This window comes from Psychrobacillus sp. INOP01 (assembly GCF_018140925.1).
Taxonomy (GTDB): Bacteria; Bacillota; Bacilli; order Bacillales_A; family Planococcaceae; genus Psychrobacillus.
In genome coordinates this window covers 173,015-230,685 of sequence record NZ_CP073315.1, presented here as the reverse complement: position 1 = coordinate 230,685, position 57,671 = coordinate 173,015, and the positions used below count along the sequence as shown (strand labels likewise).

At 33.9% G+C, this 57,671-nt stretch carries 67 protein-coding genes (2 of these 67 running past the window's edge); 60 read left to right on the top strand and 7 right to left on the bottom strand.

All coding sequences use genetic code 11. The annotated features are described in order from the left end of the window. From KD050_RS01240 to KD050_RS01200, 9 genes are all read left to right on the top strand, one after another. A protein-coding gene (locus KD050_RS01240) for a DUF4362 domain-containing protein (RefSeq protein ID WP_211894470.1) crosses the window boundary here: on the top strand, positions 1-54 show its 3' end. The gene continues 390 nt to the left of window position 1, outside the view; 54 of the gene's 444 nt are visible here — the last part of the coding sequence; the start codon falls outside the window, past its left edge; its stop codon occupies positions 52-54. A 319-nt stretch (positions 55-373) separates the two neighbouring features. Next, positions 374-691 (top strand): hypothetical protein, encoded by a 318-nt coding sequence (locus tag KD050_RS01235; protein WP_211894469.1) that lies wholly within the window; start codon positions 374-376, stop codon positions 689-691. Positions 692-794: 103 nt separating this feature from the next. After that, on the top strand, positions 795-1,298 hold the full coding sequence (locus KD050_RS01230) for a GNAT family N-acetyltransferase (protein ID WP_211894468.1): 504 nt from the start codon (positions 795-797) through the stop codon (positions 1,296-1,298). Positions 1,299-1,699: 401 nt separating this feature from the next. Beyond that, complete coding sequence (locus tag KD050_RS01225; RefSeq protein WP_211894467.1) at positions 1,700-2,206, top strand: GNAT family N-acetyltransferase; 507 nt, start codon at positions 1,700-1,702, stop codon at positions 2,204-2,206. A 154-nt stretch (positions 2,207-2,360) separates the two neighbouring features. Beyond that, positions 2,361-2,822, top strand: coding sequence for a DUF2691 family protein (locus KD050_RS01220; protein ID WP_211894466.1), 462 nt, complete (start codon positions 2,361-2,363; stop codon positions 2,820-2,822). Positions 2,823-3,083: 261 nt separating this feature from the next. Continuing rightward, positions 3,084-3,605: a hypothetical protein gene (locus KD050_RS01215; RefSeq protein WP_211894465.1), complete on the top strand. Its 522-nt coding sequence runs from the start codon at positions 3,084-3,086 to the stop codon at positions 3,603-3,605. A 166-nt stretch (positions 3,606-3,771) separates the two neighbouring features. After that, positions 3,772-4,242: a DUF4188 domain-containing protein gene (locus KD050_RS01210; RefSeq protein ID WP_211894464.1), complete on the top strand. Its 471-nt coding sequence runs from the start codon at positions 3,772-3,774 to the stop codon at positions 4,240-4,242. Between the two features lie 291 nt (positions 4,243-4,533). Continuing rightward, the gene (locus KD050_RS01205; RefSeq protein ID WP_370627156.1) at positions 4,534-5,049 is read left to right on the top strand and encodes an FMN-binding negative transcriptional regulator; all 516 of its coding nucleotides are present in this window, start codon (positions 4,534-4,536) and stop codon (positions 5,047-5,049) included. A gap of 299 nt (positions 5,050-5,348) precedes the next feature. Next, complete coding sequence (locus tag KD050_RS01200; RefSeq protein WP_211894462.1) at positions 5,349-6,335, top strand: phosphotransferase enzyme family protein; 987 nt, start codon at positions 5,349-5,351, stop codon at positions 6,333-6,335. 723 nt (positions 6,336-7,058) lie between these two features. On the opposite strand, the gene KD050_RS01195 is transcribed toward KD050_RS01200, so the two are convergent. Next, complete coding sequence (locus tag KD050_RS01195) at positions 7,059-7,511, bottom strand: YfmQ family protein (RefSeq protein WP_211894461.1); 453 nt, start codon at positions 7,509-7,511, stop codon at positions 7,059-7,061. A gap of 602 nt (positions 7,512-8,113) precedes the next feature. Here KD050_RS01195 and KD050_RS01190 point away from each other — a divergent pair. From KD050_RS01190 to KD050_RS01160, 7 genes are all read left to right on the top strand, one after another. Beyond that, positions 8,114-9,547: a MocR-like pyridoxine biosynthesis transcription factor PdxR gene (locus KD050_RS01190; RefSeq protein WP_211894460.1), complete on the top strand. Its 1,434-nt coding sequence runs from the start codon at positions 8,114-8,116 to the stop codon at positions 9,545-9,547. Between the two features lie 654 nt (positions 9,548-10,201). After that, the gene (locus KD050_RS01185) at positions 10,202-10,624 is read left to right on the top strand and encodes a GlcG/HbpS family heme-binding protein (protein WP_211894459.1); all 423 of its coding nucleotides are present in this window, start codon (positions 10,202-10,204) and stop codon (positions 10,622-10,624) included. Between the two features lie 329 nt (positions 10,625-10,953). Further along, positions 10,954-11,112, top strand: coding sequence for a hypothetical protein (locus tag KD050_RS01180; RefSeq protein WP_211894458.1), 159 nt, complete (start codon positions 10,954-10,956; stop codon positions 11,110-11,112). Beyond that, on the top strand, positions 11,087-11,608 hold the full coding sequence (locus tag KD050_RS01175; protein ID WP_211894457.1) for a hypothetical protein: 522 nt from the start codon (positions 11,087-11,089) through the stop codon (positions 11,606-11,608). Before KD050_RS01180 ends, KD050_RS01175 begins: the two co-directional genes overlap by 26 nt. Positions 11,609-11,797: 189 nt before the next feature. Then, positions 11,798-12,073, top strand: coding sequence for a hypothetical protein (locus KD050_RS01170; protein WP_211894456.1), 276 nt, complete (start codon positions 11,798-11,800; stop codon positions 12,071-12,073). A gap of 226 nt (positions 12,074-12,299) precedes the next feature. After that, the gene (locus KD050_RS01165) at positions 12,300-13,187 is read left to right on the top strand and encodes a hypothetical protein (RefSeq protein WP_211894455.1); all 888 of its coding nucleotides are present in this window, start codon (positions 12,300-12,302) and stop codon (positions 13,185-13,187) included. A 168-nt stretch (positions 13,188-13,355) separates the two neighbouring features. Further along, positions 13,356-14,210, top strand: a complete 855-nt coding sequence (locus KD050_RS01160; RefSeq protein ID WP_235753894.1) for an alpha/beta fold hydrolase — start codon at positions 13,356-13,358, stop codon at positions 14,208-14,210. Positions 14,211-14,311: 101 nt separating this feature from the next. Here the strand turns inward: KD050_RS01160 and KD050_RS01155 are convergent, their stop codons facing one another. Beyond that, the gene (locus tag KD050_RS01155) at positions 14,312-15,166 is read right to left on the bottom strand and encodes an MBL fold metallo-hydrolase (protein ID WP_211894454.1); all 855 of its coding nucleotides are present in this window, start codon (positions 15,164-15,166) and stop codon (positions 14,312-14,314) included. 442 nt (positions 15,167-15,608) lie between these two features. Between KD050_RS01155 and KD050_RS01150 the strand changes: the two genes are divergently transcribed. The 3 genes from KD050_RS01150 (at position 15,609) to KD050_RS01140 (ending at position 17,508) form a co-directional block, all read left to right on the top strand. Further along, positions 15,609-16,478: a GNAT family N-acetyltransferase gene (locus tag KD050_RS01150; RefSeq protein WP_211894453.1), complete on the top strand. Its 870-nt coding sequence runs from the start codon at positions 15,609-15,611 to the stop codon at positions 16,476-16,478. Between the two features lie 154 nt (positions 16,479-16,632). After that, positions 16,633-16,854, top strand: coding sequence for a hypothetical protein (locus tag KD050_RS21210; RefSeq protein ID WP_235753893.1), 222 nt, complete (start codon positions 16,633-16,635; stop codon positions 16,852-16,854). Between the two features lie 393 nt (positions 16,855-17,247). Further along, positions 17,248-17,508, top strand: coding sequence for a hypothetical protein (locus tag KD050_RS01140; RefSeq protein ID WP_211894452.1), 261 nt, complete (start codon positions 17,248-17,250; stop codon positions 17,506-17,508). Positions 17,509-17,865: 357 nt separating this feature from the next. On the opposite strand, the gene KD050_RS01135 is transcribed toward KD050_RS01140, so the two are convergent. Continuing rightward, on the bottom strand, positions 17,866-18,417 hold the full coding sequence (locus tag KD050_RS01135) for a biotin transporter BioY (RefSeq protein ID WP_211894451.1): 552 nt from the start codon (positions 18,415-18,417) through the stop codon (positions 17,866-17,868). A gap of 271 nt (positions 18,418-18,688) precedes the next feature. On the opposite strand from KD050_RS01135, the gene KD050_RS01130 reads away from it, so the two are divergent. Beyond that, positions 18,689-19,381, top strand: a complete 693-nt coding sequence (locus KD050_RS01130) for an aspartate/glutamate racemase family protein (protein ID WP_211894450.1) — start codon at positions 18,689-18,691, stop codon at positions 19,379-19,381. Positions 19,382-19,454: 73 nt separating this feature from the next. Here the strand turns inward: KD050_RS01130 and KD050_RS21205 are convergent, their stop codons facing one another. Further along, complete coding sequence (locus KD050_RS21205) at positions 19,455-19,580, bottom strand: hypothetical protein (RefSeq protein ID WP_235753892.1); 126 nt, start codon at positions 19,578-19,580, stop codon at positions 19,455-19,457. A gap of 81 nt (positions 19,581-19,661) precedes the next feature. Between KD050_RS21205 and KD050_RS01120 the strand changes: the two genes are divergently transcribed. From KD050_RS01120 to KD050_RS01030, 19 genes are all read left to right on the top strand, one after another. Next, on the top strand, positions 19,662-20,168 hold the full coding sequence (locus tag KD050_RS01120; protein ID WP_211894449.1) for an alpha/beta fold hydrolase: 507 nt from the start codon (positions 19,662-19,664) through the stop codon (positions 20,166-20,168). 675 nt (positions 20,169-20,843) lie between these two features. Continuing rightward, the gene (locus KD050_RS01115; RefSeq protein WP_211894448.1) at positions 20,844-21,263 is read left to right on the top strand and encodes a hypothetical protein; all 420 of its coding nucleotides are present in this window, start codon (positions 20,844-20,846) and stop codon (positions 21,261-21,263) included. Positions 21,264-21,526: 263 nt separating this feature from the next. Beyond that, entirely contained in the window at positions 21,527-22,339 is an 813-nt protein-coding gene (locus KD050_RS01110; RefSeq protein ID WP_211894447.1) for an alpha/beta hydrolase family protein, read from the top strand. A 463-nt stretch (positions 22,340-22,802) separates the two neighbouring features. Next, positions 22,803-23,120, top strand: coding sequence for a PadR family transcriptional regulator (locus KD050_RS01105; protein ID WP_211894446.1), 318 nt, complete (start codon positions 22,803-22,805; stop codon positions 23,118-23,120). Continuing rightward, a complete protein-coding gene (locus tag KD050_RS01100) occupies positions 23,107-23,673 on the top strand; it encodes a DUF2812 domain-containing protein (RefSeq protein ID WP_211894445.1) in 567 nt (188 codons plus the stop codon). The genes KD050_RS01105 and KD050_RS01100 overlap by 14 nt, the downstream gene beginning before the upstream one ends. A gap of 351 nt (positions 23,674-24,024) precedes the next feature. Next, positions 24,025-24,435 carry a GNAT family N-acetyltransferase gene (locus tag KD050_RS01095; protein ID WP_211894444.1) on the top strand — a complete coding sequence of 137 codons (411 nt, stop codon included), beginning with the start codon at positions 24,025-24,027 and terminating at the stop codon, positions 24,433-24,435. Between the two features lie 716 nt (positions 24,436-25,151). Further along, positions 25,152-25,826: a response regulator transcription factor gene (locus tag KD050_RS01090; protein WP_211894443.1), complete on the top strand. Its 675-nt coding sequence runs from the start codon at positions 25,152-25,154 to the stop codon at positions 25,824-25,826. Further along, the gene (locus tag KD050_RS01085; protein WP_211894442.1) at positions 25,823-27,190 is read left to right on the top strand and encodes a sensor histidine kinase; all 1,368 of its coding nucleotides are present in this window, start codon (positions 25,823-25,825) and stop codon (positions 27,188-27,190) included. Before KD050_RS01090 ends, KD050_RS01085 begins: the two co-directional genes overlap by 4 nt. Before the next feature lie 172 nt (positions 27,191-27,362). Beyond that, positions 27,363-28,352, top strand: a complete 990-nt coding sequence (locus KD050_RS01080) for an alpha/beta hydrolase (RefSeq protein WP_211896163.1) — start codon at positions 27,363-27,365, stop codon at positions 28,350-28,352. A 164-nt stretch (positions 28,353-28,516) separates the two neighbouring features. Next, entirely contained in the window at positions 28,517-29,497 is a 981-nt protein-coding gene (locus tag KD050_RS01075; RefSeq protein WP_211896162.1) for an alpha/beta hydrolase, read from the top strand. A 219-nt stretch (positions 29,498-29,716) separates the two neighbouring features. After that, positions 29,717-29,944 carry a hypothetical protein gene (locus tag KD050_RS01070; RefSeq protein ID WP_211894441.1) on the top strand — a complete coding sequence of 76 codons (228 nt, stop codon included), beginning with the start codon at positions 29,717-29,719 and terminating at the stop codon, positions 29,942-29,944. 122 nt (positions 29,945-30,066) lie between these two features. Then, positions 30,067-30,351, top strand: a complete 285-nt coding sequence (locus tag KD050_RS01065) for a DUF6843 domain-containing protein (protein ID WP_211894440.1) — start codon at positions 30,067-30,069, stop codon at positions 30,349-30,351. 762 nt (positions 30,352-31,113) lie between these two features. Continuing rightward, a complete protein-coding gene (locus KD050_RS01060; protein ID WP_211894439.1) occupies positions 31,114-32,109 on the top strand; it encodes a phosphotransferase in 996 nt (331 codons plus the stop codon). A 302-nt stretch (positions 32,110-32,411) separates the two neighbouring features. Further along, positions 32,412-33,092 (top strand): phosphopantothenoylcysteine decarboxylase domain-containing protein, encoded by a 681-nt coding sequence (locus KD050_RS01055; RefSeq protein ID WP_211894438.1) that lies wholly within the window; start codon positions 32,412-32,414, stop codon positions 33,090-33,092. 549 nt (positions 33,093-33,641) lie between these two features. Continuing rightward, positions 33,642-33,989 carry a hypothetical protein gene (locus KD050_RS01050; protein ID WP_211894437.1) on the top strand — a complete coding sequence of 116 codons (348 nt, stop codon included), beginning with the start codon at positions 33,642-33,644 and terminating at the stop codon, positions 33,987-33,989. A gap of 732 nt (positions 33,990-34,721) precedes the next feature. Continuing rightward, on the top strand, positions 34,722-34,862 hold the full coding sequence (locus KD050_RS01045) for a hypothetical protein (protein WP_211893779.1): 141 nt from the start codon (positions 34,722-34,724) through the stop codon (positions 34,860-34,862). A gap of 227 nt (positions 34,863-35,089) precedes the next feature. Beyond that, a complete protein-coding gene (locus KD050_RS01040; RefSeq protein WP_211894436.1) occupies positions 35,090-35,644 on the top strand; it encodes a D-glycero-alpha-D-manno-heptose-1,7-bisphosphate 7-phosphatase in 555 nt (184 codons plus the stop codon). A 201-nt stretch (positions 35,645-35,845) separates the two neighbouring features. Next, complete coding sequence (locus tag KD050_RS01035) at positions 35,846-36,418, top strand: CPBP family intramembrane glutamic endopeptidase (RefSeq protein ID WP_211894435.1); 573 nt, start codon at positions 35,846-35,848, stop codon at positions 36,416-36,418. Positions 36,419-36,565: 147 nt separating this feature from the next. Then, a complete protein-coding gene (locus KD050_RS01030) occupies positions 36,566-36,916 on the top strand; it encodes a VOC family protein (RefSeq protein ID WP_211894434.1) in 351 nt (116 codons plus the stop codon). A 155-nt stretch (positions 36,917-37,071) separates the two neighbouring features. Here the strand turns inward: KD050_RS01030 and KD050_RS01025 are convergent, their stop codons facing one another. Beyond that, positions 37,072-37,989 (bottom strand): aldo/keto reductase, encoded by a 918-nt coding sequence (locus KD050_RS01025; protein WP_211894433.1) that lies wholly within the window; start codon positions 37,987-37,989, stop codon positions 37,072-37,074. 455 nt (positions 37,990-38,444) lie between these two features. Between KD050_RS01025 and KD050_RS01020 the strand changes: the two genes are divergently transcribed. The 13 genes from KD050_RS01020 (at position 38,445) to KD050_RS00960 (ending at position 49,371) form a co-directional block, all read left to right on the top strand. Further along, a complete protein-coding gene (locus KD050_RS01020; protein WP_211894432.1) occupies positions 38,445-38,654 on the top strand; it encodes a hypothetical protein in 210 nt (69 codons plus the stop codon). Between the two features lie 269 nt (positions 38,655-38,923). Further along, positions 38,924-39,355, top strand: a complete 432-nt coding sequence (locus KD050_RS01015; protein WP_211894431.1) for a hypothetical protein — start codon at positions 38,924-38,926, stop codon at positions 39,353-39,355. A gap of 142 nt (positions 39,356-39,497) precedes the next feature. Further along, positions 39,498-39,638, top strand: coding sequence for a hypothetical protein (locus KD050_RS01010; protein WP_211894430.1), 141 nt, complete (start codon positions 39,498-39,500; stop codon positions 39,636-39,638). 391 nt (positions 39,639-40,029) lie between these two features. After that, a complete protein-coding gene (locus KD050_RS01005) occupies positions 40,030-40,575 on the top strand; it encodes a GNAT family N-acetyltransferase (RefSeq protein ID WP_211894429.1) in 546 nt (181 codons plus the stop codon). Positions 40,576-41,389: 814 nt separating this feature from the next. Then, a complete protein-coding gene (locus tag KD050_RS01000) occupies positions 41,390-42,172 on the top strand; it encodes an ABC transporter ATP-binding protein (RefSeq protein WP_211894428.1) in 783 nt (260 codons plus the stop codon). Beyond that, entirely contained in the window at positions 42,162-44,222 is a 2,061-nt protein-coding gene (locus KD050_RS00995) for an ABC transporter permease (RefSeq protein WP_211894427.1), read from the top strand. The genes KD050_RS01000 and KD050_RS00995 overlap by 11 nt, the downstream gene beginning before the upstream one ends. Positions 44,223-44,232: 10 nt before the next feature. Beyond that, positions 44,233-44,910, top strand: a complete 678-nt coding sequence (locus tag KD050_RS00990; protein WP_211894426.1) for a response regulator transcription factor — start codon at positions 44,233-44,235, stop codon at positions 44,908-44,910. Further along, complete coding sequence (locus tag KD050_RS00985; RefSeq protein ID WP_211894425.1) at positions 44,907-45,935, top strand: sensor histidine kinase; 1,029 nt, start codon at positions 44,907-44,909, stop codon at positions 45,933-45,935. Before KD050_RS00990 ends, KD050_RS00985 begins: the two co-directional genes overlap by 4 nt. 165 nt (positions 45,936-46,100) lie before the next feature. After that, positions 46,101-46,967: a serine hydrolase domain-containing protein gene (locus KD050_RS00980; protein ID WP_211894424.1), complete on the top strand. Its 867-nt coding sequence runs from the start codon at positions 46,101-46,103 to the stop codon at positions 46,965-46,967. Positions 46,968-47,229: 262 nt separating this feature from the next. Then, a complete protein-coding gene (locus tag KD050_RS00975) occupies positions 47,230-47,655 on the top strand; it encodes a GNAT family N-acetyltransferase (protein ID WP_211894423.1) in 426 nt (141 codons plus the stop codon). A 115-nt stretch (positions 47,656-47,770) separates the two neighbouring features. Then, entirely contained in the window at positions 47,771-48,190 is a 420-nt protein-coding gene (locus KD050_RS00970) for a hypothetical protein (protein ID WP_211894422.1), read from the top strand. A gap of 309 nt (positions 48,191-48,499) precedes the next feature. Continuing rightward, the gene (locus tag KD050_RS00965; protein WP_211894421.1) at positions 48,500-48,940 is read left to right on the top strand and encodes an NUDIX hydrolase; all 441 of its coding nucleotides are present in this window, start codon (positions 48,500-48,502) and stop codon (positions 48,938-48,940) included. 146 nt (positions 48,941-49,086) lie between these two features. Then, positions 49,087-49,371, top strand: coding sequence for a hypothetical protein (locus KD050_RS00960; protein ID WP_211894420.1), 285 nt, complete (start codon positions 49,087-49,089; stop codon positions 49,369-49,371). Positions 49,372-49,604: 233 nt separating this feature from the next. Here KD050_RS00960 and KD050_RS00955 read toward each other — a convergent pair whose 3' ends face one another. Next, positions 49,605-50,498 (bottom strand): LysR family transcriptional regulator, encoded by an 894-nt coding sequence (locus tag KD050_RS00955; protein WP_211894419.1) that lies wholly within the window; start codon positions 50,496-50,498, stop codon positions 49,605-49,607. A 129-nt stretch (positions 50,499-50,627) separates the two neighbouring features. Here KD050_RS00955 and KD050_RS00950 point away from each other — a divergent pair, with 129 nt between their 5' ends. The 4 genes from KD050_RS00950 to KD050_RS00935 all read left to right on the top strand — a co-directional run bounded on the left by KD050_RS00950 (position 50,628) and on the right by KD050_RS00935 (position 52,968). Next, positions 50,628-51,362: an SDR family oxidoreductase gene (locus KD050_RS00950; protein ID WP_211894418.1), complete on the top strand. Its 735-nt coding sequence runs from the start codon at positions 50,628-50,630 to the stop codon at positions 51,360-51,362. Positions 51,363-51,395: 33 nt separating this feature from the next. Continuing rightward, entirely contained in the window at positions 51,396-51,962 is a 567-nt protein-coding gene (locus tag KD050_RS00945) for a sugar O-acetyltransferase (RefSeq protein WP_211894417.1), read from the top strand. Positions 51,963-51,965: 3 nt separating this feature from the next. Beyond that, the gene (locus KD050_RS00940) at positions 51,966-52,448 is read left to right on the top strand and encodes a cyclophilin-like fold protein (protein ID WP_211894416.1); all 483 of its coding nucleotides are present in this window, start codon (positions 51,966-51,968) and stop codon (positions 52,446-52,448) included. A gap of 265 nt (positions 52,449-52,713) precedes the next feature. Continuing rightward, positions 52,714-52,968 carry a hypothetical protein gene (locus tag KD050_RS00935; RefSeq protein ID WP_211894415.1) on the top strand — a complete coding sequence of 85 codons (255 nt, stop codon included), beginning with the start codon at positions 52,714-52,716 and terminating at the stop codon, positions 52,966-52,968. Positions 52,969-53,336: 368 nt separating this feature from the next. On the opposite strand, the gene KD050_RS00930 is transcribed toward KD050_RS00935, so the two are convergent. Beyond that, on the bottom strand, positions 53,337-53,495 hold the full coding sequence (locus KD050_RS00930; RefSeq protein WP_211894414.1) for a hypothetical protein: 159 nt from the start codon (positions 53,493-53,495) through the stop codon (positions 53,337-53,339). A 356-nt stretch (positions 53,496-53,851) separates the two neighbouring features. On the opposite strand from KD050_RS00930, the gene KD050_RS00925 reads away from it, so the two are divergent. The 4 genes from KD050_RS00925 to KD050_RS00910 all read left to right on the top strand — a co-directional run. Then, positions 53,852-54,517: a GntR family transcriptional regulator gene (locus KD050_RS00925; RefSeq protein WP_211896161.1), complete on the top strand. Its 666-nt coding sequence runs from the start codon at positions 53,852-53,854 to the stop codon at positions 54,515-54,517. Between the two features lie 6 nt (positions 54,518-54,523). Next, a complete protein-coding gene (locus KD050_RS00920) occupies positions 54,524-55,489 on the top strand; it encodes a DMT family transporter (protein WP_211894413.1) in 966 nt (321 codons plus the stop codon). 1,089 nt (positions 55,490-56,578) lie between these two features. Further along, complete coding sequence (locus KD050_RS00915; RefSeq protein WP_211894412.1) at positions 56,579-57,268, top strand: response regulator transcription factor; 690 nt, start codon at positions 56,579-56,581, stop codon at positions 57,266-57,268. Next, positions 57,265-57,671 carry the start of a sensor histidine kinase gene (locus KD050_RS00910; protein ID WP_211894411.1) on the top strand. The gene runs 832 nt beyond the window's last position, so 407 of the gene's 1,239 nt are visible here — the first part of the coding sequence; it begins with the start codon at positions 57,265-57,267; its stop codon lies off the right edge, out of view. The genes KD050_RS00915 and KD050_RS00910 overlap by 4 nt, the downstream gene beginning before the upstream one ends.

Below are 57,671 nucleotides of genomic sequence, written 5' to 3'. Positions count from 1 at the left end.
GGTAATTTTATCGGGGATTTCGAGTTATTATCAATTCCAAATAAATTGAACTAACGCGGCAGGTTAGTTCAATATGGTAAAGAATTTTTTAGATGAAATATAGAGGAGTACATTGAATGGGCATGGTTTTCGTTTTCCCTTGTTGCTGAGCATTTTATAACTCCTATGAGGTTATAAAAGAGAATAAAAAGTTGAGAGAAAGAATTGAAAAATTAGAAGAAGTGTATTAAAAATTTTATCTAACAGGGGCATTCGTTGATAATCTTGGGTTGGTTAGGCGCAGATCTTATTGAACTAATGCAGCAGTTTAGTTGAACAAGAGTTTGAAACTTTAGTACTTAAAATGCATCTAATCTTTCAAGGGGGTGTTATTGTGAAAAATAAAATTACAATAAGTATTATATTATTGATTAGTTTATTTTTTGCTGGCTGTTCTGGTGATTATCAAGAAGGTTTTACTTTCACAGGTACAGTAGAGGAGATACTTGTTGAAGAAGAAATGTTAGTTATTAAAGAATATGGCGGGGTTGATGAGGGTAGACGAGAAGGAAATGTCTACGAAATACCAGTCGATAATGTAGAGAGCTATAAGGTAGGGCAAAAACTTGAAATAACTGCCTTTTCTAATATTGATGCAGATATTTGGGATTTAGACCATATGAAATTCGATATAAAACCAGTCGAAAATTAGACTTCTTCTTCAACTAACGGGGCAGGTTAGATGAAGAAGGGTTTATAAGTATACTTAGAGAATACTAAAATCAAGAAAATCTTATTTTGAGGTGATTATTGTGATGGATATTTTGAAAATAGAACGGTTATATACAATTGAAGATTATCTTGAAGAGCTCTCTGAACTTTTAATAAAAACAGTAGAAGATGGAGCTTCCATTGGTTTTTTATCACCAATGGAAAGTTTAGTTGCATTAAATTATTGGAAAACTGTACTAAGCCCTGAAGTTACTCTGCTTGTGGCTAAATCCAACAATAAAATTGTTGGAAGTGTACAGCTTCACTTATCTACAAAGCAGAATGGAAGTCATAGAGCTGAAATTGCTAAATTAATGACACACCCTAAGTATAGACGTAGTGGTATTGGTCGTTTGCTTATGCAAAAATCTGAAGAAATAGCAAGGAATGAAGGAAGATCATTAATAGTTCTTGATACAAGAGAAGGAGACCCTTCTAATTTTCTATATACATCACTAGGATATAGTAGAGCAGGACGGATTCCTGACTACGCCAAATCAGTGAATGGTGAATTAGCTGCTACTATCTTTTATTATAAAAATCATTAAATGTGTTTAGTAATTGGAGTTAATTAATAGGAAGTATTCGAGGTTGTCAATTAGTTAAAGTTTGTGAATATAAGTATTAAACTATCGGGTGCTTTAGTTAAACGAGACCATCATATTGGACTGCCCCGTAAATGTTAGACACCAACTAACATTTACAGGGTGTTTTTATGTTCAAAACATAAAGTAGATTTTGGTGATCTAGTGTGAAATTTTACACTTAAACTAACGAATCAGGGTAGTTCAATAAGTAAATTAGAGGGGAAATCAATTTTGGATCGAAATATAATAAAAAACGAGATAAAAAAATACACCGAATATTAGAAGAAAATGAAGTAGTTTATTGAATTAATAAAATATAGCTAAAAAAAGGAAAAAAGTTATTTTAAAGGAGGTAAAAGAGTTTGGATTACTTTGATTTTAAAATAAAAATTGCTACAAAAGACGATAGTAGTGTAATTATTAAAATGTTAAAGCAGATAGCTCAATGGATGAAAGATAGTGAAATAAACCAATGGAAGTTTCTATTAGATGGGGGTGATGATGAAGAGATTGAACAAGCCATATCTAATCAAGAAACATACATTGTTTTGAAAGATAAGGATATTGTAGCTACGTTCACACTATTATCTAAACAAAGTGAATGGGACAGGGATATTTGGGGAAGTGATATTTCTTCAAAATCGCTTTATTTACATAGACTTGCAATTGTTCCTACTTATATGAAGAAAGGTATAGGTAAAAGTATATTGACTTGGATACAAGACAATGTAAGTGATAAAGAATATCTTAAGTTAGATTGTGTTGCAGATAATATTAAATTAAATAACTTTTATATGAACAATAACTTTGAACTTGTTGGCTTAGCCGATGGACATAGTAAATATCAAAAAAGTATAAAAAAGAATTAGAAATTCTTCAACTAACGGGTGTTGAGTAAAATAGAACATCATTTCGATGGTCTATCTTTACGTCCAAAACATCAAGAAGATTTCGGCGATACAATATGAAATATTACGCTTAAACTAACGGCGCAGGAATAAAAAAGGGAAATGGGGATTACAAGTGAGAGGTTTATCTTTCGAAATTCCAAACGCTTACGGAAAACATTTGTTCGAAATATTAGATGGTATCAATATAAAAGGATTAACTTGGAAAATTGGTGGAGGAGAATCATATTTTATTGAAAATAATACATTAGGGAACTCTCTATTTCCAAATATCTGCATATTAAATGGGGAAGGACTACTTAAGGAAATTTCAAAAGAAGACTATTACCTTATATTCGTTGATCTAAAGGGATTTCAGAAAAAGTCAGATGTGAGAGAGATTGCAACTTATCAAGAATTTGTTGATAGTGGATGTAAATTTGTACTCTTATTAGTCGATTCTTCGTATGTAACGATTTATTCAAAAGACCAAATAACTATTAAGCATATATTTTCTAAGGCAGTAACTGCTGGTTACAAAAATATAGAGTATATTACAGATGAAAAAGATACAAGAACAACGTTGATAGCTTTTTAAATATATAATTTGGGTGTCATTTGATCAGTAGATTGTAGAGTTATATATCCATATAACGGTGCAGTTTAGTTCAATAACTTTATACATGGAATCTTCATTAAATTGGTAGGTTTTACGGTATTTAAATGAAATTTTATTATACTACAAGTCATTATCTTTAATATTCAGAAGTATTTGAAACCTTCTTTTTACTTTTTCGTAGATATTAGAAAGGGGATGCAAAGATGGAGCAGGTTAGTTTAAGAAGGAGTCCTGGGGGGATTGGAGGGATTAATCAATAAGTATATTCAAGAGAAGCTTATTTTGATGGGGGTGAGTCGCATAATTATTAGAAAGCTGGTTTCTGCTGTAATGACTTGTGTGTTGGTAATGTTAAGCTTTTTCTTTGTTGGACAGACTGCTTTTGCAATCATAGTAGGTATGTATCTACTTCCAATACTTTTAATTTATGGAGTACCAGCATCTATTCTCTCTGATTTCGTCACAAAAAAACTAGGAGCATTCCTTAGAGGGTTTACTGCGTTTTTCATGCACTTATTCCTTGCCTCTTTGTTTGTAGTGATACCAACCTTATTTTCAGAATGGGAAAGAGATTTGTTACTCTCTGACATCAGGAGCTTATTTTATAACTTTTATTTCATTATTTCGCTTTTATCTTCAAGTCTGTTCTACTGTATTGATGAATTTCTTAGGTCTAAATTGGCTAAATATTTGTATCAGAAGATTTTCTTGTCTAATAGAGTTAAAGATTTATGTGAAAAGATTGGGGACTTGAGGATTTAGTGAGGTTATATTATCTTGTTCAACTAACTGGGTGCTTTACTTGAAGTACGTTGAGTTGATCTAAGGTGCTCTTTCCTTTTTAACTAAAGCAGTAGTTTAGTGAACCAGGATATTTAAGAAAAAATGGAGATTCTACTACTTTAATCACAAATTATGAGGTGAATTTATGGGGAAGAAAATTTATAACGGTAGGTTTATTGCAAACACTGAGGAGAGTTTAGTTTTATTTATCATTGGAATGCGTATTAATAAAATTTTTTCATTCACAAAGTGGGTACCAGTTTTTCAGGCAATGGGTCCTATGATTAAAGAATTATATCAGAACCCTGAATTGGGATTCCGTCACACTGAATTCCTTTTAAGTTGGAGGGGAGTTACACTGGTCCAGTATTGGAGAAGCTTTGAAGATTTGGAGGCATATGCACACGGGAAAACTCACTTAGTTGCTTGGAAAAACTTTAACCAAAAGATTAAAGATGATGGAAGTGTTGGGATATACCATGAAACATACATAATAGAAAAGGGCGCATCAGAGGCTATATATAACAATATGCCAAAGTTCGGACTTGCCAAAGCCTATTCTCATATTCGTGTAGCTTCAAAGACGGAGTCAGCAAGAGGTAGAATAAGTAAATAATCTATTAATACGAATCCTTCATCTGAAAAAGGATTCGTATTAAAAAGTTGTTCTTCAACTAACGGGTGCTTTAGTAGAAGAACCGGCCGCCTTCTATACCAGTTTTTTAGGAGAATAATGAAGCAAAAAAATTATTTCATAAAGCGGCTACGATGTACAAGACTGGTTGGTTTTAATGCTTACCCGATTTAGTAAGATATTCCTTCGGTTGATTTGTATCCAGTAATTCAATTTCTACATTCTTAAAATGATCAACTATCAGCAAATCCTGTAACTGGTATGCCTTCAACATTGCTTTTGACAGTAACAATTCGAGTTAAAAAAGGAGATGATTACTATATAACGGGGCATATGGCTTATGGTAATCCTCAATGGAGAACATTCGAAACCTGTGAAGATGTATTGATAATGTTCCAAGGACCGCATGCTTATATCTCTTCTTCCTGGTATGAACAGGCAAATGTCCCGACATGGAACTATCAAGCTGTCCATGTATATGGCACAGCCATCATTTTGAACGAAGAAGAGTTAAAACAGGACCTGACAATGTTGCTGCAAAAATACGAAAAACACAGAAAGAATCCAGTTTTATGGGATAATCTTTCTCCACAGTTATTAAAAAAAGAACTAAAAGGTATTGTTGGATTTAAGATTAAGGTACATGAAATTCAAGCTGTCGATAAACTAAGTCAAAATCGTAACGAAGAGGACTATCAGAACATAGTTAATAAACTCTATGAGGAAAAGGATATGAACTCTCAACAAATCGCACAAATGATGGAGAGGAAATTAAAAAAGGACAAATAATTAGACATATAAAAATTTCTTCAACTAACGGGTGCTGTAGTTAAAGAACATGGGTTGCTTAGGCAGCTCTTTTTCTTTTTGAACTAACGAAGCAGGTAGTTGAAGAAAAGAGCAAAAGAAGGTATTAGCAACTTTGTGTAGAATTAGAATTATGTCTGGCTATTGATTTTTTATAGCTGAAACTTAAGGAAGGGGTGACATATTGAAAAAGATAGAAATTCAAAATAGCATGCTGATGAGAGGGATTATCTCTTAGCTAAGGTTTAATCCTCTCAAAGGTAATGGGAGGAAAAATAGAGATGATGAATTTAGGAAACATGGTCAGAGGGTTATCTTCCGATACTGTCGCCCAGAGTCTCATTCAATTCTGGGAATATGACGAGGGAACTTTGGAGGTTTGGCGTGCAAGTTCAAACTTTGTGTATGCTTTTGAACGTAACCAAGTTCAGTACTTTTTAAGATTTTGTTTTGATCAGGATATTTCTATTGAACAAATAAAAGCTGAGCTAGAGTTCATGCAATATTTACAATTGAACGAATTTCCATCTGTAACACCGATTTACTCAAAAAGTGGAGAATTAATTGAAACACTTAAGACTCGAGAAGGAACATATATTGCAGTTGTCTTTAGTGCGGCAAACGGAATCAATTTGGATTCCGATAAAATTACCGAAAAACAGATGGAGAAATGGGGAAAATCACTTGCCTCACTTCATTGTTTGTCCAAGACTTTCGAGCCTGTATCTGAAAGAAGAAAGAGTTGGTTGGACACAGTACAGTTCATGGAAAGTGTTTTTCAAAAGCATCCTAGGGAACAAGTAGCCCTTTTAGAGCTACGAAGGGTGACCACTTGGCTTCAATCGATACCTAGTGGAAATGATGTGTACGGATTGATACATTATGATTTCGAATTGGATAATATCTTTTTTGAAGAGAATAAGAATCATAGTTTCAATATAATCGATTTTGATGATGCAATATATCACTGGTATGCACTTGATATTGTAACAGCCCTTGATGATTTTATTGACGATGACAATTCCCATTCAAAATTACTGACTCAGTCTTTTTTGAACGGATATCGTTCCATAACTGTTCTAGAAGATGTTGCAGTGGCTCAGTTTCCACATTTTCGAAGATATGCGAACTTATATAAGTTTTCCAAATTGCTAAGTTCTTTGGATTATGGAAAAATTAATGAAACACCACCCTGGTTTGATAAATTAAAGGTAAAGTTAGTTCGTGTTGCAGATGAATTAAGACAGAGCTTTCAAAAACCATGGTAAAAGATAACATGAAATAAATACAAGTTTTATTAAAAAAGAATCTATTCCCATTAATATTTATAATAAGCAAGTTAGTGAAACGTTTCACTTAAACTAACGGGTGCTTTAGTAAAAGATCTTGGAGTTGCCATTGGTAACTCTTTTTCTTATTGAACTAAAGAAGCAGATTAGTTCAATAAGCAAAATTGAATTTTAAACATTTTCAGATGCAAAATTTATATGAAATTGGAACCTCCATTCGTTTCAAACGTAATAAAGCAAAGGCAGTATTTTTAATTAGGGGTGAATGAATGGTTAGAAGAAGAGGAACTTATCAAATAAATATTAGTGACAAGCAGCTCGTATGTTTATTTTGTCAGCACGATGAAATTTGGAGTTACCAACTATAATGTCACTGGACATTTCCGGTAATGGAGCGACAGTCAGTGGTGTATCGTGGTAGTTGGAGTCAGACTAACGGATGGGCTCTAACGCACCATAGTTAAGAGACCTTCCACACCCACCGTAGAATCAGTATGGACGGTTTTTCACCATTTTCATTCTCTGTGGTGAAGCGCTGATTTTTTCGCTTCATGAATGGCTAACGGGTGCTCTACTTCAAGAAGGAGTGAAGCCTTTTTTCTTATTGAACTAACTTAGCAGGTTAGTTGAAGATTGCATAGAGTCAAGAGTTTTCAACTATCGCTTTTTACGTATTTATCAGAGTTCTCTTAAGGATGTATATCATGCATTTTTACTTATACTATTTGAAATAGTGAACTTTTGTAGATATTCAGAACTCAGACTATAACAAGCAACTTTTTTCTTCCACTGCTTGACTACATCAATGTTGTCATCGTCGTTACAGTAGACAAAGAAATTCATTTCTTTTTTTCTATTTTTTACGTTAATGACAAATGGAATAACATTAGTCTCTGGATTTAGAAAAAACTTTTCATTCCCCGGGAAAATATGTTGCCTTTCTAAATATAGAGATTCATTAAAATGATCAATAAATTTAATCTTTTCTTCCTCTGTTAAGTGATTTCCGTTAAAGGTTACAGTAATACCTTGTGAAACAAGTTTTGGATGAAGTTCAAACTTACTTAAAGCCCATCCCACAAGTGCACTTGGTGGAGTCATTAAAAATTTTAAAATTGCTCCAATTATTATAATAACAATAGTCGTCCATGTCACTTCATATCAACTCCATATTTTTTAAAAATATCTGGTTACCTATATACCAGCAGGTACTTGTGATTTTATATTAATGACACCAGTTTAATAAAGCAATTAAATGTGGGATGTTTCACTAAATGTTCATTTAAGAAAAACTCTTTTCAAGGGATATTTAGCAATATAAATAGGATTCAAAGATTTTTAAATCTCTTGATAAAAGGACTTTAAATATGATTTTAAAGTTTTGAGAAATGGTATAATGCAATAAATTGGATGGCTAAATTTATTTAAAGGTGGATGGGTACAAACAATAATATTTATTTTAATATAATTAGTTTAGATAACTTTTTTTATAATGATACAATAACGATTGAGCTATGAATATTTTGCTTTAGTCGTAATTATTTTCATACAAACTTAACATTCATAGGTGTTATCGTTTTTCTATTGTCTATCATTGCACTTGGTGTGTAAATTAGTTTTTCGTTTAGTGGAAATTAGCGTAAATAACCTATTGGTCGAATGACTCAATAGGTTATTTATTTATTATGATTGCATTAAAGTTAAGGAACATTTGGTTACAATATTTAAAATAAGTTTTTGAAAAGGGATGCAAATAAATGGACTGGGATATTAATCGTAAAGCTAAAAAACCGATTTATAAACAAGTTGCTGAGTTTATTGAAAATGGAATTGCTGATGGAACTTTTCCCCCAGATAAGCCACTCCCCTCGGAGAGATACTTGGCTACTGAGTTAAAAATAAATAGGAGTACTGTTGTAGCCGCATATGATGAACTTGAAGCAAATGGTCTAATCCAACGTAATCGTGGAAGTGGAACCATTATAAGTAAGGATATATGGGGGATAACTAAAAAGCGTATACCAAGTTGGCACAGATACATTGAAGCGGGTTCATTTTTACCTAATTCACCGGTTACTCAAAGAATACGTAAAGAGATGGAGGAGCGAAAATTAATTAATTTAGCCAGTGGTGAGTTATCGGAGGACCTCTTTCCAATGAAAGCTTTAGGGGAGATTACTTCAACTCGGTCTTTTATCGGTAGGCTAGGTTATGATCATCCACAGGGGAATGCAGTTTTAAGAACTACAATTACAAATCATGTGAAGGGATTCCGAAATATTGAAACAAATCCAACTTCCATCCTTATTACATCTGGAGCGCAACAAGCTTTACACCTAGTCGTTCAATGCTTATTAAAGCCCGGCGATGCAGTGGTGATTGAAGATCCCTCATATCATTATAATCTCCAAATATTTAAATCAGCAGGTTTAAGAATTTTCTATTTACCAGTAAGTGAGGATGGTGTAGATCCAAATAAGTTACTGGAATTACATAAAAAACATCGTATAAGAATGATATTTATAAATCCTGCTTTTCAAAATCCAACAGGAACTTTGCTAAAAAAGAGCCAACTGGAAGCTATTTTAGAAATATCATCAGAACATGGAATTCCTGTTGTGGAAGATGACCCGTATAGTTTAACGTCTTTTAATGGAGAAGAAGTTTCAACATTAAAATCTCTGGATAAACACGGAACTGTTATATACATTAGCTCTTTATCGAAATTTGTTGCTTCAGGGCTAAGAATTGGCTGGATTATAGGACCGCGCTCAGTAATTGAGAGATTATCAGATGCCAAACAACAAATTGATTTTGGACATTCTAGTTTTACCCAATGGATTGCTAACGATTTTTTAGAATCAGAGCATTTTCATTCTCATATCAAGAAATTAGTGAAGGAATTAGAAAAGCGGCGCAATCAAATTGTTACAAGTTTTAATTATTTTCTAAAAGATCAAGTGGAATTTACTATTCCCACAGGTGGTATCCATTTTTGGTGCAAATTAAAAAAAGAAGTCAATGAAATGAAATTATTAGAAAATTGTGTAAAGCGAGGAGTTATCTATGTTCCTGGTTCTATGATGGGTTCAAAAAAAAATTATGCCCGATTCACTTTTGCTAGAGAGAATGAAGAGACCATTGATGAAGGAATAAAAAGATTTGCGGATGCACTAAACTCAACCAAATAAAAATAGAGAATCATGATTTCATTCATGATTCTCTTTTATATGGTCTATGTAAATGGATGGGTAAATAAGTATTGGAGTGGATGATTAAAGTAACAAGGATGATATTAAATTAATGGTTGATGTAGGTGCATCAAGGATAGGCACTAGTTCTGTAGTAAGGATATTTGGATTATAGTTTGATGTATTTTTTTAATCTACTAGTCCACAGATTCCAATCCGGATATTGAAGATGGAGTAGCACATAAAGCTAAAGGTTGACTAAATGGCTGTTAGTTGCTGGGGTTTATATAAATTAGTGAAATATTGCACTTAAACTCGATCTCGGACTTTCCATTGTCATTGCACTCGAAAAACGATCAAGCCTTTTTTATCCAACACCGAACGGCTTATCCGAACGTGCCAACGTAACAGTTCATTGATTTCGTTGAAAAGATGGAGCTTACACTTTTGGAGGGCGCTGTCCATGGAGAGGAACATTTTAATTCAAAAGAAAACCTTGAAGAAGTATTTGGTTTACTCGTTTGTGTATTAAATTAAATTCATGCGGATGACAATTTTGCCACCCGCATGAATTTATTTTTTTATTTTTATAAACAGTGAACCATTTCTTTATAACCAAAATATTATAAAAGAATGAAATGAAAGGAGAATCATATGGTTGTATCACTTGGAATGGCAAAGGTTTTGTTGGAAGCGTCAGAAAAAAAAGCTAGGGAAATGGGACTGTCGGAGAATATAGCAATTGTTGATGTGGGAGGAAACCTCAAAGGCTTTATAAGAATGGACAATGCCAAGTTTGGAGGAATAGAGATTGCTATAGATAAGGCATGGACAAGTGTCGCGATGCAAATGCCTACTTCAAATCTTGCGAACGCAGCGCAGCCTGGTGGGCCGTCATACGGCATCAATACAACGAACCAGGGAAGAATTGTAGTTCTCGGAGGAGGTGTTCCTTTAGTACACAACCAGAAAATAGTGGGGGGTATTGGTGTCAGTGGAGCAACAAGTGCACAGGACATAGAAGTAGCAAATGCAGCTGTTAGCGTCTTTGAGGCAATGGTTCAGCGTCAACACTAGCAATAAAGTGAATATTCATAGGTGCAACGTTCACTACCAGCCATAAGGAAAGTTTCTATCACTGTTTTTGGAATATTCGATTTTTCTTATTTAAACCTATGTTAGTTACAGGTGCTTCTATGATGCCCAAATTTTAAGCGTAATCGGAATAATCGTGGGTGCAATTCTTACTTTTACTTTTTTCTCTATTAGGAAATTTGGAAATAAAGAAGCACTTAATAAATCGGTATATTAACCTGCTATTTTATCGCTATTTTTTTCACTTACGGGTGCTTTACTTCAAGATGGAGTAAAGCCTTTTTTCTTATTGAACTAAAGGAGCAGTTTAGTTGAATAAGGAAAGGTTATTTAAGTTCTCTTGTCGAAACGCTTATTGGTATAATGGTCGTATAGATTCTCCAGTAGCGGATGTAGCTTATCAACAATATCGATATATTGAAGGATTAAGAGGTAATCCACCATATGGTTCCGAATTACCATGGCATTAAGAAAAAATTAGGGAAAGGGGAAAATGTAATCGAGAAGAAAAGCTTAATCGCATTTATCATTTATTTCATAGTGACATGTATCTGCCTGTTCTACTTTTTTTATGATACGAAAGAATACGAACGTATAAATTCCCTTTCCTACTTTTTACCAACAATACTAACATTATTTTTAGTAACGTGTGGCTATATTCTGTTTTTAGCTTTTGGTGATAAAAAAGATAAAGAGATACTCTTTAAAATGATCATTTGGTTCATTATTGGAATCGGGAGTACCACTTTGTTATATGAATTCGTCAAACCGAGTTATACTTATGCAGAAGCGAAAGCAATAGTAGAGCAAAGATACGAGGAAGTAGATGTTATAGACAGTCATTTTACAACTTCTACTCAAGTAGAAACTGGTAAAGAAATCTACCGTATGACTGCAATTAAAGATTCAAAAAAAATCCAGTTAGTTTTTAATCCGTACACAAAGGAAATAATATTTCTCAAATAAAATTACCTAGAATTTTATCGGAGAATGAAGTTCCTATTTTGTATACGCTGAAATTTAAAGACAAATAAAAAACACCGATTTATTATTAAGTGAATTGAACCCCGAATTAGGGCACTTCTTTACAATGGATTGATTATACGGTGACGAATAATAAAAGCCTTTAGGCTGTTTAAGATTCATAGCATTGTTATGTTTATTTTGCTATGTGACCAATCAGCCCAAGGGCTTTTTCATCTTCTTCAACTAACGGGTGCTTTAGTAAAAGTTCATGGGGTTGCCATAGGTAACACTTTTGATATCTATGAAGTGGAAGTAAGTATATTAGTAGATTCACCAACAAGTGTTAATGCTTACGGCTCTAAAATTAAAAAGGGTGAATCCCTTATGTTTGAATTTCTGGAAGAAGATTTCAAGTTAGACGGCGAGGCTACAATGGAAGTTTCAATCTTAAAAATAACAACATAGAAAATAATGAGAATGTAATCCCAATAGATAAAAAAAATAAAATTGAATTGGACAATAATAAAGAACTAATGTTTGAAATCACTGGAAATTCAATTAATGAAGTTGATTTAAAAAGACTAAATTGAGACTGTGAAGAATTGTACTTAAACTACGGGTGCTTTAGTTGAAGATTATGGGGTTAAATAAGAATTCTTTTTCTTTTTAAACACTCAGAAGGAGAATAAATATGCAGATTATTATTAAAAAATACGAGAGAATAGACGAAGAACAGTTTGCCCGGTTATTACATTTATGTTTTGAGGAAGAATATTTACTAAGTATTGTATATAGCTCTAAATTGAAATTTGCATACTCTGCTTTTTTAAACAATAAGTTAATAGGCATTGTGATTGCTTGGACAAGTAGTTTCCATCCGTATTGTACTTACTTTCGAATATTAAGTAATCCGCTTTATAAAAGGTTAAGTATTGAAGAAAAATTGTTATCTTATGTTGAAAACCTTGAAACGATTAACTTTCCTCTACAGACTTCAGTTTGGGAAACTTCAGCTAACTTAAGAGATGTTTATGAAAACAACGGCTTTAATGAAATTAGAAGAACGTATATGCCGAAATTAAAGGTAACTGACGTTAAAGACGATGGTCCCCATAAAAGCGAAAAATGTGTAATAAGAACTTTAGAGGAGGTTATATCAAAACCAATGCTGGTTGAAAAGCTAGCTCTAGTTGTAAAAAGAAACTATGAAAAAACACACTTAGTAAATCCAGTAGTAGAAAAAGGATTGGAAGAATGGAAAGAAATGATCCTCGCAGACGATGTAGTACCAAATGGAAGTTATAATTACTTAGGCATCGATGAAGAGGACATAATAGCTTATTCATTTCTTCATGAGTCAGATAGGAAAGATACTTTAGAATTAGGCTGGTGTGGCTCATTTGAAACTCAAAATAAAGAGTTAATACCTCAATTAACATTCCAACAAATAAAATATGCTATTAAACATGATATTCAATTTATTATGGGGGAGTTTGATACCACTGATAAACATGCAATGGAAGTATTAAGTACCTTCCCATTTACTCCATGCCCTACTTGGATTACTTATCAAAAATAGCAAAAGAGAATGTTTTCTTGTTCAACAAAACGGGTGCTTTAGTCAAATGCCCATATCGATGGTCAATTTTTACGCCAAAACATCATGGAGTTTTTGGCGATGTAATGTGAAATGTAACACTAAAACGAACGCCTCAGTTTAGTTGAACAAGAAATAGATAGGTTTACATTGGAGGAAGATTTTATGCCGAATTGGAAAAGAGAGATGATTGAAACTTCTCGTGGATGCTTTGAGGTTTTTGTAAAAGGAGAGGGTGAACCTGTTTGTATAACTCATCACTATTCTGAATTTAATGAGACTGGTGACTATTTTGCAGAAACATTTACAGACAATAGGAAAGTTCTTTTAGTTAACTTAAAAGATGCTGGAAGCTCAGATAAAGTAAAGAATGGTTATGAATTAAGCATGGTGGACGCAGTGCTTGACCTTGAAGAAATTCGAAAAGTGAAAGGCTTCTCATCATGGACATTTGCTGGACATTCTACAGGAGGAATGATTGGGGTGTTATATGGAATTTATTTTTCAACTTCTTTAAAATCCCTTATTCTTGTAGGCTCTTCTGCAAGAGAATATAGCTCATCTTCCAGTAAGTGTATTTATAATGAGGGACATCCAAAATATAAAAGAATGCAAGAATTGCTGGAACTTTTAAAACTTCAAAGCCTAGAGGAAGCTGACCGGAGTAGGTTGGCTAAAGAAAGAACTCAATTATCCTTATTCAGACCTGAAAATTATGAACTATATTTTTCGAAAAATATTATGAAAAAAATGTCTGCAAATAGATTAAATTTTTTTAGTAGAGAACAACTGATTTTTGACGTTACTCGCAGATTATCAGCGATTAAAACAAGAACTATCATTCTTTGTGGTAGACATGATGTTCAATGTCCTGTGGAATTCTCAATTGAAATGAGCGATTTAATTCCAAATGCTTCATTACATATTTTTGAACAAAGTAACCATTATCCTTTTTTAGAAGAAGAAATCGAATTTAAGCGTGTTCTACATATCCTATTGTCATGATCTTATTCAACTAAGGGGTGCTTTAATTTAGGACTAAATAAAAGCCACCTCATTTCAATTTTTAATGAGATGGCTACTTTTTATATTTAAGTGACGGAATATTAGACTAATTGTGATTGAATAATATGGTCATTAACAAATGCTCTTATGAAAAATAATTCATTATCATTAGGGTCCCTGTTATTTTCTGCCTTAAAGCACGCTATAGCATTTTCTAGTGAAGCGGATTTTACAGCTCGATTTGATGTTGTTAACTCTTCCCAATATATATTCATTTCATTGGAATCGCAAATCGATTCATGACCAAGTAGGAACATTTCGGCTTCATATTTTTGAATGTCTTTAATCATAGGCATTAGCAACGATTGCTTGAAATGAAATAATGAATTTGTGGTTGTACCATATGCACAATCACCTAAAAAAATAACTTTTTCATCGGGAATATAAATGATTGTAGAGTCATCTGTATGAGTACTTTTGATTCTTTCAAGTATGCAAACTTTATTGCCTAAATCAATAGTTAATGTATTTTCAAAGATTATATCTGGAGAGTTCAACTTAAAACTATCCCTGTTTGGCATATCGCTTTGTATAATCTTCATACACATAGCACTCATCTGATTAGAATTCACATAATTTTGGAGTGAATTATCGTCATAGGAATAACTTTCCCATTCTTTTATGATATCGTTTGTTTGCCTATTAACTATAACAGTCGCATTAAATTCATTCATTCCTAAGAAATGATCCCAATGTGCATGGGTAATTACCACATATTTAACTGGTGGTACATTTAGCTTCTCGATTTCTAGTAAAAAATCTTTAGCATGCTGAGTAGAATTACCAGAATCTATTATTAGACTAGAGTGGTCACCATATATCAATCCTAATGTTGGTCGTTCTCTATCATCTTCATTAGATAAATAATAAATTGTATCACTTAATTTATTTAACATGTTATTTCTCCTCTTTTTTAGATGTTAGTTACATTAAGAGAAAATCTACATGTTTATTCTAAAATTAATAAAATAATTTAAGATTTTCTCATTTTACTTTTTTACCATTGGACTTGTACCTCCTCTTTTCACTAATGAAAAGTATAACATAATCTAATTATTTGTTAAGAAAATTTTGAATATTACTTGTTTTCATTTTTCAATTATTTATAGTTCACAGTTCGAACATATTTTGTAATAGAAGAGAATGAGTTTATTCAACTAACGAGTTTTTAAGTTAAACATGGCCATCTTTTCGAGGGTCTATTTTTATGTCCAACACATTAAATTGATATTGGTGATCCAATGTTAAATGTTACACTTAAACTAACGCTCAGTTTAGTTGAACAAGGTTAAATAGGAAATTATGAAAAGAATAGTAATAATATTTAGGAGGGTTCAAATGCATATAGACAATAAAACAGTATTAGAGTTAGTGGAAATTGATAAATATGACGTCTTAGGTTTAATAGAACTTTCTGCATCAGTTGGTTGGGATTATGATAAACATGAAATTAGAACTGTTATGTCATCTGGTAAAATATTCGGACATAAAAATGCTGAGGGAAAAATTGTTTCGAGTGCTGCAATAATACCTTATGATACTGATTTAGCTTCAATTGGAATGGTTATTGTTAATGAAGAATATCGAGGTTTAGGCTTAGGAAAAAAGGCTACACAGAAATGTATAGACAGTGTTTCTCAAAATACCTCAATAATGTTAATCTCAACTGAGTATGGGAAACCCTTATATGAAAACTTGGGTTTTAATACTGTCGACTATGTACATAAGTATTTAAGTGATAATTATATTCCAACTAAATTATTTAATAATCGAGAAATTATCATAGAGAAATACTGTGAGAATGATATTAATGAAATTATTGAATTAGATTCGGCTGCATTTGGTGATAAGAGAAGAAAATTACTTCTTAACAGGATAAATCAATCAAAACATTGTTTAGTTGTGAGAAATCTAAAGGGAAAGATTATTGGATTTGGATTATCCATTTTAGGACCAGTAAATCTATTAATAGGACCTATTGTAGCACCAGATTCACAAACAGCTGCTTTAATAATCGATAGGTTAGTTATTAATCATCAAGGAAAGTTAAGGATTGATGTGCCATCCAATAATGATGAGTTAATGTTATTCTTGGAGAAAAGCGGATTTGTAAAAGTTAGTAATCCACCGATAATGATAAAGAACTCTTTTAATATGCCATATAGGAATAAAGAGTTATTTGCTATTACTGCACAAATCTTTGGTTAAGGATGGCAATATCCTTATTGCAGTTAAATAAGACCATCATTTAGATGGTATATTATTACGTCCAATACATCAAGTAGGTTTCGGCTATCCACTGTGAAATGTTAGATTTAAGCTAACAAAGTATCTAATTCAATAGAGGGAGACGAAAAATAATATGATAGAATCATGTAGATGTAATGAAACATATGATTTAAAAGTTGAAGCAGATATAGCTGCCGACGCAATTTGGTATAATAAATGTTACTGTAACTTTGACATAGAGTATGTTCCAATTTCAACTGATTTGAAGGCTGAATTAATGGAGTGGACAGTGAAATATGGTAAATGGATTGATTGGGATAACGATGGAATAGTTCCTAATGGAATTGAACTTTAAGAAAGACATAATAAAGAAGGATTGAAACTAACAGAAAAAGTACAAAAAGAACTTGTAAGAAAATATAACGTTTCGTTTTCCCCTTCTACATTTGCAAAAAGATATGCAAATAAAAAACAGTAATTCTTTTTGCACTACCAGGTGCTTTAGTTGAAGAAGGAACACTAAAAAATCATTTCACCGAAAGCTAAAAAAGAATTGCAGTAACTAAACAATTAAAAGACTAAAATTAGCGTCTTACTCATAACTGGGTAGGTCGCTTTTTTTTGCCCCGAATTTGCTACAAAGTGTTAATGAAAAATTATAAAAAGTGAAAGTAATAGCTTTGCTTACTGAGTTTGAATTGCTTATTGTGATGGCTTATTTTGGAAATAAATAAAAAGGAAAGATAAAATGAAAAAAGTAATTATATCAATTATGATTGTGCTACCCATTTTTGTATTGCCTATAGCAGCTTTGGCAGAAAGATTGGAAGTTTATCTTTTCCGTGGGAATCTAGAAAGTTCTACAGGATGGGGGTATGTTAATGTGGAAACTCTCTACATGCAGGTGTTGATAATCATGGCTTTACTTTACCTCATCCAGTTGCTTTTGGGCTACTGTTTCCAAGTGCAAAATAGTTACAAAAGGTGGTTTAGAAAATTAAACAGTTAACAAATCATATGCTATCGGTGTATTTGTAGGACAATACAAACTTACATTAGATTACTAGCGGATGGTTGAACATGTAAATAGTGGACTACAAGTGAAGGATTCTAAGTAAGAGTTGTATAATTTTTTTGATCACTGAGGTCAACTTTCGTGGATGTGGGAGATGGACGATCATACCTTCAATCCCCATTAAACCCAAAGAAATTACTGAATCTTATATCTTTGACAGAAGTGGCTTATGGCAACAAGCTATCTACTTCACTTGTCGCCATAATCTTTCCGTTATCCTAAATCACTGCTCCACACCATTGTATAAATCATTACAACTACCCATGAAGTCTCCACTGAAACTGATTTTATTTATGCGGTCGCTTTGACTAAATGTGCTGTTTCTAGGCGACGACGTACGACAACACCAAACCATGCAGCTAGTACTGCTTTTATTACACCTACGATAATAAACGGTGCCACGCCACCCATAAATGCTGCCGTCCAAGTTAAGTCAGCTAAGATTTTCAACCAAACTGTCCCGAATACCAATGTGACAACCATACCAATTAAATTAGCTACAATCGCTTGTGAAATTGTGACACCAAATTTTCTCATGTAAAGTCCCATAATTATCGCTGATGGCAAGAATCCAACAATATAGCCGCCTGTTGGACCAAATACAATCCCTAATCCGCCTGACATTCCACTAAAAACAGGCATCCCTACTGCACCGACTAATATATATATTATCACCGATAATACACCTGATCTCATACCTAAAATGGTAACGACTAAACCGATTGCTAAAGTTTGCCCTGTAATTGGTACGAGTGGTAGAGGAATCGTCACTTGCGCAAGTATAGCTATAATTGCTGCACCAATTGCCGCTAATACGTATTGATAAGTATCACCCTTTTTCAAAATAAACTGCCTCCTTTAATGTGTTAACTATTATCGGATATAAGGTTAACACAAAGTCGAGCACTTTACTAGCAACTTTTACGAACTAGTATAAATAAGTTAGAGCGTTGTTTTTCCAATTTAGATACAATATTAGTTAAAATTTTCGAGATTCGAATATTCAACTAACGCAGCAGTGTAGTTGAAGAAGGAAAAGGTTCTTTAATTGTCGAAATTAAAGATTAAGGTATTCTATTCTACAAATAACAATTTATTAGGAGGAATTAGTACATTGAAAACAATAGGTTTAATCGGTGGGATGAGTTGGGAATCTTCAAGTGAATATTACCGTTTAATAAATGAAGAAATAAAGAACAAATTAGGTGGATTACATTCAGCAAAATGCATTCTATATAGCGTTGACTTTGAAGAAATTGAACGTTATCAAGCAAATGGTGATTGGGAAAGTGCTGGACACACTTTAGGGGATGTGGCAATCTCTTTAGAAAAAGCTGGAGCAGATTTTATTGTTATTTGTACAAATACAATGCACAAGGTAATTAATTATATTGAAGAAAAAATAAATATTCCAATTCTTCATATTGCTGATGCAACAGCAAATGAAATACAGAAAACTAATGTAGCTTCAGTTGGGTTACTTGGAACTAAATATACGATGGTACAAGACTTTTACAAATCAAGAATTGAAGCTAATGATATAAAGGTATTAATTCCAGATAATGAGGATATAGAACTTATAAATGAAGTGATTTATGAAGAATTATGTTTAGGTAAAATCAATCAAACGTCGAAAGAATTTTTTATAAAAGCTATAAAGAGTTTAGTTGATAAGGGTGCCGAAGGGATTATATTAGGATGTACAGAGATTGGATTATTAATAAAACAAGAGGATTCTGAAGTTCCAATATTTGATACAACAGTAATTCATGCTATTGAATCAGTTAATAAAGCAATTGAAAAATAAAGTTATCTTATCCAACTAATGGGTGCTTTAGTAAAGTAGAGCAACGTCTTTTAAGACGTTGCTCCTTTTCCATTTAAAAGTATTTCTGATAATACTCCTTCCTAAACCTTCCGCTCAGCTGAGCATAGATCTTGGTAGTTTCACTCTTTTCATGCCCCATAAGACTTTGCATGACTTCAATAGGAGCTCCATTATTCATCAAATAATTTGCGTAGCTATGTCTAAGTTGGTGTGGATGAATCTTTCTTTATTAATTTCCGCACGATTGGAGATCCACTTGATGATTGAGTGGAAGGATATTATTCCAGCACTTGCTCAATCATATACAGTAATTGTGCCAGATTTGAGAGGTGCAGGTTTATCTGATAAGCCAGTAAAGGGATATGATAAGCTCACTTTAGCGAAAGATATTTACTTATTAGTAGAGCAGCTTGGCTTTAAAGAAGTATCACTAGTAGGACACGATATAGGTGCGATGGTCGCATTCACTTATGCAAATGAATATTCTGAAGAAACAGCTGCTGGTTTAATTGCGATTCAAGTGTTCCAATCTGAAACGGATATTGTGGTAGCTGATTTTGTTATGTTGAATGTTGGTTTATTATTATTAATGTTTGCCATCAGCGTTATTTCGTTCTTTTTCTCAAGCTATTGCAACTTAACGAAAAACTCACTTGCATTTGGTGCTGCTATTTCCATTGCGTTTTTCTTATTTCAGTTGATGATAGCCTTAATGTACTTAGTTACTTCACAATTAATGCATTATTTGATACAACTGCTATTCTAGAAGGCGAAAACTATTGGTGGAAGCTTATCATACTTTTAGTACTTGGCATTGTTCTCTATATAGCGAGTCTAGAAATATTTAAACGAAAAGACCTTCCGCTTTAATCTTATTAAAAACGAGCATTCGAATCATTAATTTCGCATGTTCGTTTTTTCTATAGTGAAAACGGTATATTTCACAGTTTACAAAATGGATTTTCAGAAAATACATACAGTGTGTGGTCATTTGTGAAATTATGCACTTAAAGTAACGGGTGCTTTACTTCAAGAAGGAGTATAGCCTTTTCTTATTGAAGAAAAGATGCAGTTTAGTTTAACAAGAAGGTTTTCTTGCAATTATGTCGAAGTTGTAATTTAGTGAGTTAGCTAATGTGAAAAGCAAAAAAAAATGGAGTATCTTTAATCAAAGTTAGGAGAATATCTATGAAGGGTAAAAGAATCAAAGTAAATACAATTGATAGTCTTAAACAGATCAGCAGGTTAGTTAAATAAGCCAAGTGGATTTCCGAAAATTTCTAATGATAAATTTGTTTAATATTGGAACTTCATACTTCTATTTATTTCAAAAGTATTAAAGTTAAGAGCAGTTAGTTCAAGAGTGTTGTTTAACTTGTGTTCAACAATCGGGTAGATTGTGAAAAGGGTGCGATAAAAGAAACAATGGAGTTGGAGAAATTTGAAGCGAATATTATTACTAATTTTAATGGTTTGCGGTATTCTAACTGGATGCGGGGGGAATAAAGTAGCTATTTCAGAAAGTAATTTAGAAAACGCAAATGACAATTTGAAAAGTTTTATTGAGAATGTAGAAAATGATGAAAAAGGTACAGGAACTGGTATTTATATATACAACGATTCTAAAAATCAACGCTATTTGTATCTTAATCAAGATTTCTTGGATGATGGAAGGGGTTTTGGAGATATAGATATCAAAACGGACGAAAATTCGATAAACATTTATCTGAATGACATTTCTATTTCTGAGGGTGAAGCAGACACATATAAGTTATACAAAATAAATTTCAAAGGGGACTATGAGTACCTGAAAGTTTTTAAGAATGGTGAGGAAACCCATTTTGGAGGAATTGGGGTTTAGTAGATGTTATGCCACAAATGGGCACGATTGTTTAATATACTCTCTTTTTTCTTCTTCAACTAACGGGTGCTTTACTTCAAGAAGGAGTAAAGCTTTTTCCTTATTGAACTAAAGCGGCAGAAGAGTTGAAGAAGAATGATTATATAAAATAACAGCCTTATCAACTTACTTGATAAGGCAAAGGTTCACTCTTTTTTTGATTCTTCACGTTCATTTTTTTGTTTTTGCTTTAACCAAAAATCGGGTGGTATGGGGGATTACTTATGACAAAAATAATAATGGAGACAAGTGTAGTGAATGATATTCCAATTTTAAGTATTTTTCAGGAGAAATTATATAGTTGTCCGTTGGTATTTTTTATTCATGGTTATGGGGCGGATCGTGAACAAGCTATCGACTTTGGATATATGCTTGCAAAGAAAGGCTTTTATTACGTAAGCATGGATTGTAAAGGACACGGGGAAAGAAATGGAAAAAATGAGAGCAACAAATTCCCTCAAGTTTTTCCAGGAGATTCTGGCTTGGATACCTACGTCCATATGCACGAAGTTATTGAACAATCAGCAATCGATATACAGAATTTAATTGAATACTTTAAAGGTAAAGAGAGAATTGATACAAATAAAATTGGTATATCTGGTTTTTCCATGGGAGGCTATGCGTCATTTTATATATCGGCAAATAACCCTGATATAAAGGTTGCTATTCCCATAGCAGGTAAACCTTCATTTACAAAATCATGGCTTGATACCATTACTTCAACTGCTACCTATGAACAATGGAGTACACAGATTCAAGATGCGATGAAAGAAGTTGAAAAACGAACTGAGTACTTTCAAATGATAGACCCTTTCGATAAGTTGAGTGGGTTTTTTCCAAAGCCATTGCTAATTATTAATGGTGACCAGGACATTGATTCGCCGTACTTTTATTCATTGGAACTCTACAAGAAGTTATTACCGTTGTATTCTGAACAACCTGATAAACTTAAACTTAGTATGCCTTTTATTAATCATCAATTTAATCATAGTATGAAACTCGAAGCGTGCGACTGGTTTGAAAAACATCTTGGCTAGTAATTGTATTGTAGAAATTATAGTTTGGGAGGACATAGGCATATACAGTAAACAGGCGCGATTGTTTAATAAGCGTCGCTGTTCTTTTTAAACTAACGGGTGCTTTAGTTAATCATGACTATCATTTCGATAGTCTATTTTTACTTCCAAAACATCAAGAAGATTTCAGCCATACAATGTGAAATATTACACTTCAACTAACGCGGCAGGTTAGTTGAAGTGTGTTGTTTAACTTTAGTTCAACAAGCTGGCCTTTTAAGGTGAATAAGATTACATAAAAAGTCGATTTCCCAACGTAAAGGAAATCGACTTTTTTAGATTAAATTTTTGCTTAATTATAAAAGTTTTACTTTAAGTTCCTTTGATGAATTTAAAAAATGCTGTTGACTATTCAGTTGAACTGTATTACATTGTTATTAAGTCAAACTATATAGTTGAACTGAATACAGTAGAGGGTGAGAGTATGAAACATAAATTATTGCCGTTGTCTGAAACCATGCATTATATTTTATTAGCTTTACGTGAACCACTCCATGGCTATGCCGTAATGCAGAAGATAGAAAAAATAAGTAATGGTACTGTTATTTTAGCTGCTGGTACATTATACGGTGCAATTGAAAACTTGAATAAACATGGTTGGATTGAAGCTGTTGGAAATTCGGGTCGGAGAAAAATTTATATGGTAACTACAGAAGGAAGCGACATTTTGAAAATGGAACAAGAAAGGCTATCGCATATTTTATCATTGTATGAAGGGAGTGAATCAAATGAAGAAGTTTAACGTATTTTTTAATATTGAAAAAGAAGAGCATTGGCTGAACGTGCAATTGCAAAAAGGCTATCGCTGTACAAATATTAGTGGATTAGGAATATACACTTTCAAAAAAACTGACAAAAGACATGTTATGCGACTTGATTATCAAGATTATTTATCAAAGTATAAGTTCGAGGAATATAAAGGGATTTATGAGGATTTTGGTTGGATTTATATAAAAGGGTACTGGCTAGGTGGAATACGATATTGGCAAAAAGAAGAGGATGATCAAAATGAAATCTTTTCTGATCGCCAATCAAAGGGTAATTATTATAAAAGGTTAATGGGTTATTCAATTGCGTTGAGTATGCTATTTTTGGCTTATTCTTATATGCTCTACAAGGATCATTCGGGATTATATTTTGAAGGTCTTTGGAGTATGAATGGTGCATTATTTTGGAAAGCATTCTTATTTGAAACTCCATTTGTCCTGTTGAAGTTGCTTCCAGCCTTCATGGTTGTTTTCTTTGGTAGCAGTTTCTATAAAGCTTTTCGAAAGTATTCAATGTTAAAAGAATAATAATATCTTAGGGAGTTAAGTATGAACTTTTTTAATCCAAAGAAGTAATTGGGGATAATGTATCTAACACAATCGGGCGCAATTGTTGAATAAGCGTCTCTTTTCTTATTAAACTAACGGGTGCTTTAGTTAAAGATCATGGGTTGCTTCGGTAGCTCTTTTTTCTTATTGAACTAACGAAAGCAGTTTATTGCAATAAGATATTTTTTAGGTAGTAAGCAGGAATATGATGAATATTGTCGAAATAATAATATACAGCAACATACTGCAATAAATCGAAAGGAGGCATAAGACAGTGGAAAAATTTTGGAAAAACTCTTTGAAATAATATATTTCGAGGAGGAAAAATGAATGACGATAAATTTTATTACTAGTAAAAATATAAATAGAGATCAATTAGAAAGATTATATAATGATGTAGAATGGTATGCTTATACACAAGATTTAGAAGTTCTTCAATACGCAATAGAACAATCATTAGAAGTTATATCTGCTTGGAATGGTGAAGAATTAGTCGGGTTAATTCGTATTGTTGGTGATGGATTAACGATTATCTATATTCAAGATATCCTTGTGTTAAATGCTTATCAAAATCAAGGAATTGCTACTCAACTGATGCAACAGGTTATGAAGAAATATATAAATGTTCGTCAAAAAGTTTTATTAACCGAAGAAGCCCATGACGTAAGACATTTTTATGAAAAGAATGGTTTCCAATCTTGCGATAACGGTTCCTTAGTAGCATTTGCTAAGTTTAGTTAGGGTATATTCAAAAAAAGACAAGTCAGAGTTTGGACCTATAAATTAGGTGAACTCTGATTTTTTCTTTTATAACAACGGTGTGATTTTACATATTTTTTAATAAGCAACACAATGAAGATTGTGAAAAAAAATACTCAAACAAACGGGTGCTTTACTTTAAGAAAGAATAAAGCCTTTTTTCTTATTGAACTAACGCAGCAGATTAGTTTAATAAGGACTTTTCTTAAAAGAGGTGAGGTGAAATAATGATTTGGATTTGCTTGGCACTTTTTCTTGTGCTATTTTACGGTATTATTATAAAGAGTAACTCAAAAACACAACATAAGTGTTTCTCTTTTTTATATTGACAATTTCTCTGCTATTGAGTGAAGATATATTTGATTTCTTATTAAAAATAAGTTTGTTTTTACCTTTTGTGCTTGGTATGTTAGGTATTATTTTTGGATGGGCTGGAATTAAAGGTGAGGTAAGAGCTGACTGTAGGGGTAGCTTTTTCTTATTGAACTAACGCTAGAGGTGAGTTGAATAAGTTAATATGTTGTTATGGAGAAATGATTATAAAGAATGGGCTGGATTTAGTGAAACAACAAACGTTAAATAAAAATTTTACAGGTCGATAAATCAAGAAACTGTATAACTTTCGTTAATCAATATACGTGTTAATTTATACTATAATGAGAAATAATGCGATGGAAAACAGGGAAAAGAGGGAACCGATGCCTACTATACTAGTTGCTGACGACGATGCGAACATCCGCGAACTCGTCTGTTTATTTCTACGCAACGACGGATTCGCAACAGCCGAAGCCGCGGACGGCAAGGAAGCACTGGACGTCTACAACTCAACGCATGTCGATCTTGTCGTACTCGACATTATGATGCCAATTATGGATGGTTGGACGTTATGCAAAGAGCTCCGAAGAGCCAATCCTGATCTTCCTTTACTTATGCTTACTGCGAGAGGAGAAACTTGGGAGAAAGTGAAAGGTTTCGAACTAGGCACGGACGACTATTTAACGAAACCATTCGATCCATTAGAGTTGACGGTTCGTGTTAGGGCACTACTCAAACGATACAAGATTGGCTCCACGCAGAGGATCCATTTCGGGAACGTAATCCTTGATCGACAGACTTATAAGGTGATGAGAGGGACGGAGTCGTTTACGTTGCCACTAAAGGAGTTCGAATTGCTGTATAAGCTCGCAGGAACACCTGGACAAGTCTATACGCGCGAGCAGTTAATCGATCAGATTTGGGGTATTGATTACGCCGGAGATGATCGAACGGTAGACGTACATATTAAACGGCTTCGTGAACGGTTCGCGACGACACCCGATTTTCGGATCGAAACAGTGCGCGGGCTTGGGTATCGGCTTGAGGTTTATGAATGATCAGATCCTTATATATACGTGTTGTACTGACATTTCTAGTCTCCATCATCGGTGGCACGATCATTTCTTTTTTTGTGTCAACTTGGATATTCGAAGATAAATTGAACGAAAACGCTCAAATCAACTTACGGAACTTTGGCCAAGACATCGTCCGGATTTACAAGACCCTTCCGTTACGTGAAGCGGACTCGTTCGTAAGTGAAATGAAGCAGCTCGATTCCTATTATATTCGAATTTACGAAACAACGGGTCAGTTCCAGTCTTATGGAAAACTTCACGGACACAAACCTGCGCCTGTGACGATGGAGCAACTAAAGAAAGTATTAGATGGAGGTGTTGTTCAGGACACTCCGAATGGTATTGCTACAGTCCTCTTAGGCTTGCCGTTGAAAACGGAAATGGGAACGAAAGCGATGTTTTTGGAAACGCTCGCCCCTCCTTCTGCCTCTTTTGTCATAAAGTGGGCATTGATCTTTGCAACCTGTTCATTGATTGCAGGAAGCTTATTTATTCTAGTTGCCTCTGTATTCCTGGTAAGACCGATCAAAAAGCTGACAAAAGCGACCAAGCGGATAGCATCTGGAGATTTTAACGTCAAGTTGAATATTAAGCAAACGAGTGAGCTGGGTACTTTGGCTCGCAGCTTCGAAGAAATGATGCACGATCTGCAGCAACTTGAACAGATGCGCAGGGAATTCGTAACGAACGTGTCGCACGAGGTTCAGTCTCCGCTCACTTCGATATCCGGTTATGCTCTAGTGCTTAAGCAAGTTGACCTCTCAGATCACGAACGAAGCCGTTATCTTGATATTATCATCGCAGAAGCGAAAAGGATGTCCAAAATGAGCGATAGCCTGCTAAAGCTGAGTATACTTGAATCGCAGTCAAAGCAACTACGGCTCACCACGCTTAGCCTCGATGAACAAATCCGACGGGTAATCGTGGCGCTCCAGCCGCAATGGTCTGCTCGCAATATACATTTCGAGCTTGATTTACAGACAGTTAAAGTAACAGCTGATCATGACCAGTTAAATCAGGTATGGACGAATATCCTCAGAAATAGCATCAAATTTTCCGAGGATGGCGGAGTGATTAACGTAAATATCAAACAAGATATCAAAAACGCGGCAGTCCGAATATCCGATACTGGTATTGGTATTCACCTTGAGGACCAGAAGCGTATATTCGAGAGGTTTTTTAAGGCTGATCGTTCCCACAGTCGTAAGTATGACGGTAGTGGTATGGGACTCGCTATCGTTAAACAGATCGTATCTCTTCATCAAGGTGACATCCGAGTGGAAAGTGAACCTGGTCAAGGAACGACCTTCATTGTAACCTTGCCAATCACTACACCAACAGATTAGGTAGATTCATTCTCTATGCTACGGCTCATATGCAAGCTTCCTTGCATATGAGCCGTAGCATTTTTTTCACAGTTCATATTAAGTTCATATTGTCGTCATTGGGAGTACATCTTCATTGGTTAAGATTTTATTACTGGCACATGAAGAAGCCAATCAAACAGGACAGGAGAAGATGACAGTGACACAACAAGAGGAAAAGAAAACTCGGAGTGGAGTGAAAATAAAGAAAATTCGAAATATTTTACTTAAAATCATAGGAGCATTCGTTATAGTAATTGTTCTTTTTCTAGGCATTGTTTATACCGTTAATGTGATCAGTAATCATTCGGAGCAAAAAAGAATAGAGTCCTATGGTCAGCATGTATCTGTAGACGGGAAAAATATGAATGTTACCATTCAAGGAAAAGGCGAAGAAACCGTCGTGCTACTACCAGGGTATGGAACGGCAGCACCAGCTCTTGATTTTGAGCCGCTAATAGAAGAGCTATCACCATTTTACAAAGTCGTCATAGTTGAACCTTTTGGTTATGGATTAAGTGATCTAACCGAAAAGGAACGAAGCACTGAGAATATTGTGAGTGAAATTCATGAAGCTTTACAGGGTCTTCATATTGATCGTTATGTTCTAATGGGTCACTCCATTTCAGGGATTTACGGACTCGATTATGTGAACAAGTATCCAAACGAAGTGAGTGCATTTGTCGGACTCGATAGCAGCGTTCCAACGCTAAGGGAGAAGAGGTTCTCATCTTCAGAAATAGAAACTGTTAAACTACTCAAAAAATCAGGTTTCTCCAGATTGCTAATGAAACCGGATACCGACGTATATGCTGAACTATCCTATGATGATCAAACAATAGAACAAATCAGAATTCTTATGCACAAAAACATGTATAATCCCAACCAATTAAATGAAATTGAAAATATGTATTCTAATTTTAAAAGGGCAGAAAATTCAACATTCCCCAAAAATCTTCCTGTTATTTTCTTTATCCAAGCGAATCACCCAGCAACGGATAGATGGATACCCGAGCATGAAAAGCAAATAAAAGATTCTGTACATGGCAAATTGATACTATTGGAAGCAGGACATTATTTATATCGTTCACATTCCAAAGAAATAGTTAAAAACTTTAGGACGTTTATGGAAGAAATCCAATGATTCATCATGTGCAAGCTTCCATGCATATGATGCCGCAGTATTTTTTTGCTTGTTCATATTAAGTTCATATTGTCGTCATGGGGAGTACATCTTCATTGGTTAAGATTTTATTACTGGCACATGAAGGAAGCCAATCAAACAGAACAGGACAGGAGAAGATGACAGTGACACAACAAGAGGAAAAGATAAAGCGGAGTGGAACGAAAATAAAGAAAGTGCGAAACATCTTACTTAAAATCATAGGAGTAATCATTATAGCCATTGTTCTTTTTCTAGGTTTTGTTTATATCGCTAATGTGATGAGTAGTCATTCGGAGCAAAAACGAATAGTGCCCTACGGTCAGCACGTATCTGTAGACGGGAAAAATATGAATGTGTTAATTCAAGGCGAGGGAGAGGAAACGATCGTGCTCCTGCCTGGTTATGGAACAGCTTCACCAGGGCTTGATTTTAAGCTTCTTATCGATGAATTATCTCCATTTTACAAAGTTGTTGCGGTAGAGCCTTTCGGTTATGGATTAAGTGATGAAACTGAAAAAGAGCGAACCACGGAGAATATGGTAAGTGAAGTTCATGAAGCTCTACAGCAGCTCAATATTAACAGATACATGCTCATGGGCCACTCCATTACAGGCATTTACGGAATTGATTATGTGAACAAATATCCAAACGAGGTGACTGCATTTGTCGGAATCGATAGCAGTGTTGCAACACAACCGGGTATGGATATCAAATTCCCATTAAAAACGTTTGCATTTCTCAAAAAATCAGGTCTCTTAAGATTGACCATGAAAATAAGTGCTGACCCCTATGCTGGACTGTCATTTGATGAAAAAACCGTAGAGCAAATGAAAATGATTTCGAATAAAAACATGTATAATGAGACTACCTTGAATGAGATGGACCATATTTCTTCTAATTTTAAAGGAGCTCAAGGTTTAACCTTCCCTAAAGATCTTCCACTTCTTCTCTTTGTACAAGCGAATAATGAAGGTGTAGCAGGATGGATACCTCTGCATGAAGGGCAGATCAAAGACTCGGTACATGGAAAAGTGGTAACCATGGATGGATCACATTATTTACACCATACCAAATTCAAAGAAATCGCTGAAAACGTTAGAGTATTTATGAAAGAAGTAAAGTAAGTGTACAGAGAAAGGTTCATCCGCTATTTTATCCATTTGACAACAGTCTGCAAGACCATCATATCGATGGTCTATTTTTTTATCCGAAACATCAAGTAGATTTTGGCGATCCATTGTGAAATGTTACACATTAAACTAATGCGGCAGTTTAGTTTAACAAGAAGTAGGTGTTTTTTTGAATCGTATCAAAGTAATTTATTAAACATAGGAGGTAATCTTTTGGATAAAAAAACATATCTAATTTTAGGGTCGTTATTCATTTTAACTAGTGGACTAATTTTTACGATTGAACGCTTAACTGCAAATGTTTATTGGTCTGCACAAATAAAAACTGGAACGTGGGATACTATTCCACAAACAATGCCATTATCCGATAACCTTTTTACAGGGCTATTTTTCTTTGTTGGTATTGTCTTTATTATTGTGTCTTTCAAGAAGGAAAGGTAATTAAACTGTGGTGTAGCGCTGATTTTGCGCTAAATGGATGGCTAACGGGTGTTTTACTTTAAGAAGGGGAGTAAATCCTTTTTTCTAAAAACTAAAGCGGCAAGTTAGATTGGGGTAGTGATGTGGGGAAGAAAATATGGTTGTTAATTAGTTTAGTTCTGACAGTAGTCCTAATATGGTGGATAAGTAAACCAAGCAATGACACAACTGTTGTTTATTATTTACCAGAAGGTTTTAAAGGATGTTTTAATATTTATTTTAACCAACCTAAAGAGAAAGAACTGGAAATCATAGATGATACCTTGCTATTGGTAGTACCTGAAAATGGGGATATTCTAACTTCATCACCATCAAAGTTTATTACAGATTTAGGGTGGCACAAAAATAAAGCCTTTTATATAGACTAAGATGGAGAACCAGTCAGTGAAATAAATATGATGGAATTTAATATCGGACTCACTTGGAACGGCAATCCGTTGTCCGAAAGGATGAAGGGAACGTTCGACCCAAATCAAGAACATTGTTATTGACGTTGCCTCTTCTTCAACTAACGGGTGCTTTAGTAAAAGAACATGGTTTGCTTAAGCAACTCTTTTTTCTTATTAAACTAACGCGCAGGTTAGTTTAATAAGCAAAAATGGACTTTTGTTAATATGGTAAAAATTGTTTTATCTTTATTAAAAAAGGAAGAACTTTGTAGTGAACGGTAACGTCATAATATTAAGTTAAATGAGGGGTGAAATTATGGGGTTATGGTATTTCTTAATATTATTTTTAGGATTATTTTTATTAATTAAGGGGCTACTTGGCAAAAAAAGATTTAGCTTGGTGCTTATAGGATTATTATGTATTTCGTTCTCAATATTTATGTTTTCTCCAGGTAGTGATGAAATCATTTCAGAATTATTCAATTTGAATTAAAGTGTAGAATACTTATAGCTATTTTCACTAACGGGTGCTTTACTTCAAGAAGGAGTAATTTTTCTTATTGAACTAAAGCACCAGGTTAGTTGAAGAAGAAGGTTTTTCTGCGATTGTATTGAATAAGTTAATATATGTAAATTATTGAACAAAAGGGGTGTTTTACTTCAAGTCTTGGGGTTGCACTTTTTTCTTGAACTAACAGTGCAGTTTAGTTGAAAAAGAATATTCGTGAGGAGCGAATTTATATGATTGTAAAGAAGTCACCTAATGATATTTTTCAGGAGTTAAGAGAAACAACCGAGTGTTTGTTTGGTATACATTTAAAGAACCCTATTCCAATCAATCTAGGATTTTTAAATTTAAAATGGAAAGTTCAAACGGAAAAAGGATTACTTTTAATTAAGCAGATAAGCAAAGAACGGTATGCTTCATATGATGATGAGAAAATTTTTTTGGAGCAAGATCTTGCTTTGTGTGAACAGTTAAGACAGTTCGAAAATGGAACACTATGTCCGAGAGTATTAGAATACAAAGATAATGTCATACATAAAAGCTCAAGTGGGGAAAGATTTATTATTATGGAGTATGTAGATGGAAAAAATCTTCTTCCTGGTACTTTAAATGAGAAACAGATGTATAGTCTAGGTCAAATGACTGGTCATATGCACAATGTTTCAAATGATGGGACATACAACAATGATAGAAATCCAAAATTTATTCCTCCAAGTGTTGAACAACGCTTAGACTATTGGAAATCGTTTTATAATACGGGCGAAAACAACGATATGTTTTTAAAGTTGGTGGAAATACAAATTAAAGCAACTAAACAATTTAATTTAGATATGGTTAGCTCCTGTGAGACAGGTTGGTCACACCGTGATTTATGGGTTGATAATATTCTATTTATTGGTGATCAGTTATCTTCAATTCTTGACTTTGACCGTTTTGCTTTTGATTATCCTGAATTAGATATCGCAAGAGTAACTATGTCAGGGGCATTGAATGGTAATGCTTTTAATTCAAATTGTGCTAAAGCTTTTTTGGAAGGGTATAAAACAAAGAGAAACCTTGAAAAAGGGGTATTTGTTCGATCTCTTTATTTGTTGTGGTACTTAGAAAGTGTTTGGTGGATACGTCCTAACCTCAATCAAGATAGGTACCAAGAAGTACAATTTCAAAATGAGATGATTTGGTTAGGGGAAAATCTTTCTGAGTTAAGAACAATGTTTGGATCTTGGTAAACATTTTAACTGGAATCATAGGGAATTTCTTATTAAACTAACGGGTGCTTTAGTTAAGTAAGACCATCACTTTGATGGTCTTTTTTTACGTCCAAAACATCAAGTAGACTTCGTCGATCCATTGTGAAATGTTACACTTAAATTAACGCGGCAGTTTAGTTTAATAAGTAGTGTGAATTTGACCACACTGCTTTATCTTTTTTAATACAATAAGGATTAATTTTGAAAGAAGATATGATAGAATTTAAGGAATAAGAATCAATTAAAAGGTACTAATAAGTAATTATGTAGAAGGTGATTTTATGAGTTCTTTAAAAGGAAAAAAGATTTTGATAACAAGTGGAGGGACACTTGAAAAATGGGATAATGTTAGGGGACATACTAATTTAGCAAAAGGTACAATTGGGTGTTATTTAGCTGAAGAAGCATTAAATAAAGATGCAGAGGTTATATATTTACACGGATATTTTGCTAAACTTCCAGAAAATCATACGAAAATGCGTTTAATCCAATTTGAGGGTGTATATGATTTAGGTGAAAAAATCAAAAATATTGTTCAATCTGAACATATTGATATTGTAATAATGGGGGCTGCCGGTTCAGATTGGGTTGTTGATAAGGTATTAGACCAACGAGGAAATCCACTACTGGAGGCTGGAAAAATGTCTAGTGATGAACCTCCAATAATTCATTTTAAAAAAGCACCGAAAATATTATCACAAATAAAAAAATGGAATCCAAACTTATTACTTGTCGGGTTTAAGTTAGAACATACAGATGATATTGATTACTTATTCGAAAGGGCAAAACTTCGGATGACGGCTTCTAATTCCCAATTTATGGTCGCTAATAAAACAGGTTCATTATATGGTGAAGAAGCCGAACATTTTATTGTTTCTAAATTTCAAACACCTCGAAAATATATTAGTAAAAAGGATACGGCTACAGGTTTAATAGATTTACTTGCAGATTATATAAACTAACTATTCATCTTAAACTAACGGGTGCTTTAGTTCAACATGGCCATCATTTCGATGGTCTTTTTTTATCCGAAACATCAAGTAGAACTCCGAAATCTATGGTGAAATGTTACACTTAAACTAACGCGGCAGGGTAGTTTAATAAAAATACTGTAATTATAAGAGTATTCAGATGTGAGGTGATATTAAATGAAAGGTTATCTATATGGGGTATATGCTCTAATAATAGCAATAGTTTCAATATTTACAGGGGAGATAGTAACATTTATTATGCTTGGATTTATTTTAATAAGCCTCCAAAATATTCATTCTTCCTTAAAAAAGATACTAGAAGTTAACCAGAAGAAAATTGACTAACGGGTGCTTTACTTCAAGAAGAGGTAAAGCATTTTTTCTTATTGAACTAACGCCGCAGTTTAGTTGAATAAGAGGTATTTCTGAAAGTTCAAATTTAACAATAATTCTTAGTTCGAGAACAACTTTTATATAATTCTTAATTTTTTGAAACCTTTATATTTTTAATCTGTATATACTTTAGATGGAGGAATTGTGATGAAAAAGCTGATGTTAATGTTGTTTTCAGTTTTACTTGCTTGTACTGATAATTCCAAGAATGATGAATTAAAAGCATATGTCTCAGATTTTGAATCAGGGTTTACAAATAAAGCTAATCAACTCATTGTTTTATTAGAAGAGGGAATAATGATTGAAAGTCATGTTCTGAGGGGAAGGAGTAACAAAAAAAGCAATATTGATAAAGTTCTTGAAAAAGAAAACATTCCACTTACCCAACAATTTAATAAAGTTTATAAAGACGCCACGATTAAGACAGATGGTTCTAAATACTATATAACTCTTGACGAAAATATTAAGTTAGAGTTTGATTCTGAGAAGAAGTAAACTGCAATATTCAACTAACAGTTGCTTTACTTCAAGAAGGAGTAAAGCCTTTTTCTTTATTCAACTAAAGCAGCAGTTTAGTTTAAGAAGGAGTCCTGAAGACGATTGGTGAAATAACTAATAAGTATATTCAGAAGGTGATTATTTTGATTGGGGTGAGTAACATAATTATTAGAAAGCTTGTTTCCGTGGTAATGGCTTGTGTCTTGGTTATGTTAAGTTTTTTCCTCACAGGACAGACAGTTCTTGCAATCATAGTAGGTATTTATCTATTTCCAATTCTTTTGATTTATGGAGTGCCAGCATCTATTCTCTCTGATTTCGTCACAAAAAAACTAATATCTTTTCCTAGAGTAATTATTGCATTAATAATGCACTTATTCCTAGCCGCTTTGTTTGTTGTAATCACAACTTTATTTTCAGGTAGCGAAATTTTCAACTTTTATTTCATTATTTCTCTTTTATCTTCATTTCTGTTCTACTGTATTGATGAGTTTCTTAGGTCTAAATTGGCTAAATATTTGCGTCAGAAGATTTTTTTGTCTAAAAGAGCTAAAGATTTATGTAAAAAGATTGGGGACTTGAGAATTTAGAAGTTGTATTATCTTGTTCAACTAACGGGTGCTTTATTTAAGAAGGAGTGAAGCATTTTCTTTTTGAACAAACGAAGCAGGTATTAAGGTGCTGATTTATTCGGCATCCTTTATAATAGAACTAAAAAGAGGTGTTTTCATGGAGACAGAAGATATGCTAAAAATGATTGAGAACTTAAATGATGAAGAGAAACAGAAGTTTTTAGATTTAATATTTGATGAATACTTTATTGGCGGTGGTGCTGTTAGACACACCATTGAAAATAACGAAACTGAGTGAAGCTTAGATGCTTGGCTCTTTTTTTACGTCTAAAACGTCAAGAGATTTCAGCGTTCCATTGTGAAATGTTACACTTAAACTTTCGCGGCAGTTTAGTTGAATAAGAAGGTATTTTTAAGAGTGTGTTGAAATAGGAATATTATCCAGAGTTATTCTGTAGTGTGCAAGTTAGTAAGAAAAGTCTTGTTTTTATTTAGATAGAGATAGGTTGGAGGGTGAGATTAGGAATGAAAGCTGTGTTTCTAGACCGGGATGGTACGATTGGTGGTACTGGAGGAGGAATACATCCATATGATTTTTCAATGTATAATTTTGCTCCTAAAGCTATAAAATCTCTAAATCAAGTAGGAGTAAAAGTTTTTCTTTTTACAAACCAAACTAGAGTAGGAAGAGGTTATTTTACAGAAGATGAATTGATAAAGGGATTTCAGATGATGATGGAAGAACTTGCTAAGCAATCTGCTTTTCTGGATGGTATTTACTACTGTCCACATAAGCCAGATGACGGATGTGAATGCCAAAAGCCAAATATCGGATTATTATTAAAAGCAAAAGAAATGCATAATTTAAACCTTGAAGAATGTTATGTTGTGGGTGATACGGGCGGTTCAGATATGCTAGCTGCAAACAAAGCAGGAACGAAAAAGGTATTAGTGAAAACAGGTTGGGGAGAAGGTTCACTGACTAAGTATCGGTATGAATGGCAAGAAGTTGAACCTGATTATATAGCGGATAATCTAGTAGATGCAGTAAGCTGGATTTTAAATGATTTAATAAAATAAAGAATAAACGCTTATTAAACTAACGGGTGCTTTAGTAAACAAGTGGCTGCCTGTAAGGGTAGCTTTTTCTTATTGAACTAACTCAGCAGGATTGTTGAAGAAGAAAAGGGGGAGTTTCTGATAGAATTAAAAGTAAAAAATAATTATATTTGGGTATATTTCATAATATTTTATGCCCTATGGTGTATCAGAGAATTATGGTTGGTTCAATATTTAGATTTGATGGACCCCGTTCCAAGAGCTATAACATCAGCCGCTATTAAAATAGTTATTTGGGTCATTCCTGTAATTTTATTAGTTAAAATTATGGAAAAAAGTAAACCGTTTTCCTATTTACAGTTACATCATAACTTTAGAAAAGGTCTAAGATGGACAGGTTGGGTATCCTTAGCCTTGATATTCTATTTTCTAATAAATCTTATCGTTTTAAAAAATAATATCGATTTTCAAATAGGATTTAACGGATGGCTTAATACTATTCTATTGGTTGGTATAACTGAGGAAATTGTCTTTAGAGGCTTTTTATTAAGAAAACTTATGGATTCTTTTAGATTCTGGATAGCAAATACAATTACAGCTTTACTCTTTGTATCGATTCATTTTCCTATTTGGTTTTATAAAGGTCTGTTTGAATTCCCTTATATTCTAAGTTCCATATTAACAGTTTTTGTGTTGGGTATTATATTTGGGTTTGTATATAAGAAAAGTAATTCTCTTTGGTCAGTAATTATTATTCATTCTTTGTATAATTTGTTAGTGTTACTCTTCTACTGACGGGTGCTTTAGTTCAACAAGTGGCTGCCTGTAAGGGTAGTTTTTTCTTATTAAACTAACGCAGCGGGTTAGTTTAATAAGAAGGAGAATATATAAATTGTAGCGAATAAATCTTGTATATTCGAAGTTGATTTTTGGAGGTAGTTTATGATTCCTATATTAAATAAAATCGGAACAGTTTTTATTCCTGTAAGTAATATTGAAGAAGCACGTAATTGGTATTGTGACATATTAGGGTTACCAGTAGATGGTGAGGTTTTATATGGTCATTTATATATAGTGCCTATGAATGGACCAGGAATTGTATTAGATAGCAAAATCTATTCAGAGGATAATATCTTCAAAACTCCACCTTTTCATTTAAACACTAATAATATAGAACAAGCATATGAGTATATGAGAGGTAAGAATGTCGAATTAACAACAGAAATTAAGCATAACCATTGGTTTAATTTTAAAGATCCTTATGGGAACCAATTGATGGTGTGCAAGTGTTGAACATTGTTCAACTAACGGGTGCTTAGTTAAACAAGACCATCATTTCGATTGAAAAACCAAGCACCCTTTGCCAACAATGACTTTAGGGTGCTTGGTTTTATAGGACCTGTTTTGGATTCTTTATTTACATTTGAATAAATTATAGAAAAAAGCAATTAAGGCAGTACATTTCCTGCAGCACGATAGATGCCATACCACTCCTCACGAGTAAGAAGGATATCACTTGCCTTACAGCAATCCTTAAAACGGCCTTCATTCATCGTACCGATAACCGGTTGCATGTTTGCTGGATGACGCAATAGCCACGCGATAGCGATGGTTGTGTTGCTTACTTCATATTTGTTCGCGACTTCATCAATCTTTTGATTCAATTCAGGAAACTTGTCATTACCTAGGAATACTCCCTCAAAGAGCCCGTATTGGAAAGGGGACCATGGCTGAATGGTAATATCGTTCAGTCTGCAATAATCAAGTATGCTACCATCTCTGTTCACAGCAGAATCATTTTTCATGTTCACATTAAATCCATTAGAGATCATGTTTGCATTGGTAATACTTAATTGAAGTTGATTAGCAACGATTGTTTGCTTCACCGACTTCTTAAGTAATTCGATCTGCATTGGATTCTGATTGGAAACACCAAAGTGACGAACTTTTCCTGAACTTTCAAGAATATCGAAAGCCTCCGCCACTTCTTCTGGTTCTACCAAAGTATCAGGACGGTGTAGCAGCAGAATATCTAGGTAATCTGTATTCAATCTCTTTAAGCTTCCGTCAACTGATTCTATAATATGTTCTTTTGAAAAGTCGAACATTCCTTCTCGAATACCGCACTTAGATTGTAAAATAATCTTTTCACGAATATCATCGTTCATATGGATGGCTTCAGCAAATATTTCCTCGCATGTTCCACTCCCATAAATATCAGCATGGTCGAAGAAATTTGCACCTAATTCAATCGCTGATTGGACAAAGTGCTCAGCCTCGGCCTTTTTCAGAGAATTAATGCGCATACAGCCGACTGAAACAACCGGCACCTCTAAAGTACTTTTTCCAAGTTTCATAGTCCTCATGTTATATCCTCCTTGATTGTAATTGTGTAATTTCATTTAATGAGTTTGAACTGTTCTTCCACGCTGTGGCAAAGGTAGATGTATACGACAAATGGGAAATTCTGCTTATGTATCCCTTATTGATTGTGACACACAGGTAAAGCGTTTTCAAGAAACTACTACGCAGTAATCTAGCGAAGGATTACTTCCCAGACCCAGAGACAGAAATACCAGTTCTGATTTTTTTATTCAACTAACGGGTACTTTAGTTAAACAAGCAGCCTGTACGGATAGCTTTTTCTTCTTAAACTAACACAGCAGTTTAGTTGAAGAAGATAGGGGAATAATTCAGTTGTCATAAATGCAGAGTATAGAATGACAAAAAGGATGGAAACTGACATATTGTATCCCTCAAAAACAAGACATGGTCCAATTTTATTGGCTCGGGAAACGGAGATTCAGAGTGGTATGTTGATATGGAAAACAGGCATTTTGATTCATTTTTGACGTTAGTATTATTTTTAGGTGTTGCGGTTTATGCGACACTTTTGACGATTTGGGCAATTATCAATGCTTATCATCATAGACGATTAAATGTTGGTTGGGTTCTTACTTTTGCTTTATTAAATGTTGTTGGTTATTTGATTTATGTATTAGTAGGAAAAAGGAAAGTAGTTGTACATTAATTCGATATCTTTAAAAGCAGAGAAAAAAGGGTTCTCTGCTTTTATATAAATATTTTTATAACGTTGGTGATATTATAGTAGGTCTGGTGATTTATTCTAAAGATGCTTATTGCACTAACGGGTGCTTTACTTCAAGAAGGGGTAAAGCATTTTTCTTATTGAACTAACGCTGCAGGTTAGTGGAAGAAAGGAGGGATATATAAACAGCTTATAGAATACTTATTGAGAATATTAGTTAAAAGGTGGTACAAAAATTGGGAGATAAAAAAGTGACAAAAAATAAAAAAATGCTAATATGGATAATTATTCCATTCGCCTATGGATTTGTATCCAACACCTTTATGCTGATAATGCCTCCATTTTTGACCCAACTTGTCTTTGCAGTCTTTTGGTTCTGGGTAGGGATGAGGTTTTCTTGTTTAAGTGGTAACAAATTGAATAGTTTCTTTACTGGTAATAGTATTTGGTTACTTTCATTTTTAATATATTTATGGCAATTTGTACTTTTGGATGATGAAAGCAGAAATTTGTTTTTAGCAGGTATTAGTCAATATTACACGCTATCATTTATTTGGTCGAGTGTTAAATTTTCATTATTGTTTACAGATATAATTCATGGAATAACTATAACAATTATTTCATACCTTTCAATGTTATTGGTGTTTACAATCGGTTTTTTTGTAGGAAAGATAAAAGTATAATTGTGAAAAGATGTACTTAAGCTATCGGGTGCTTTACTTCAAGAAGGAGTAAAGTATTTTTCTTATTGAACAAACGAAGCAGGTATTTAGGGTGATGATTTATTTGGCATCCTTTATAATAGAGCTTAAAAGAGGTGTTTTCATGGAGACAGAAGATATGCTAAAAATGATTGAGAACTTAAATGATGAAGAGAAACAGAAGTTTTTAGATTTAATATTTGATGAATACTTTATTGGCGGTGGTGCTTTTAGACACACCGTTGAAAATAACGAGACTGAGTGAAGCTTAGATGCTTTGCTCTTTTTTTACGTCTAAAACGTCAAGAGATTTCGGCGCTCCATTGTGAAATGTTACACTTAAACTAACGGTGCAGGTTAATGCAAAATGGAACAAATGTAAGCAAGGATGCCGTAAAAAAGTTGCCAAAACCATTAGAAACAAAGGGGAAAAGTAAAATTAAAAGAAACGAGGGATGGTTCAAGCATATTATTCGAGTTTTGACAATTATTCTTTTATCGTCTTCAAACTAATTTTTCTCCCTCATTACTTAGCTTTCCAAAATAGCGACTTCCGATAATGTTACGTTATGTGAACAAGAACTTGAATAAGATATACATCATACTTTTGTTTAATTAGAATATAATGGTAGTAAAAAATATTGGAGGGGTTTTTTATGAAGTTAGTAGGACAACAAATTTATCTTCGATTTTACAAAACTTCTGACGCCAGCGAGTTAGCTAACTTACATACTAGAAATCGCGAATTTTTTCAACGAGTTAGTCCATTACTCCCAGAAGATTTTTATACAGAAGAACGTCAAAAAATACGCATCGAACAGTCATTAAAAAAGACAGATGAAGGGCATTTATATGCCTTTGGAATCTTTTTAAAAGCAACTGATATACTTATCGGAGACATTTCATTAACTCAAATTGCTAGGGGAGACCTCCAAAGCTGTTATACTGGATTTACTTTAGATAAGGAGTATAATGGAAAGGGCTATACAACAGAAGCTCTTCAACTTATTGTAGACTTTGCTTTTAGAGAATTAAAATTACATAGAATTGAAGCAGGAGCTATGCCTGATAACATAGCATCTATTCGGGTATTAGAAAAGGCAGGGTTTAAAAAAGAAGGTATAGCTAAAGAAAATCTAAAGATTAATGGCAAATGGACAGATCATCAAATATTAGGTATCATCAACAGCTTGGATGTGTAAGTTCATTTCTCTTCCGATAATATTATGCAGACTAAACACAGTCTCGTGCAAGACTGCTTTGTACATTTTTAAAAATTTTACCACCTTTACTTTTGAAAAGTACGTAGCGGTACAATTGTATATTGTACGAGAATTTTGTAATTATCTAAGGAGTTGCTTGGCAACTCTCTTTTTTTGATGTTAATAAATGCACTTAGACTAATGGGGACCATTAGTTAAAGGTCATGGGGTTGGCTTAGGAAACTCTTTTTTCTTATTGAACTAACGCGGCAGTTTAGTTGAAGATTCGCTTTCTGAAATAATCAATCTTTTTCAAATATTACAATCAGAAATGAACAAATGAAAACAATTACGACACCTAAAAAAGCTAAAAGAAGAGAAAAAATTTGATCGTGTATTAAGAAAGCAGTGCATGCTAACGTGGTAGCTTAGCTATAGAGAAACTTAGCTAAAATTAATGGATAAATACAAATTGAAACAGAAATAGGGTATCTCGCACAATTCTGCTATTATATGCATGAAATCTAAACGTCTAAAAGAGCTCAAATTACACATTAAATTGTGCTCATTTATAGTTGTTATTTAATTATTTCTGCCTCTTAAACTACTACGGTGAACCGTATCATAAGTAAATGCGATTTTTTGATAATATAAGTACCAAGTCAATTATTTTAGACTTGGTACTTTTTTAATCTCGATAATAAATTGTGGTTTCAATTCCTCTAACTTCTAACCTTACAACAACTGTAAGAGTTAATTAATATTTATTTATTGTATGGTATTACTATAGAGAAGATACATGGGAGGAAATCATATGAATATTTCAGATAAACTACTTCAAGTTAAGGAAGTGTATAAGACATATGGTGAGGGACAAAGTGAAACTGTTGCGTTGAAGGGTGTTTCCTTTGATGTTCTACCAGGAGAGTTTCTTGGAATCATGGGAGCAAGTGGTTCGGGCAAGACAACATTGCTTAATTCCATTGCAACTATGCTAAAACCAACAGCAGGACAAATCTTGTTGGAGGGTAAGAATATATCTTCATTTAGAGGATCACAATTAGCGAAATACAGAGGAAGTAAGATAGGGTACTTATTTCAAGAGTTTGAATTGATTGATAACTTAACTGCTAAAGAGAATATTATTTTACCGTTGTCAATACATGGAGTAAATCCTAAAGAGCAAGAGAAACAACTTCAAAAATTAGTGAAACAATTTGGTATTGAGAGTGTTTTGAATAAATTTCCGTCTCAAATGTCAGGAGGTCAGAAGCAGAGAGTTGCTGCAGCAAGGGCATTGATTTCAAATCCAAGCATTGTATTAGCAGACGAGCCAACGGGAGCCTTGGATACAAAAAATGCAAAAACCTTGATGGATAAATTATATGCTAACAATCAGGAAGAAGGGTCCACAATTTTGATGGTTACGCATGATGCAAATGCAGCTAGCTATTGTTCTAGAATTTTATTTATCCAAGATGGTGTAATTTTTCATGAGCTTCGAAAGAAAGTGCCTGGAGAAACCCAAAATGCTTTTTATGAGCGAATCCTGACGGTTTTGGCGCAGTTGGGAGGGGGGAGCAGCAATGTTCTTTGATTATATTAAGCGGAATAGTCGTAAAGTTCGAAAAGAAAATGGAGTTTACTTTGCCTCACTCGTCATTTCTATTGTAGCTTTTTATGTCATCCTGTCACTTGGTGAGCAAGATGTAATCGTATATCTCAAAACCGTTGAAAGTAATGCGGTAGAGAGGCTATTGTTAATGATTCCGATACTTTATGCGGTCTCACTGTTCTTCGTATTTTTCTTAGTTTATTTTGCAAATAGATACCAACTACAACAACGTAGTCATGAATTTGGCATGTATTTAATGATGGGAATGAAGCAAAGCAAGCTGTTCGTCATGATTATGGGAGAAACATTGTGGAATGGTTTAGTTGCTCTATGCATTGGTGTTCCCATTTCGTTATTTTTAACAGAGCTAATTAGCTTGGCAACTTCAAGGCTTATTGGTATGGGTATTATTGGTCACGAGTTTCGAATCTCCTGGGTGGGGCTAGGATTAACGGTATTTGGTTTTATTGTCGTCCAATTATTGGCTGTGTTTATTCTTAGCTTTAGAATGAGCCGGAAGGAACCAATAGATTTACTAAATGATCAAAAGGAAAAATCGCAACGAGTACTTTCACCTGTGTGGAGCATGGTTAGTATACTGAGTGGAGCAGTATTACTCCTTGGGGCAATTTTTCTATGCGTAGCTTATGGATTGGCAGTATTATATTTGCGTAGCCTTGATTATAGGATATTTGCGTTAATACTGATTATAGGAATCTGTGGAACTTTCATCTTGTTTCGTGGATTGGGAAGTTTAATTGGAGCATGGGTAAAACGTAAAAGCAGTTCTTCTACCGGTTTATTTGTATTTACAGCAAGACAACTTCAAGAGAATGTTTTGCATCAATGGGGTTCTCTTGCCATTTCATCACTGTTAATTTTAATGGCGATGGTTTGTTTTGCTTTTGGAACTTCTACTGCTTTAAATAATAGTGCTACATCTAGTAGAACTGTCGACTTTACGTTTAAAGGAACAGAAGAAGAAATTATTTCTGCACTAACCTCTGATAAATTGACGCCCTATGTAAACAGCTATAACGTTATGGAACTGGGAAATTTTTCGCCTATTGATTCAGAGACTTCTGAAAATACAGCTGCACGTACTTGGTCAGGATTAGAAGAAGCCATCTCCAAAGAGAAAGATTCAGAAGAAAAAGAAAATTTATTAAGGAATTTATCTATGAATGATAGTCCTTATTTCATTTCACTTTCTAGTTATAATACAATACTAACATCTATCAACAAAGCTTCTATTATATTGGAAGACGATGAAGTTGCAATGTACTCTGATGAAGAATATTCATATTCTTATGATATATTAAGAACAGCATTGCAGAATAATCCAACAATTAGTATAGGAGAAAAACAATATGAATTAATGTCGACACTGTATACAAGCAATGTCGTTGCAGATAGAGCGATTACTCTCTCATATGCATTAATTGTACCTGATGCTATTTATGACAGCTTCATTGGAAGGTCTCAAGATCCATGGCTATGGAATATGACCCTAAATGCTGAATTTATTGAGGAAAAAGGCTTAATGCAGGCGATGTATGAAGTAGATCAGTTGATGAATACATCCGGTTTAGAATATGAAAGTTATCTTTCTAGCATGGGAAGACAGTTGTTTTATACAGTGGCAGGAAGCTATACGACATTTTATCTAGGCATTATGTTTCTTATTATTGCAAATACGGTATTGGGCATAAACTTTCTTATGCAACAACGAAGTACGAGACATAGATATAGTACAGTAGCTATGCTAGGAGCAAATATTGAATCACTCTGTTCATCAGCAAGGAAACAAATTTGGTTATACTTTGGTTTAGTTATTTCGGTATCATTAGTCAGCAGTGTTTTTGGTATTTGGTCCTTGTTGACTGCATTCCCTTCAACGACACTGAGCATAGAAAATAGTATGGTGGTAGCAATTATTCTTATTGTGTTTATCGTTTTTGAACTTTGTTATATATGGATGATTCAACGAAAGAGTGATGAAGAAATAAAGAAATTAAAAGAGATTGAGTAGGAGTGAAATCATGGCAAAGATCGTCATTGTTGAGGACGACGTTTACCTACGTGAAGAGTTAGAAAGTATTTTAGAAAAAGAGGGATATTCTGCAGAGAGTATCTCTTCTTTTGATACGCCATTGGAAGATATTATTTCAGCTTCTCCATCGCTAATTATATTAGATTTAAATTTGCCAAACCTATCTGGATTCCAAATTTGCCGATCCTTAAAGGCTAGAGGAAAAGGTCCCATTTTAGTTCTAACCTCACGCAATCAACTTCGTGATGAGCTACATGCATTGGAATTAGGGGCAGATGATTATTTAACGAAACCCTGTCATCCGAAACGGCTAATTGCTAGAATTCAAAAACTGCAGCACCTATATGCAAATATGCATATTCTTTTAGATGCCGGCGATTTTCAGCTAGATGAGAAGGCAAATGTATTGTATGTTGGCAAGAATTCTATTTCATTATCAGAGAATGAAGGAATGATTATGAAGGCCTTGATAAAAGCTGTACCTTCAGTGGTGAAAAAAGAAGAGTTATTTAACCAGTTATGGGGAAGTAGCGAATATGTGGATGAGAACATATTGCAAGTGAATATGACTAGATTACGTAAGACGCTTGATGAAGTTGGATTGTCAAATCGAATCAAGACTGTCAGAGGAATTGGTTACCAATTAACAGGAGGTTCCTACCAATGAAGCCAAGGGATTGGCTAACTATGCTAAAGCTATCACGTGCTTGGATATTACTTTTTTGTATAAATAGTGCTTTTTTTATTTTTCTGGCTTGGGTAGCGTATCCTGAAACATTCGAGCTTTTAGTTGGTATGATGATTATTTTTTCAGCTGCTAGTATTGTCTTGGGCATATTACTTGTTAGGAAAAGTCAGATGAAGAAAGACAAAGCATTTTATAATTTTCTTAGAGAACCATCACCGGAGCAGGAATGTGTATTGATAGAATCTATTGGTGAAATACATACAGAAAAGGTGAATTATCTAGCAAATAAATTACGGATGCTAAATGACCAGTTAGATGAGGTTAAATTACAGTCACTTGATTATGAAGAATTTATTGAAAGTTGGGTTCATGAGATAAAGACACCTATTTCTTTATTAACCTTTGTTTTACAAAATCGCAAAGAAGAAATATCAGAATTAGTGTATCAAAGACTTGAGCATGCAAGAATTAATATCAATGATAATGTCGAACGGATACTATTTTATGCAAGATTACAGGCAGCGCATGTTGATTATAAACTAGAGAGAGTCTCGCTCAATCTCTGTTGTGAAGATGTACTGTTGGAACTTCAGTCATTACTGGAAGAAAAAGAAGTTAAAGTTATTTCTAAGATGAAAGATGTGCCAATAGTGTCAGATGAAAATGCGTTCCAGTTTATTTTCACGCAAATACTTGTTAATGCAGTTAAATACTCTAATGAAAAAATTGATAGCTTTATCTGGTTAAAAACTGGTTTTGATAGCGTAAAAAATCGGTATTATTTAAGGATATCTGATAATGGTATCGGGGTGCTTAGCTCTGATCTTCCTTTCATTTTTGATAAAGGATTTACAGGAGATAATCCTAACAGAAAACAGTCTACTGGAATAGGACTGTATCTTGTAAAGAAATTATGTGATGAATTGCAGATTGGAATTGAAGTTGAGTCTAAGTATGGGGAGGAATTTGTCATTCAATTTCTATTTCCGAAAATTGAAGATTGATAGACATTAAATCATTTAATTTTAGATATTGTGAAATGTTACACTTAAACTAACGGGGCAGTTTAGTTGAAGAAGAAATTTTTGCCTATTGTAGAGAAATATTATATGAAACAAATTCAATATCTCGTGATAGGAATGCAAATAAATATAGGAGAATGAGTGTTTATGATAAAAGAAATTCTTAGATTATATGAACGGGATGAATCAATTCATAATTTATATGTGTCAATATCAAATAGAGAAATATTTAGTTCCCAGGATAAGAAAAGTTCTCATTTAATAAATATTCGTTCAATGACCAAAAGCATCGTATCACTTTTAATTGGGATTGCAATAAAAAAAGAATTTATAAAGTCTCTTGAAACTCCGATTAATTACTTCCTACCTGGTGCTCCTAGTCATATATCTATAAGAGAATTACTTACAATGAGTTCGGGTTTCGATATTGATGACAAAGATTTATATGGACTGGTTGTAAATAGTAATGATTGGGTAAGGGACATCTTAAATCTTCCAATAGCAGGAAGAGGTGCGTTTAGATATAAAGGAGTTGATTATCACCTCCTATCTGCAATTATTAGTAAATCAACAGGCTTAACGTTGTCCAATTTTGCTCAGACAAACCTCTTTTCACCACTCGAAATAATAGATGTTGAATGGGAAAGTGACCCTCAAGGTATAACTGTCGGGAGTACAGGCTTAAAGATTTCGTTTGAAAGTTTAATAAAAATATCTCAAATACTTGTTAATAATGGTTTAGAAAATACCAATGAAATAATTCCTAATGATTGGATAAATGTGTCTACTACAAATGGCATCCCAACAAATTTAAATTACGGTGATTATGGATTTGGATGGTGGATAAAAACGTATAAAGATAATGAAGTTTATCGTGCTTTAGGTTCAGGCGGTCAACAATTTCTCATATATCCCAAGAAAAGGATTTCAATTATTGTAACTGCTAATCCAAAAAAATTTGATCACTTAAAAAGTGAAGCTATATCAAATCAGATTCTCGACATAATTACTTAAAAGATCATCGCTTTAGTTAACCAGACCATCATTTTGAACTGCACCCCAATTGTTAGACACCATCTAACAATTGGGGTGCAGTTCATTTCTAGGGTCTTTTTTTATGTCCAGAACATCTATTAGATATCGGCAATCCATTGTGAAATGTTACACTTTAACTAACGCAGCAGGTTAGTTTAATAAGAAAAAATGGATTATTTGTAAATACAAGTTAATTTTTGTGGTAAAATATTTATTCAAAAACTTATATGGAGGAAAAATTATGAAAATAACTCAGCAATGGAATCAAGAAGACAGTGATTATATTCGTAAAAAGGTAATTGAACACAATCTTTCTAAACTACCAGATGAAGTAAAACACCCAGTCAAAAACATTAGCTTTATCCTTAGAAATGAAGGGGAGAAAATTTTAGGTGGCATTACAGGAACGATTTTTTGGTATAACTTACATATTGATTTCTTATGGGTGGATGAATCTCTTAGAGGTAAAGGGTATGGAAGACAGTTATTAGATAATATAGAGGAAATCGCAAGAGAGAATAGATGCAATCTCATTCAACTAGATACATTTAGCTTTCAAGCCCCAAATTTCTATCAAAAATATGGTTATGAAGTAGTTGGTGTAATAGAAGAACATCCTAATAAAGGTAATCAACAGTATTACCTTTCAAAAAAACTTACTTATTGAGATATCTTGTTCAACTAACGGGTGCTTTACTTCAAGAAGGAGTAAAGCACCCGTTAGTTGAAGTAATGCAACAGGTTAGTATAACAAAGTTATTGTACTAAAAGGGGGAGAATGGTTGATTAAAAGGAAAGCTATAACTTTTTTCTTTGCAACAATTTTGTCGATTACTTTCATCTTAATTTTTATTTTCGGCGAATGGGAAAGACCATTTGAATTGATACCTATGATTGGGATTTATAGCTTACTATTTTCACCGATTATATTAATTTATGGTGTTCCTGTAACTTTTTTATCTGATTATTTATCCAAACGATTCAAAGGATATAAAAGAGTGATTTTAGCACTACTAATTCATTTGTTTTTTGGTATGTCTTTTGCATTTGTCTATGGCATAATCTTTGAATCAAGTGATTTCTTTTCAAACTTTAATAACTATTGGGTAGGAGAAGGGGAACTAAATTTTATTGCTGGAATTATGACTTCATTTTTCTTTTGGGCGGTGGATGAAGTCCTAAGACGTATCCGACCCGAATAAAAAATTTTCTTCTTCCACTAACGGGTGCTTTAGTTAAACAAGAGCATCAATATTTTGATGGTCTATTTTTATGTAGAATGTGAAATGTTACACTTAAACTAACGAAGCAGTTTAGTTGAATAAGAAGGGTTTTAGGGAATGGTGTTGAATAAGTTAATATATGTAAATTATTGAACAAAAGAGGTGTTTTACTTCAAGTCTGGGTTGGCACTTTTTTATTGAACTAACGCAGCAGGTTAGTTCAACAAGCACCTAAGCATTTTTTCGAATTATAGAATACACTTTAGAATTATTTTAGGAGGGAATATTGTGTTTATTGTTAATGTAGAAGGTGCAATTTACAAAAGTGAAAAATGGTTGTTAATAAGACGTAGCGAAAAAGAAGAACACGCTGGAGGTTCACTGTCTCTTGTTGGTGGAAAGGTAGAAAAAGAAGGAACCTCATCAGACATTTTAGAAAAGACACTAAAAAGAGAAATCACTGAAGAAGTGGGTATAGAGGTTTCAAATCTTCGGTATGTTAATAGCTCATCATTCGTTACTGATTCAGGCATAAATGTGGTTGACATTGTTTTTCTTTGCGACCACGAATCAGGCGAAGCATTTGCTAAGAGTCCTGATGAAGTTGACGAGGTTATTTGGATGACTACCCAGCAAATTCTAAATAATTCTAATTTACCTATTTATTTAAAGGAAAATATTAAACTTGCTGAAAAACTGGTAAACAATAATACAGTAGTTATTTCGTAGAAAGTAAATTTTGAGAGACTCACTTGTTCAACTAACGAGTGCTTTAGTCAACCACAATCCGGCGCTTTCCCGGAAAACTAGGAAAGTGTCTTTGTCATTATAGGACATGGTGTTATGGAACGCTGCATTCAATAGGAGGCATTGTTATGGAAATATACTGGGTTAACGGACAATATCAAGAAGATGAACGGATTTTTGATTCTCAGTTTGAAGTTTATGAATGGACGGACTCATTATATCAAGATTTCTCAAATGGCTTTTTGAGAAAAGAAAATATCGGTTATGCAACTCCTGATGTAAAGGTAATTGATTGTTTAACGGAACTAATACCACAATGGGCGGGATACACGAATGTAAATGTTACAATGCATAGAGATAAGATTGAGGTAGAAGGTAAAGATATATATAGAATTTGGACATCGTATTGTTGATAAAGTTATTCCACAATCGGGCGCGATTGTGGAAGATTATTTTTCTGTTTCTTCTTCAACTAACGGGTGCTTTAGTAAAAACAAATCGCTGCCTGTGAGGGGAGCTTTTTCTAATTGAACTAACGCCGCAGTTTAGTTGAATAAGGAGTATAGTTCGAGGTGTAAAATGATAAGTAAACTCAAAAAAGCACAAGGAAATTTTATAATTTCCTTGTGCTTTTTTGTTGGGAAAATTAATTTGATGAATAGCTAATTATATCTTGTTGTAATCCCTTTAAGAACACTTGACTTGCAGGCGATAATGCTTGGTTTTTCTTCCAAACAAGATTTAAATTTGCTGTCAATGGCGGGGCTAATGGTACAAATTGAAGCGTTTGATTTGATGATGTATCAATAAGTTGATCTAAACTTAAAGCATAACCCAATCCTTCTTCAACCATAAGTGCAGCATTAAAAATAAGATTATAGGTTGCAACAATTGGATTCTGACTAATACTTCGGCCAAGCCAACCAGAAAGTTGATTATCAACAATACTTTGACGAGAAACAAGAAGTGGCTGATCAACTATATCACTCGGGTAAATGACATCTTTATGCGCAAGTGGACTATCGGATCTCATCAGAAGCCCCCATCGATCTTGATAGGGTAGTTTAATGAAATCATATTGATTTTTATCGGTAGGGTCGATTAATAATCCAAAGTCGAGTAAGCCGTTTTCTAATCGTTCAGAAACATCATCTGCATTACCACTGTAAAGGTGAAAGATAATATTGGGATACTTAGATTGCAGTTTGTTAAAAGTCTTCGCAATAATGCGCATCCCTTCAGTCTCACCACAACCAATTGCAATTTGACCCTGAATATCTTCGGAGTATTCGCTTAGATTATGTTCAGTTCGATCAACTAAATCAATAATTTCTTTCGCTTTTTGTAGTAAATAGTGACCTGATTCTGTGAGTATAATCTCACGATTACCTCGTATAAATAAAGTAGTTTTTAATTGTTCTTCTAATTCTTTAAGCTGACGAGAAAGAGTCGGTTGTGTTAAATGTAGCGATTCAGCCGCTTTTGAAATATTGCGCTCATTGGCTAAAGTAATAAAATAGCGTAACACTCTTAATTCCATAATAACCTCCTTATCCTATATATGCTCAATAGGCATACGAACATATTTGATATAGGTATTTGGTTTGTTAATCATATCATTTTATAATTTAAATAGAAAAGTGAAAATATTTAAAGGTGGTTTTTGCAAATGGAAATTAAAGATAAAGTAATTATTATTATGGGTGTGTCAAGTGGCATTGGTGAAGCTACTGCAAGACTTTTGGCTAAAGAAGGAGCTAAATTAGTATTGGCAGCTCGTAGAGAGGAAAAATTAAAAGAAATTGCAACCTCTTTCCCTAATGCACAAATTGTCTATAAAAAGGCGGATGTATCAAATTATGATGATGTACAACAAGTCGTTGATTTGGCTATTTCTAAGTATGATAAAGTGGATGTTCTTTTTAATAATGCGGGAATCATGCCAACAGCGCCATTAATTGAGACAAGACGTGATGAATGGAAAGAAATGTTAGATATTAATGTAATGGGAGTTCTAAATGGGATCTCAGCTGTACTTCCTAAAATGGTTGAACAGAAGTCTGGTCATATTATCTCGACTGATTCAGTAGCTGGTCATGTTGTCTACCCAGATTCTGCTGTTTATTGCGGTACAAAGTTTGCAGTACGAGCAATTATGGAAGGATTAAGACAAGAACAACGGGAAAATAATATCAAATCGACAATTATATCGCCAGGTGCGGTTCAAACTGAACTTTATAAAACAATTAGTGATAAAAAAGTTTCACTTGAACTCCATGAAGCACAAAAAGAATGGGGACTATCTGCAGAAGATATCGCTCAAGCAGTTGCTTATGTAATTAATACACCTGACAGAGTATCAGTTAGCGATATGATTATTCGTCCAACAAAACAAGTCGTATAAATAAGTGGTCAAAAAAGATAGGGGTTTTTAAAAATGGACATGAATGATTTTATAGAGTTTTGTAAGGTAGGTAATCCGATTTCAGGTGAGGATAAAGCATTACATGGGCTATTAACTCAACGTAGTTATGAAGCCCAAAAGATAACAATGAAATTGAATACATCCTATCATTCCAGAGAAGAAATAGTTGATATTTTTAGTGAACTAACAGGTAAAAAAGTTGATGCTTCTTTTATGTGTTTTCCACCATTTCATACAGATTTCGGTATGAATATTACCATTGGAAAAAACGTGTTTTTTAACACAGGGTGTTCTTTCCAGGATAGGGGTGGAATTAGTATAGGAGACGGTTCAATGATAGGCATGAATGTCGTGATCGCAACACTTAATCATGGGTTAGATTTAGTGACAAGAAACACAACATTTCCCTCTCCGGTTGTAATTGGGAAGAATGTATGGATTGGATCAAACGCAACAATATTACCTGGTGTGACGATTGGAAACAACTCTGTTGTTGCAGCAGGGGCAGTTGTTACTAAAGATGTTCCGGAAGATACTGTTGTTGCAGGCGTTCCAGCTAAATTTATGAAGAAGATATAATTAATGAAGAAGATAGGAATTGCTTTAATTATTTTAACTATCGTATCCTTATTTTTCTTTTTCATATTTCCTTTTGGTCAAAATGAACTTTCATCTACTATGGAGGAGGAATCACAAATACTTACTGAGGATTTAGAGAAAAAAATACGATTTGAATTTGCTGACAAAGAGATTTTGGTATTGCTTGAAAACAATAATTCTGCCAGTGCTTTTTATGAACGCCTACCTTTAGAATTTGAATTCAAAGATTACGCGCATACAGAAAAAGTAACAGACTTATTAGACCCCTTACCTAAGCTAGAAGGTAATTTTGGATATGATCCGAATCTTGGAGATTTTGCCTACTATGCTCCATGGGAGGGACTAGTACTTTATTATAAGGATTTCCGATACTCTTCTGGGCTTATTAAGTTAGGCGAAATTGTCGAGGGATTAGACAATCTAAAAGATATGGAAGGAATAGTCTTGGTATCAAAAGTGGACTAACTCTTGTAGATATTTAACTTCTTATGATTTGAAGTATGGTGTTAGATAAAAAGGAAATTTTATAATGATTCTCCATTTGTGAAATATTATACTTAAACTAACGGAGTGCTTTACTTCAAGAAGGGGTAAAGCCTTTTTTCTTATTGAACTAACGCAGCAGTTTAGTTTAAGTAGCAGATTTTTAAAAAAAGAAGAAGAAGTACTTGTTAAAGGGAATTATAAGTAGGTTTATTAGAGGAAATTGTAATGAGAAAGGGAGATTCAAATGAATTTAAAGCATTTTCTTTCTGCTGTTTCGGTAGCGTTTGCGGTTATTCTGTTTAGACTAATTGATGAATATCTAATCGACATTCCTACTTTAATAGGTGCATTAATGGTAGCTCTCTTTGCAGCGGTAGTTATCAAAGTTATTCAATCTATATCAACATTAGATAGAGAACTAAAGAAACCTACTTATTTGACTTTATGGATAATGGCTTTTGTCTGTATATTAGGCTCTTTTTGTTTCTTTGATTTGTAATAATAGAACTCAGTATGCAGTACTTCTGTAACTAACGGGTGCTTTAGTTAAATATTCGATTTCCGAAATAATTAATATAAAATTACTGCGTATTTTAAATTTGAACCATAACATTAAGAAATGGGTTACTAACTATAATGTAAAAACCTTAAAGTACGATTGGATGGGTTACCAACTATAATGTCACTGGACAGTTGTGAAATTGGCGCTACTTCATTAATGGAGGGATTTGTTAGTGGAATTACACATTTAGTATAAATGTACAGTACATTTTAGTTAGTACCTTGAATTTTATAAAACCCACGCATTTATTAGGAAAGAGTAAACACCTTATAGATTGATTCTATAAGGTGTTTATGAAATGTTACTTAGTTGATGATTTTAGTACCGGTATTTGATGTATATAAAGTGATACCATATCTAGAAGCGACTTCTACCCAAGGTGGAAAGTACATTGTATAACCTACATCAACTTTACTTCCATTTACTGGTGAAGTAAGGGTGCTACTTATACCTCGCTTACTCAACACTCCTATAAGTTGATTATTGCCATTAATTACTGCTGCACCACTATCTCCTCAACCTGATATTAAACCTTGAGAAGGATCTTTTTTTACTCTTACAACTAATTCTCCCCATTCGTCTCTAAAGCTTTCAGAATCTACTTTACCGCATGTACCCAGTTGTTGCACTAGATTTACAAACAATAGAATTCTTAGGATATAGTGAAGACTGGCCAACTAATTTTTTATCATAAGCTGGATCACTACTTAATTGATTTTGATAATATCCATTAGTTGCTATTTTGCTAGTTCTTCAATAAGGAAGTTGTAGAAGAGCATTAATTATTGAAAGTGAAACCAAAATGCGATATATTGGTTTTATGGAAAAAGATATTATAAAACCAATTAAACGTTTGTCATTTAGAGATGAAGTGTATCAAACTTTACAAAAGTCGATTATTAACTTGGAATTACAACCAGAAGAACGCTTAAATGACAAAGAATTAGCAGAGAAGTTTGGAATTAGTCGTACCCCTGTTAGGGAAGCACTAAAACGCCTGGAAGACGAAGGACTTGTTGAGTCACTTCCAGGGTCATCTACTCGTGTAGCACCATTAAAATTAAAGGAGGCGAAACATGCTTTTACTGTTGTAGCAGCTTTACATGCTTTAGCTGCTCGCCTTGCAAGTCCTTTATTGAAGGAAATGGATATTGAAGAATTAGAATTTAGCAATAAGACTTTGAAATTTGCCATTGAAAAAGGTGAAGCAATTAAAGCAATTGAAGCAGATGGAAATTTTCATAAGGTTTTCCTAGACGTGGCTGGGAACCCTGAAATTACATTTGCATTGGAACGTAGCGTACCTAAAATTCAACGATTAGAGATTTCACAATTCACTACACTTAAAGGGTTAAATTCGGTTGAACAGCACAATCGAATTATATCAGCTTGTAAAAATCAAGAATATGAAAAAATTGTTCGTCTTGTAGAAGAAAACTGGCTAAGTCTTGGCGTGATGTTAACACAACAAACGGAACCGAGGTGAGTTCAGTTGAAATCAATTTTAATCGGTATTTGTGCAGCCTTCTTTTTTGCCTTTACATTTGTTCTTAATGCATCTATGGAGTTGTCTGGTGGTAGTTGGATTTGGAGTGCTTCGCTCCGATTTATCTTTATGGTCCCATTTCTTTTGTGTATTGTCATCATGAGAAAAAATCTAAGACCACTCTTAAACGAAATGAGAAAACAACCAGGAAAATGGATGTTATGGAGCTTTGTTGGTTTCGGGTTATTCTATGCTCCGTTATGTTTTGCCTCTGCATATTCACCTGGATGGCTGATCGCTGGTACATGGCAAATTACGATTATTTCAGGTGCATTACTAACACCGTTATTTTTTGAAACGATACACACAAAGAATGGTCCATTACAGATAAGAGGGAAAATTCCCTTTAGAGGTCTTATCATGTCATTGATCATTCTTTTAGGTATTGTTCTCATGCAAATGGACCATGCAAAGCAATTTTCTTTAGAAAATCTATTATTGGGAGTTGTCCCTATTCTAGTTGCATCATTTGCCTATCCCTTAGGAAATCGTAAAATGATGGATGTATGTGAAGGGCGTTTAGATGCTTATCAACGGGTGTTAGGAATGACACTAGCAAGTCTTCCTTTCTGGTTTTTACTTTCCTTGTATGGCTTGTTTACCGTCGGGTTACCGAGTGGAGGGCAAAGTCTTCAATCGTTATTGGTGGCACTTTTTTCAGGAGTCATTGCGACTATCTTATTTTTCATGGCAACAGATATAGTAAGAGGAAATATGCAAAAGTTAGCTGCTGTTGAAGCAACTCAATCAATGGAAGTGCTTTTTGCATTAGCTGGGGAACTACTATTTCTATCGATACCACTTCCTTCTCCATTATCTTGGTTAGGTATCGTTATCGTCATTCTTGGCATGATTTTGCATAGTTATGTTTCAAATAGAAGAGTGGAAAAGTATTTTTTAAATAGTCAGTGAATCTTTAAATCATCTTTCTCTTACCCGGTTTTATCTTTTTGTTACGGGCAATTTCAAAGTTAATTCAAGTGAGTATAATTATATGATTGTCACACCAACGGCTCAAGAGTGGTAAAAATAACCTGATTTGGTGTCATGGCTCCCTCCTGTTGCAAGTAGGGGGTCTTTATTTGTACATATCCTAATCAGACGTTGTAAATATTATTACATAAAGGTGATAACGATGAATCTTGATATAGACACATTATTAATTATTGTAGTATTTAGTTTCGTAGCTGCCTTCATTGACTCAGTTGTAGGCAAGAGCCAATATCCAAGAAAGTATTAACGCATTTATCTTTCTATCTTTTTTTTTTTTACGAAGAAATAAATAACGTTCTTTAACTCCCATGAAAATTAAAAAACGCTTGATATCTATAAAACTGCATAAAAAAAGAGACTCAGAAAAGCTTTTTTAAAAAAAGGCTGAGCCTTCAGAATGTTTATATTGAGTTTTGAGTTAAAATGTAAATCAAGAATCAACTCCATTCTTTATAGGTAGGATTAATCTCCCATGAGTGCTACTCGTATTGAGTGCGACAGTCTGTGATGCACCGTGATCGTTGGAGTCAGACTAACGGATGGGCTCTATGGCACCATAGTTCATCGACCTTCTTCGCCAGCCATACTCATCTATACCCGTTCTGATCCAATTATCATCCTCTGTGGTGCAGCGTTTTTTGCTGCATGTATGGCTAACGGGTGCTTTAGTTAAACAAGTGGCTGCCTGTAAGGGTACCTTTTTCTTATTGAACTAACGCAGCAGGTTAGTTTAATAAGAAATGATAAAATAACTCTAAATATATAAGCACTTAACTTATAAAATAGACCACATAAACTTGTTTCGGAAAGCGATCATACCAATTGGTTTTATTTTTAAAAAAGTGATTCAAAACTGAACAACTTACTATTTCATGTATTTTTAATTAAAGCCTAATGGTCAATAAGTTATTCGAATTGCTTTTTTATTTAATGTATGACAGTATAGAGTTCAAAAAACTTATTATCCAAACAAGAAATGAACTTTAGAGATTGAAGGGATATGCCACAATGGATCATAACATAACCGTATTAATCTGTGACGATAATGTCGCTGTACATGAAAGTATCAATGCTTATTTACAAGCTGAAGGTATGAAAAGTGTATCTGCTTACGACGGAGAGATGGCACTCAAGCTCCTTAAAGAAAACAACTTTGATCTAGTGGTACTTGATATCATGATGCCCGGTCTTTTTGGGACCGAAGTATGTAAGGAAATACGCAAAACCAGTGATATCCCTATCCTTATGCTTAGCGCAAGAAGCGAAGAAGTGGACCGGATTGTCGGACTTGAAATCGGTGCTGATGACTATATAACAAAGCCCTTTTCTCCGCGCGAGATAGTAGTAAGGATCAAAACTATACTAAAACGGGTGCAACCGAAAAAAGAAAATCCCCACTATTTAAAAGCAGGAAATTTGTCCATTGATATTGACGGATATGAAGTTCTGATCAACAATCAAGAAATTGAATTTACTGCAAAAGAGGTGGAGTTATTGGTATTTCTAGTCAAAAACACAGGGAAAGTGGTCAACCGTGAGGAATTACTGTACAAAGTTTGGGGATATGATTATATCGGAGACACACGTGCAGTCGATACGCTGATCAAACGAATCCGTAAAAAAATCGCTAAAGCTTCTCCCGGTTTTTCCATAAAGTCCGTCTACGGTGTCGGGTATAAATTTGAGGTATGTGTATGAAGCGGTTATTTTCAAGCAAGCTGTGGATTGCATTTGTCATCTTAGCGATCTTTATTTCAGGTCAGCTGTTGGGGGCTTTTGCAATCAAACATTACTTTACCCAATCCAAGATCGAAGAACTTCAGCCGCCTCTCACGTTGATTGGAGAAGAGGTTGCGGATGGTGAAAAAATAAGCAGAACCGATGATTTTTTAATAATGGCATATGATGTACATGGAAAGGAAATCGATGTCTACAATGATGAACCTGCTTCAAAATCTTCTTCTGATGCGAAAGTAAATAAGGAATTAACCTCGTACTTGCCGAAAATCATCAGTGGCAAAACCGCAGTTGAAATCCAAGAAGTACCGGGGTATTCTGCGCAAGCGATTATGATCGGGCAACCACTAGTCCATGACAACAA

Coding starts and splice junctions, on each gene's coding strand:
- KD050_RS01175 (WP_211894457.1), top strand. CDS start 11,087: ATGGTTCCGAATTACCATGGCATTAAGAAAAAATTAGGGAAAGGGGAA.
- KD050_RS01190 (WP_211894460.1), top strand. CDS start 8,114: ATGGACTGGGATATTAATCGTAAAGCTAAAAAACCGATTTATAAACAA.
- KD050_RS21205 (WP_235753892.1), bottom strand. CDS start 19,580: ATGAATAATGGAGCTCCTATTGAAGTCATGCAAAGTCTTATGGGGCAT.
- KD050_RS01155 (WP_211894454.1), bottom strand. CDS start 15,166: ATGTTAAATAAATTAAGTGATACAATTTATTATTTATCTAATGAAGAT.
- KD050_RS01050 (WP_211894437.1), top strand. CDS start 33,642: ATGAAAAAGCTGATGTTAATGTTGTTTTCAGTTTTACTTGCTTGTACT.
- KD050_RS01055 (WP_211894438.1), top strand. CDS start 32,412: ATGAGTTCTTTAAAAGGAAAAAAGATTTTGATAACAAGTGGAGGGACA.
- KD050_RS00980 (WP_211894424.1), top strand. CDS start 46,101: ATGATAAAAGAAATTCTTAGATTATATGAACGGGATGAATCAATTCAT.
- KD050_RS00950 (WP_211894418.1), top strand. CDS start 50,628: ATGGAAATTAAAGATAAAGTAATTATTATTATGGGTGTGTCAAGTGGC.
- KD050_RS00955 (WP_211894419.1), bottom strand. CDS start 50,498: ATGGAATTAAGAGTGTTACGCTATTTTATTACTTTAGCCAATGAGCGC.
- KD050_RS01040 (WP_211894436.1), top strand. CDS start 35,090: ATGAAAGCTGTGTTTCTAGACCGGGATGGTACGATTGGTGGTACTGGA.
- KD050_RS01000 (WP_211894428.1), top strand. CDS start 41,390: ATGAATATTTCAGATAAACTACTTCAAGTTAAGGAAGTGTATAAGACA.
- KD050_RS01010 (WP_211894430.1), top strand. CDS start 39,498: ATGGAGACAGAAGATATGCTAAAAATGATTGAGAACTTAAATGATGAA.
- KD050_RS00975 (WP_211894423.1), top strand. CDS start 47,230: ATGAAAATAACTCAGCAATGGAATCAAGAAGACAGTGATTATATTCGT.
- KD050_RS01210 (WP_211894464.1), top strand. CDS start 3,772: ATGGGGAAGAAAATTTATAACGGTAGGTTTATTGCAAACACTGAGGAG.
- KD050_RS00925 (WP_211896161.1), top strand. CDS start 53,852: ATGGAAAAAGATATTATAAAACCAATTAAACGTTTGTCATTTAGAGAT.
- KD050_RS00935 (WP_211894415.1), top strand. CDS start 52,714: ATGAATTTAAAGCATTTTCTTTCTGCTGTTTCGGTAGCGTTTGCGGTT.
- KD050_RS01045 (WP_211893779.1), top strand. CDS start 34,722: ATGGAGACAGAAGATATGCTAAAAATGATTGAGAACTTAAATGATGAA.
- KD050_RS01170 (WP_211894456.1), top strand. CDS start 11,798: ATGTTTATTTTGCTATGTGACCAATCAGCCCAAGGGCTTTTTCATCTT.
- KD050_RS00945 (WP_211894417.1), top strand. CDS start 51,396: ATGGACATGAATGATTTTATAGAGTTTTGTAAGGTAGGTAATCCGATT.
- KD050_RS00960 (WP_211894420.1), top strand. CDS start 49,087: ATGGAAATATACTGGGTTAACGGACAATATCAAGAAGATGAACGGATT.
- KD050_RS00990 (WP_211894426.1), top strand. CDS start 44,233: ATGGCAAAGATCGTCATTGTTGAGGACGACGTTTACCTACGTGAAGAG.
- KD050_RS01020 (WP_211894432.1), top strand. CDS start 38,445: ATGGAAAACAGGCATTTTGATTCATTTTTGACGTTAGTATTATTTTTA.
- KD050_RS01005 (WP_211894429.1), top strand. CDS start 40,030: ATGAAGTTAGTAGGACAACAAATTTATCTTCGATTTTACAAAACTTCT.
- KD050_RS01110 (WP_211894447.1), top strand. CDS start 21,527: ATGACAAAAATAATAATGGAGACAAGTGTAGTGAATGATATTCCAATT.
- KD050_RS00985 (WP_211894425.1), top strand. CDS start 44,907: ATGAAGCCAAGGGATTGGCTAACTATGCTAAAGCTATCACGTGCTTGG.
- KD050_RS00915 (WP_211894412.1), top strand. CDS start 56,579: ATGGATCATAACATAACCGTATTAATCTGTGACGATAATGTCGCTGTA.
- KD050_RS01060 (WP_211894439.1), top strand. CDS start 31,114: ATGATTGTAAAGAAGTCACCTAATGATATTTTTCAGGAGTTAAGAGAA.
- KD050_RS01100 (WP_211894445.1), top strand. CDS start 23,107: ATGAAGAAGTTTAACGTATTTTTTAATATTGAAAAAGAAGAGCATTGG.
- KD050_RS01120 (WP_211894449.1), top strand. CDS start 19,662: ATGATTGAGTGGAAGGATATTATTCCAGCACTTGCTCAATCATATACA.
- KD050_RS01030 (WP_211894434.1), top strand. CDS start 36,566: ATGATTCCTATATTAAATAAAATCGGAACAGTTTTTATTCCTGTAAGT.
- KD050_RS01140 (WP_211894452.1), top strand. CDS start 17,248: ATGAAAAAAGTAATTATATCAATTATGATTGTGCTACCCATTTTTGTA.
- KD050_RS00940 (WP_211894416.1), top strand. CDS start 51,966: ATGAAGAAGATAGGAATTGCTTTAATTATTTTAACTATCGTATCCTTA.
- KD050_RS01105 (WP_211894446.1), top strand. CDS start 22,803: ATGAAACATAAATTATTGCCGTTGTCTGAAACCATGCATTATATTTTA.
- KD050_RS01185 (WP_211894459.1), top strand. CDS start 10,202: ATGGTTGTATCACTTGGAATGGCAAAGGTTTTGTTGGAAGCGTCAGAA.
- KD050_RS01025 (WP_211894433.1), bottom strand. CDS start 37,989: ATGAGGACTATGAAACTTGGAAAAAGTACTTTAGAGGTGCCGGTTGTT.
- KD050_RS21210 (WP_235753893.1), top strand. CDS start 16,633: ATGATAGAATCATGTAGATGTAATGAAACATATGATTTAAAAGTTGAA.
- KD050_RS01200 (WP_211894462.1), top strand. CDS start 5,349: ATGATGAATTTAGGAAACATGGTCAGAGGGTTATCTTCCGATACTGTC.
- KD050_RS01165 (WP_211894455.1), top strand. CDS start 12,300: ATGCAGATTATTATTAAAAAATACGAGAGAATAGACGAAGAACAGTTT.
- KD050_RS00995 (WP_211894427.1), top strand. CDS start 42,162: ATGTTCTTTGATTATATTAAGCGGAATAGTCGTAAAGTTCGAAAAGAA.
- KD050_RS01150 (WP_211894453.1), top strand. CDS start 15,609: ATGCATATAGACAATAAAACAGTATTAGAGTTAGTGGAAATTGATAAA.
- KD050_RS01095 (WP_211894444.1), top strand. CDS start 24,025: ATGACGATAAATTTTATTACTAGTAAAAATATAAATAGAGATCAATTA.
- KD050_RS01085 (WP_211894442.1), top strand. CDS start 25,823: ATGATCAGATCCTTATATATACGTGTTGTACTGACATTTCTAGTCTCC.
- KD050_RS01080 (WP_211896163.1), top strand. CDS start 27,363: ATGACAGTGACACAACAAGAGGAAAAGAAAACTCGGAGTGGAGTGAAA.
- KD050_RS01230 (WP_211894468.1), top strand. CDS start 795: ATGGATATTTTGAAAATAGAACGGTTATATACAATTGAAGATTATCTT.
- KD050_RS01090 (WP_211894443.1), top strand. CDS start 25,152: ATGCCTACTATACTAGTTGCTGACGACGATGCGAACATCCGCGAACTC.